The organism is Desulfoluna sp. HI9BLuna, assembly GCF_056829775.1.
Genome location: NZ_CP186555.1, coordinates 5,300,172 through 5,357,842 on the forward strand (window position 1 = coordinate 5,300,172; position 57,671 = coordinate 5,357,842).

At 59.0% G+C, this 57,671-nt stretch carries 46 protein-coding genes, 1 tRNA gene and 1 riboswitch (2 of these 48 cut by a window edge); of the genes, 27 read left to right on the forward strand and 20 right to left on the reverse strand.

What is annotated here, in order from left to right:
* From ACOYW0_RS21600 to ACOYW0_RS21615, 4 genes are all read left to right on the forward strand, one after another.
* Window positions 1-420: the end of a DUF1302 family protein gene (locus tag ACOYW0_RS21600; RefSeq protein ID WP_482415826.1), read on the forward strand. 993 nt of this gene lie to the left of the window's left edge; the window shows 420 of its 1,413 coding nt (coding positions 994-1,413); the start codon falls outside the window, past its left edge; it ends in the stop codon at window positions 418-420.
* 143 nt (window positions 421-563) lie between these two features.
* Complete coding sequence (locus ACOYW0_RS21605; protein ID WP_482415827.1) at window positions 564-1,310, forward strand: outer membrane lipoprotein-sorting protein; 747 nt, start codon at window positions 564-566, stop codon at window positions 1,308-1,310.
* Between the two features lie 129 nt (window positions 1,311-1,439).
* Window positions 1,440-2,111, forward strand: a complete 672-nt coding sequence (locus ACOYW0_RS21610) for a TetR/AcrR family transcriptional regulator (protein WP_180142099.1) — start codon at window positions 1,440-1,442, stop codon at window positions 2,109-2,111.
* A gap of 134 nt (window positions 2,112-2,245) precedes the next feature.
* On the forward strand, window positions 2,246-2,881 hold the full coding sequence (locus ACOYW0_RS21615) for a YkgJ family cysteine cluster protein (RefSeq protein WP_482415828.1): 636 nt from the start codon (window positions 2,246-2,248) through the stop codon (window positions 2,879-2,881).
* A gap of 85 nt (window positions 2,882-2,966) precedes the next feature.
* Here the strand turns inward: ACOYW0_RS21615 and ACOYW0_RS21620 are convergent, their stop codons facing one another.
* Window positions 2,967-3,506 carry a Pycsar system effector family protein gene (locus tag ACOYW0_RS21620; RefSeq protein ID WP_482415829.1) on the reverse strand — a complete coding sequence of 180 codons (540 nt, stop codon included), beginning with the start codon at window positions 3,504-3,506 and terminating at the stop codon, window positions 2,967-2,969.
* A 323-nt stretch (window positions 3,507-3,829) separates the two neighbouring features.
* Here ACOYW0_RS21620 and ACOYW0_RS21625 point away from each other — a divergent pair, with 323 nt between their 5' ends.
* From ACOYW0_RS21625 to ACOYW0_RS21635, 3 genes are all read left to right on the forward strand, one after another.
* Window positions 3,830-5,239, forward strand: a complete 1,410-nt coding sequence (locus tag ACOYW0_RS21625) for a mannose-1-phosphate guanylyltransferase/mannose-6-phosphate isomerase (RefSeq protein ID WP_482415830.1) — start codon at window positions 3,830-3,832, stop codon at window positions 5,237-5,239.
* Between the two features lie 77 nt (window positions 5,240-5,316).
* A complete protein-coding gene (locus tag ACOYW0_RS21630; protein WP_482415831.1) occupies window positions 5,317-5,886 on the forward strand; it encodes a YqgE/AlgH family protein in 570 nt (189 codons plus the stop codon).
* Between the two features lie 522 nt (window positions 5,887-6,408).
* Window positions 6,409-8,454, forward strand: a complete 2,046-nt coding sequence (locus tag ACOYW0_RS21635) for a methyl-accepting chemotaxis protein (protein WP_482415832.1) — start codon at window positions 6,409-6,411, stop codon at window positions 8,452-8,454.
* Between the two features lie 179 nt (window positions 8,455-8,633).
* On the opposite strand, the gene ACOYW0_RS21640 is transcribed toward ACOYW0_RS21635, so the two are convergent.
* Window positions 8,634-9,215 carry a TetR/AcrR family transcriptional regulator gene (locus ACOYW0_RS21640; RefSeq protein WP_482415833.1) on the reverse strand — a complete coding sequence of 194 codons (582 nt, stop codon included), beginning with the start codon at window positions 9,213-9,215 and terminating at the stop codon, window positions 8,634-8,636.
* A gap of 186 nt (window positions 9,216-9,401) precedes the next feature.
* On the opposite strand from ACOYW0_RS21640, the gene ACOYW0_RS21645 reads away from it, so the two are divergent.
* From ACOYW0_RS21645 to ACOYW0_RS21660, 4 genes are all read left to right on the forward strand, one after another.
* Window positions 9,402-9,854 carry a pyridoxamine 5'-phosphate oxidase family protein gene (locus ACOYW0_RS21645; RefSeq protein ID WP_482415834.1) on the forward strand — a complete coding sequence of 151 codons (453 nt, stop codon included), beginning with the start codon at window positions 9,402-9,404 and terminating at the stop codon, window positions 9,852-9,854.
* Window positions 9,851-12,073 (forward strand): PEP/pyruvate-binding domain-containing protein, encoded by a 2,223-nt coding sequence (locus ACOYW0_RS21650; RefSeq protein WP_482415835.1) that lies wholly within the window; start codon window positions 9,851-9,853, stop codon window positions 12,071-12,073. The genes ACOYW0_RS21645 and ACOYW0_RS21650 overlap by 4 nt, the downstream gene beginning before the upstream one ends.
* Before the next feature lie 91 nt (window positions 12,074-12,164).
* Complete coding sequence (locus ACOYW0_RS21655) at window positions 12,165-13,802, forward strand: ABC-F family ATP-binding cassette domain-containing protein (RefSeq protein WP_482415836.1); 1,638 nt, start codon at window positions 12,165-12,167, stop codon at window positions 13,800-13,802.
* A gap of 122 nt (window positions 13,803-13,924) precedes the next feature.
* Complete coding sequence (locus ACOYW0_RS21660) at window positions 13,925-14,653, forward strand: ParB/RepB/Spo0J family partition protein (RefSeq protein ID WP_180142080.1); 729 nt, start codon at window positions 13,925-13,927, stop codon at window positions 14,651-14,653.
* Window positions 14,654-14,869: 216 nt separating this feature from the next.
* On the opposite strand, the gene ACOYW0_RS21665 is transcribed toward ACOYW0_RS21660, so the two are convergent.
* The 3 genes from ACOYW0_RS21665 to ACOYW0_RS21675 form a co-directional block, all read right to left on the reverse strand.
* On the reverse strand, window positions 14,870-15,625 hold the full coding sequence (locus ACOYW0_RS21665) for a hypothetical protein (protein ID WP_482415837.1): 756 nt from the start codon (window positions 15,623-15,625) through the stop codon (window positions 14,870-14,872).
* 325 nt (window positions 15,626-15,950) lie between these two features.
* Window positions 15,951-17,732 carry a tetratricopeptide repeat protein gene (locus ACOYW0_RS21670; protein ID WP_482415838.1) on the reverse strand — a complete coding sequence of 594 codons (1,782 nt, stop codon included), beginning with the start codon at window positions 17,730-17,732 and terminating at the stop codon, window positions 15,951-15,953.
* 31 nt (window positions 17,733-17,763) lie between these two features.
* Window positions 17,764-18,723 carry a sigma-70 family RNA polymerase sigma factor gene (locus tag ACOYW0_RS21675; RefSeq protein WP_482415839.1) on the reverse strand — a complete coding sequence of 320 codons (960 nt, stop codon included), beginning with the start codon at window positions 18,721-18,723 and terminating at the stop codon, window positions 17,764-17,766.
* A 544-nt stretch (window positions 18,724-19,267) separates the two neighbouring features.
* Between ACOYW0_RS21675 and ACOYW0_RS21680 the strand changes: the two genes are divergently transcribed.
* A tRNA-Arg gene (locus ACOYW0_RS21680) sits at window positions 19,268-19,344 on the forward strand.
* 352 nt (window positions 19,345-19,696) lie between these two features.
* Here ACOYW0_RS21680 and ACOYW0_RS21685 read toward each other — a convergent pair.
* From ACOYW0_RS21685 to ACOYW0_RS21700, 4 genes are all read right to left on the reverse strand, one after another.
* Window positions 19,697-20,812 (reverse strand): hypothetical protein, encoded by a 1,116-nt coding sequence (locus ACOYW0_RS21685; RefSeq protein ID WP_482415840.1) that lies wholly within the window; start codon window positions 20,810-20,812, stop codon window positions 19,697-19,699.
* Window positions 20,813-21,275: 463 nt separating this feature from the next.
* Complete coding sequence (locus ACOYW0_RS21690) at window positions 21,276-22,037, reverse strand: hypothetical protein (RefSeq protein ID WP_482415841.1); 762 nt, start codon at window positions 22,035-22,037, stop codon at window positions 21,276-21,278.
* A 253-nt stretch (window positions 22,038-22,290) separates the two neighbouring features.
* On the reverse strand, window positions 22,291-23,214 hold the full coding sequence (locus tag ACOYW0_RS21695) for a DMT family transporter (RefSeq protein ID WP_482415842.1): 924 nt from the start codon (window positions 23,212-23,214) through the stop codon (window positions 22,291-22,293).
* Window positions 23,215-23,313: 99 nt separating this feature from the next.
* Window positions 23,314-24,138, reverse strand: coding sequence for a helix-turn-helix domain-containing protein (locus ACOYW0_RS21700; protein ID WP_482415843.1), 825 nt, complete (start codon window positions 24,136-24,138; stop codon window positions 23,314-23,316).
* A 278-nt stretch (window positions 24,139-24,416) separates the two neighbouring features.
* Here ACOYW0_RS21700 and ACOYW0_RS21705 point away from each other — a divergent pair, with 278 nt between their 5' ends.
* The 12 genes from ACOYW0_RS21705 to tsaA all read left to right on the forward strand — a co-directional run bounded on the left by ACOYW0_RS21705 (window position 24,417) and on the right by tsaA (window position 41,105).
* Complete coding sequence (locus tag ACOYW0_RS21705) at window positions 24,417-24,974, forward strand: DUF4136 domain-containing protein (RefSeq protein WP_482415844.1); 558 nt, start codon at window positions 24,417-24,419, stop codon at window positions 24,972-24,974.
* A gap of 470 nt (window positions 24,975-25,444) precedes the next feature.
* On the forward strand, window positions 25,445-26,002 hold the full coding sequence (locus ACOYW0_RS21710) for an acetate uptake transporter (RefSeq protein ID WP_482415845.1): 558 nt from the start codon (window positions 25,445-25,447) through the stop codon (window positions 26,000-26,002).
* Between the two features lie 243 nt (window positions 26,003-26,245).
* On the forward strand, window positions 26,246-27,622 hold the full coding sequence (locus tag ACOYW0_RS21715) for an aspartate kinase (protein ID WP_482415846.1): 1,377 nt from the start codon (window positions 26,246-26,248) through the stop codon (window positions 27,620-27,622).
* Window positions 27,623-27,964: 342 nt separating this feature from the next.
* A complete protein-coding gene (locus tag ACOYW0_RS21720; RefSeq protein WP_482415847.1) occupies window positions 27,965-29,167 on the forward strand; it encodes a tetratricopeptide repeat protein in 1,203 nt (400 codons plus the stop codon).
* A gap of 115 nt (window positions 29,168-29,282) precedes the next feature.
* Window positions 29,283-34,067, forward strand: coding sequence for an alpha-2-macroglobulin family protein (locus ACOYW0_RS21725; RefSeq protein ID WP_482415848.1), 4,785 nt, complete (start codon window positions 29,283-29,285; stop codon window positions 34,065-34,067).
* Between the two features lie 593 nt (window positions 34,068-34,660).
* The gene (locus ACOYW0_RS21730; RefSeq protein ID WP_482415849.1) at window positions 34,661-35,161 is read left to right on the forward strand and encodes a GspH/FimT family pseudopilin; all 501 of its coding nucleotides are present in this window, start codon (window positions 34,661-34,663) and stop codon (window positions 35,159-35,161) included.
* 22 nt (window positions 35,162-35,183) lie between these two features.
* Window positions 35,184-35,879, forward strand: coding sequence for a prepilin-type N-terminal cleavage/methylation domain-containing protein (locus ACOYW0_RS21735; protein ID WP_482415850.1), 696 nt, complete (start codon window positions 35,184-35,186; stop codon window positions 35,877-35,879).
* Window positions 35,880-35,883: 4 nt separating this feature from the next.
* Window positions 35,884-36,273, forward strand: a complete 390-nt coding sequence (locus tag ACOYW0_RS21740) for a prepilin-type N-terminal cleavage/methylation domain-containing protein (RefSeq protein WP_482415851.1) — start codon at window positions 35,884-35,886, stop codon at window positions 36,271-36,273.
* A 68-nt stretch (window positions 36,274-36,341) separates the two neighbouring features.
* Window positions 36,342-36,983, forward strand: coding sequence for a pilus assembly PilX N-terminal domain-containing protein (locus ACOYW0_RS21745; RefSeq protein WP_482415852.1), 642 nt, complete (start codon window positions 36,342-36,344; stop codon window positions 36,981-36,983).
* Window positions 36,984-37,001: 18 nt separating this feature from the next.
* Window positions 37,002-39,944, forward strand: coding sequence for a pilus assembly protein (locus ACOYW0_RS21750; protein WP_482415853.1), 2,943 nt, complete (start codon window positions 37,002-37,004; stop codon window positions 39,942-39,944).
* A 12-nt stretch (window positions 39,945-39,956) separates the two neighbouring features.
* A complete protein-coding gene (locus ACOYW0_RS21755; protein WP_482415854.1) occupies window positions 39,957-40,313 on the forward strand; it encodes a hypothetical protein in 357 nt (118 codons plus the stop codon).
* Between the two features lie 249 nt (window positions 40,314-40,562).
* Window positions 40,563-41,105: a tRNA (N6-threonylcarbamoyladenosine(37)-N6)-methyltransferase TrmO gene (gene tsaA, locus ACOYW0_RS21760; RefSeq protein WP_482415855.1), complete on the forward strand. Its 543-nt coding sequence runs from the start codon at window positions 40,563-40,565 to the stop codon at window positions 41,103-41,105.
* Window positions 41,106-41,336: 231 nt separating this feature from the next.
* Here tsaA and ACOYW0_RS21765 read toward each other — a convergent pair whose 3' ends face one another.
* The 9 genes from ACOYW0_RS21765 to ACOYW0_RS21805 form a co-directional block, all read right to left on the reverse strand.
* A complete protein-coding gene (locus ACOYW0_RS21765) occupies window positions 41,337-41,972 on the reverse strand; it encodes an ABC transporter ATP-binding protein (RefSeq protein ID WP_482415856.1) in 636 nt (211 codons plus the stop codon).
* Window positions 41,969-42,736, reverse strand: a complete 768-nt coding sequence (locus tag ACOYW0_RS21770) for an ABC transporter permease (RefSeq protein ID WP_180142006.1) — start codon at window positions 42,734-42,736, stop codon at window positions 41,969-41,971. The genes ACOYW0_RS21765 and ACOYW0_RS21770 overlap by 4 nt, the downstream gene beginning before the upstream one ends.
* Entirely contained in the window at window positions 42,733-43,752 is a 1,020-nt protein-coding gene (locus ACOYW0_RS21775; RefSeq protein WP_482415857.1) for an ABC transporter substrate-binding protein, read from the reverse strand. Before ACOYW0_RS21775 ends, ACOYW0_RS21770 begins: the two co-directional genes overlap by 4 nt.
* Window positions 43,753-43,755: 3 nt before the next feature.
* Window positions 43,756-44,793, reverse strand: coding sequence for a methyltransferase domain-containing protein (locus ACOYW0_RS21780; RefSeq protein ID WP_482415858.1), 1,038 nt, complete (start codon window positions 44,791-44,793; stop codon window positions 43,756-43,758).
* 1 nt (window position 44,794) lies between these two features.
* Complete coding sequence (locus ACOYW0_RS21785) at window positions 44,795-46,870, reverse strand: TonB-dependent receptor (RefSeq protein WP_482418853.1); 2,076 nt, start codon at window positions 46,868-46,870, stop codon at window positions 44,795-44,797.
* A 5-nt stretch (window positions 46,871-46,875) separates the two neighbouring features.
* Window positions 46,876-48,018, reverse strand: coding sequence for a hypothetical protein (locus ACOYW0_RS21790; RefSeq protein ID WP_482415859.1), 1,143 nt, complete (start codon window positions 48,016-48,018; stop codon window positions 46,876-46,878).
* Window positions 48,019-48,101: 83 nt separating this feature from the next.
* The gene (locus ACOYW0_RS21795) at window positions 48,102-49,415 is read right to left on the reverse strand and encodes an FAD-dependent oxidoreductase (RefSeq protein ID WP_482415860.1); all 1,314 of its coding nucleotides are present in this window, start codon (window positions 49,413-49,415) and stop codon (window positions 48,102-48,104) included.
* 31 nt (window positions 49,416-49,446) lie between these two features.
* Window positions 49,447-50,400 (reverse strand): hypothetical protein, encoded by a 954-nt coding sequence (locus ACOYW0_RS21800; protein WP_482415861.1) that lies wholly within the window; start codon window positions 50,398-50,400, stop codon window positions 49,447-49,449.
* Window positions 50,387-51,043: a DUF6064 family protein gene (locus ACOYW0_RS21805; RefSeq protein ID WP_482415862.1), complete on the reverse strand. Its 657-nt coding sequence runs from the start codon at window positions 51,041-51,043 to the stop codon at window positions 50,387-50,389. Before ACOYW0_RS21805 ends, ACOYW0_RS21800 begins: the two co-directional genes overlap by 14 nt.
* Window positions 51,044-51,699: 656 nt before the next feature.
* Here ACOYW0_RS21805 and ACOYW0_RS21810 point away from each other — a divergent pair.
* Together ACOYW0_RS21810 and ACOYW0_RS21815 are read left to right on the forward strand one after the other, a co-directional pair.
* The gene (locus ACOYW0_RS21810) at window positions 51,700-52,449 is read left to right on the forward strand and encodes a DUF4197 domain-containing protein (protein ID WP_482415863.1); all 750 of its coding nucleotides are present in this window, start codon (window positions 51,700-51,702) and stop codon (window positions 52,447-52,449) included.
* A gap of 125 nt (window positions 52,450-52,574) precedes the next feature.
* Window positions 52,575-53,057, forward strand: a complete 483-nt coding sequence (locus tag ACOYW0_RS21815) for a hypothetical protein (protein ID WP_482415864.1) — start codon at window positions 52,575-52,577, stop codon at window positions 53,055-53,057.
* Window positions 53,058-53,129: 72 nt separating this feature from the next.
* Here the strand turns inward: ACOYW0_RS21815 and ACOYW0_RS21820 are convergent, their stop codons facing one another.
* Together ACOYW0_RS21820 and ACOYW0_RS21825 are read right to left on the reverse strand one after the other, a co-directional pair.
* Complete coding sequence (locus ACOYW0_RS21820; RefSeq protein WP_482415865.1) at window positions 53,130-53,675, reverse strand: phosphoribosyltransferase family protein; 546 nt, start codon at window positions 53,673-53,675, stop codon at window positions 53,130-53,132.
* A 264-nt stretch (window positions 53,676-53,939) separates the two neighbouring features.
* Window positions 53,940-54,995 (reverse strand): hypothetical protein, encoded by a 1,056-nt coding sequence (locus ACOYW0_RS21825; RefSeq protein WP_482415866.1) that lies wholly within the window; start codon window positions 54,993-54,995, stop codon window positions 53,940-53,942.
* Between the two features lie 112 nt (window positions 54,996-55,107).
* Window positions 55,108-55,206: riboswitch (purine riboswitch) on the reverse strand.
* A gap of 330 nt (window positions 55,207-55,536) precedes the next feature.
* Here ACOYW0_RS21825 and pbpC point away from each other — a divergent pair.
* Window positions 55,537-57,671: the 5' portion of a penicillin-binding protein 1C gene (gene pbpC, locus ACOYW0_RS21830; RefSeq protein WP_482415867.1), read on the forward strand. Its footprint extends 238 nt past the window's final position; only the first 2,135 of its 2,373 coding nucleotides appear in the window; its start codon is at window positions 55,537-55,539; the stop codon falls past the right edge of the window.

Here is a 57,671-nt window from a genome sequence, read left to right on the forward strand (position 1 = left end):
TATGAGATTGTGGACTCCGGTTTCTGGTCGGTGTCGGCCGGGCTGAACTGGTTCCTTCCGGTGGTGGACTGGTTCCCCGCCCACGAGGGGGAGTCGGTGGTGACCCTGGAGGCTCATCGGTCGGGCTACACCCGCAATGGCCTTGGGGACCCGTTTTACGACGAAACCCTTGCCTTCCGATACCAGGACAGCTTTTTAAGCAGCCGGATTCCCGTCTCCCTTTTCTGGGTGATGGACGGGGAGGACGAAGGGCAGATGACCTGGGCCAAGGTGGGGTACGATTTTCAAAACGGCCTGGTGGTGGAGGGCTCCCTGGTGTTTTATGACGGATCTGCCCCGGAGCTGAACGAGGTGGGATCCCCGTTCTGGTACCTGAGGGACCGGGACCTGTTCATGGTGACTTTAGAGTATCAATTTTAACCCAACCGGCTGTGTCCGTGTTGGGCCCGGGCGGAGCTTGTGCGGCGGCGCGGCACAGGTGTTTTTATGACATTGAGGTGACGGTCCGGCTTCTTTCTGCCAGAGGCATGGGGAGGCGAATGGTCACCGGAAGAGAGGAATAGATGGTAAAAATGCGAAAAATCATGATTCTTGCGGTTGTCGGTGTGATGATCCATACCGGGGCCTTTGCCCTCACGGGGCGCGAGGTGGTGGACCGGTCCGAGGAGATCGCCAGCCCGGATACGGCCACCAGCGAGGTGGTCATGGAGATTGAAAAACGGGGTAAGGTGACGGAAAAGATCTTCACCCTCACGGCCATGGACACCGAAGACGGTGAAGACCGGGCCCTCATTGCGTTTCACAAGCCGTCCCGCATCAAGCTGCTGACCCACGCCCACAAGGGCAGGGATGACGACCAGTGGCTCCAGATGTCCTCGGGCCGGGTCAAACGCATCAGCCAGTCTTCGAAAAAGAAGGCCTTTGTGAACTCCCACTTCACCTATGAGGATATCGCGTCACGGGATGTGGACGATTACGCCTACACCCTTTTGGGCAAGGAGACCGTGGCCGGAGAGCCCTGCTACATGGTGGAGAGCCTGCGGATCAGGGGCAAGAAGGTGTATGACAAGACCGTGCTTTACATCAGCGAGAAGGACTGGTTCCTGAGGAAGATGGACTACTATTCCAAGGGCAAGTTGTTAAAAATTCTTGAGAACAAGGATATCCGGACCGTCGACGGGATCCTGACTCCCTATGAGGTGGTGATGAGCCGGGCGGGAAACGGGGGACAGACACGCCTCCTTCTCCAGGAGATCCGGTATAACCTGCCCATGAAGGCCACGGATTTTCGAAAAGAGTCCCTGCGGTAAACCGGGTGTGGCCGGTTTCGCTTTGATAATTCCTGAACGTGTGGTAAAAAAGTTGATCCCTCCTTCGGTGAAGGAGGCTTCCACGAATTGTCGTTTATCATGCCAATGACCATGAACCCGATGGAGACTATGGATACATCCAAAGCAACAGGGACGAACGCACCCCGCAACCTGACCAAGGGCGAGGCCACCAGGCGGCGCATTCTGGATGCCGCCCGCAAGGTTTTTTCAGAGCATCCCTACCATGCGGCCAGTGTCCGGATGGTGGGAAAGGCTGGGGGATTTGATCACCCGATCATTCATTACTATTTCCCGAAAAAGGCCGGCTTGTTCGAGTGCGTCATGGAAGAGCATGTGGTGGAGTTCCGCGAGTTCATGGAACACTGGTTCGACGGCCTGGACGCTTACACCACCGATGAGGGGCTGGCTGTTTTCATCGAGCGGGTCATTGATTTTCATCTCTCCAACAAGGACCTGTTCCGGACCCTCATGCAGAACACGGCCCACGTGGAAAACTTCGATCAGTTTCCCGCCTCGGCCCAGTACGCTGTGTTCCACGACAGCTTCCTCAAGACCTTTCGCCAGAAGGTGCACCACAACGCATCGGACGAGGAGGTGAGCAAGTTCGTTTACAGCTTTACCGTCCTGGCGGCCAACTACCTGGGGGCAAGCTCCACCTACGCCCGGTTCCTGGGCATGGACGGAGAGTGCGACGCCTACTGGGATTGGGTGAAAGAGACCATTCATTACCTGTTTTTGCCGCGAATGGAAAAGATTATTTTCGATCATCAGGACAAGTAACAGGCCCCTCGGGGTTTTCAAACCGATTCTTTCAGGCGGGGCAGACGGCGATGCAGTGACCCGGCAACGGATGCCCCGGCCACAGGATACGCAACCGTTATTTTTAATAAATGCCGGGTTCCGTCAGGCATGGCATGGCCAAGAAGAAGAGATCAAGCAACTACCCCGAGCCGCAACGGCTCTCCTATCCCGAGGCGGAGAAGGCCCATTCATGGCTTTCCATGCTTCTGGATGCTTACATCATCGCGGACAAGGGCATTTATGCCAGCGTGGAGGCCCAACTCAAGAAAGGACGACGGCTTGCATGCGCTAAAGGGTGCTCCACCTGCTGCTCCACCCACGTCACCATTCCTGTCTACCCCCTGGAACTTGCGGGGATCTACTGGTACGCCATTGAGAGCCTCAGCGGAGAGGCCGCACAAACCATCCAGCACCAGCTCGCCCGGTTTCACCCCGGGGCCGGGTGTCCGTTCCTCGTGGACGGAGGCTGTGGCATTCATCCCATGCGCCCCCTGGCCTGCAGGCATTTTAACGTCTTCGACACCCCCTGCGCCGAAGGGGAGGACCCGTTTTTTACCCGCAGGGGCGATGTGCTGACCCCGGATGAGAAGGCCAAGGACAAGGCCCTCATGGCCATGCTCCCTTATCACGGCATCACGGACCGGGCCGAAAAGCGCGAGACCATCAAAAAAGGGCTTATTCACAACACTGTCCAGAACCTCCAGGAGATCGAGTGGGTGAAACTGGCCCAGAGGATGGGGGGGAAATAGGAAACAGGAAATAGATGATAGGTGATAGGTTATAGGTTATAGGGGAACAGGGGGTGGGAAGGCCCTCGTTTCATGACCTTATGGATTACATGAGCTGGAATTGCCCGGCGAAGATGGCCGCAAGGGCCAGGGTGTAGCCGGCCAGAAAGCTGATGTAGCTGAGTTTGAGAAGTTTGAACTTCGGGGTGAGAATCACGGTGCTCATGCGGTAGAGGTCCCGGGCCACCATGGTCCCCATGGTGGCTGAATTCTCCAGCATCTCGGCCATTTTTTCGATATAGGCCTCTTCGGTGTACTCTGCAATGCTTGAAAAGTGGAGCAAAGGGGGCTTCGGGTCCCCTTTTTTCGTGTAGCGCCTTGGAATGAGGCTGAGGACGGCAAAAAAGATGCTGAGAACCGAGGCGGAGACGCCCAGGAGGATGCCCCAGTGCCACTGGGGGCGCCCCAGGCCCGAGAGGGCGATGGGGATGAGAAACGAGTTCACCGTGATGACCGTGGCCGCGCGCCGGTCGGCAAACCCCACGTAGTTGATCTGCTTTGAGATGACCGCGCCGAGGATGGAGGCGCGAAAGACCGGCGGCCAGATGGTTTGTTTTAAAGGATCGTGATCGGTGGGGGCTGGCATACCGCTCCTTAATATCGTTTCTTCCGAGTTGTTGGTGTATTAATGCCCGGCTTTTTTCGTCCCGACCCGGAATGGTGGGCCGGTGAGGAGGCAAACGGCCCAACAGGGCCGATGACAGGGGGTTCCGGAAGTTAAGGAAACCATGTTGTCATCCCATTGTCAACGCAGGGGAGCCCTCCCTTGACTTGCCTCTGCACCTGGCTTAGTCTGGAACAGGTACGGCATGTTGAAACCGGAGTGGCAACTGACAGCTGTTTTTCCGGTTTTTTTGTGCCATCGCTTGATGGACCATCGTTAACAATCGATATCAAAGAGGACTCACCATGGTGATACCCGTTATCCTTGCCGGGGGCTCAGGCACCCGGCTCTGGCCCCTATCCCGCGAACTTCACCCCAAGCAGCTCATCGGTCTCATCAACGAGTATACCATGTTGCAGAACACGGTGCTGCGCCTTTCCGGGTTCGAGGCCATGGGGCGTCCCATCGTGATATGCAACGAAAACCATCGGTTCATGGTGGCCGAGCAGCTTCGCAGCATCGGCATCGAGCCGTTGGCCATCATGCTGGAACCCGTGGGCAGAAACACGGCTCCGGCCCTTGCCGCCGCTGCGCTCAAGGCCCTTGAGGTCGACGAGAATCCCACCCTGCTCGTGCTCCCCGCTGATCACACCATCACCCATGCCGACAAGCTCCATGACGCCATGCGCGAGGGCCGAGACCTGGCCGAGACCGGGCGCCTCATCACCTTCGGCATCGTCCCTGAGTCTGCGGAGACCGGGTACGGCTATATCCGCAAAGGCGCGTCCGTAAACGGGGGAAGCGCCGTGGTCATCGACCGGTTCGTGGAAAAGCCGGACCTTGAGACCGCCGAGTCCTACGTGGCATCCGGGGAGTATTGCTGGAACAGCGGCATGTTCATGTTCGGGTGCCGGGAGGTCCTCGGTGAGCTGGACCGGCTCGCCCCGGAGATCGTGGCGTCCTGCAGGGAGGCCGTGGAAAAAGGGGCATCGGACCTCGATTTTTTCCGCCTGGATTGTGATGCCTTTTCCGCCTGTCCCGAGGACTCCATCGACTATGCGGTGATGGAAAAGACCGACAAGGGGGTGATGATCGCCCTTGCCGCCGGGTGGAACGACGTGGGCTCCTGGGACGCCATCTGGCAGATCGGAAACAAAGATGAGAACGGCAACGTGGTCAAAGGGGACGTGGTGACCCACGACGTCTCTTCCTCCCTGCTCCAGGGGGAGAGCCGGATGATCGCGGCGGTGGGTATTGAAGACATGATCGTCGTGGAGACCAAGGATGCCGTTCTGGTGGCACCCCGGAGCCGCGGTCAGGACGTGAAGAAGATCGTCAGCCAGCTCAAGGCCGACACCCGCTCCGAGGCCCAGCTCCACACCGTGGTCTACAGGCCCTGGGGGTCCTATGAGGGCATTGACGTGGCCGATCGGTTCCAGGTGAAGCGCATCACCGTCAAGCCCGGTGCCGAACTCTCTTTGCAGAAGCATTTTCACCGTGCAGAGCACTGGGTGGTGGTGCGGGGAACCGCCATCGTCACCCGGGACGACGAAAAGATCCTCCTTAAGGAGGACGAATCCACCTACATCTCACTGGGGACGGTGCACCGACTTGAAAACCCGGGGAAAATTCCCCTGGAACTCATTGAAGTACAGTCGGGAAGCTACCTCGGAGAAGACGATATTGTCCGCCTGGAAGACAACTACGGCCGATAGGCACGGTTCGGCGAAAGGGTTTTTATGGTGAGTCGATCCGTGATGACACATGACCATTCAAAGGGTGGGGACCAACGATGAGCGGAGATGCGTTTCATTCCCTTAAGGGGCATTTTCTCCTGGCCATGCCGTCCATGAAGGATCCCAATTTTGCACGGTCCGTGGTGTATCTCTGCGAGCATACCGTGGACGGGGCCATGGGGTTTATCGTCAACCGTCCCAGTCACCTGATGGCGGCCCGTGACGTCTATCAGGAGTTCAAGCTCGAACATGTGGATGCCGCCGTGGATGTACCTGTGTACACGGGGGGCCCGGTTCAGCTGGATGAGATCTTTCTCCTGCACGGGCCCCCCTTTGATCATGAGGGTACCTTCCCCATGGGAGAGGACGTGGCCTTGTCAAACTCCATGGAGACCCTGTCGGCTGTTGCTCGGGGGGAAGGGCCTGAAAAAGTAGCTATTTTTCTCGGTAGCTCCGGGTGGGCCGCCGGGCAACTCGAAGGGGAGCTTGCGGGCAATGTGTGGTTGACCGTGGAATCCGGTATCGACTTGATCTTTGAGGTCCCGGCGGAGGTACGATGGGAAAAAGCCCTGGATCGTCTTGGTATTGATCCCGTGCTTCTTTCCGGAGATTTTGGGCGGGCCTGACGCCCGGTAAAGGCAACCCCTGCTTCCCGACAATTAAATGGGCGCGTTCCTTGTGGACGCGCCTTTTTTTATCCTGCCTCAACGAGTGTTCCCCGATGTTGCTAAACGGTGTTCATTTCTGTATTGACATTCCAGAACTTTCATTTTAGAAAAAACCGCGCATTGAGTCCGTTGATGAATGACGACGGGCTCCCCTGGGCAGATACACCTCCTAACAATCGGTTTTTGAGGATGATATCCTGTTGAGGGGTTGCTGATCGATGCAGCTGAAATCCGCAGAGGCCCGTGTTCCGGCATGGACCGACGGATTATGGCGAAGGCCAGCCCACGGGGTGGCTGTTTTTTGAGAATTAAACAGAACAAGTGTTTTGATATAAGCCTGCGGTTGAGCTGAGGGATGTGCCCGGCGATGCCTCGTTCAAGGCGCGTGAGCCGAACGGCACATGTCTGGGTTCGAGCAGGCCCTGGTTTTCTTAATGTAAGGAATGTGACGTGTTGACTACAATGAAATTGAGAACCCGGATGCTGTTGAGCATCTGTTCGGTCATGGCCCTGGCTTTTACGGTGACCATCGGGATCGTTGCCGTGATGTCCGGCAACCTGGCAGAGACGGAAGCCCTGGAAAAAGCGGAGCAGATGGCCTACCGGTACGGCGGCGTTGTCAAAGCGGAAGTGGAGATCGCAGCGGACTCGGCCCGAACCCTGGCTCAGGTCTTTGGGGGGGTGGTGACCGGACTTGACAAGGTGGACGGCGACCTGTCCCGCCGGGATTTGTTGACGCACCTCATGAAACAGGTGATAGACAAAAACCCCGGTTTTTATGGTGTGTGGACGATCTGGGAGCCCAACGCTCTGGACGGCAGGGATGCCGATTTTGTGAACGCCGAGGGCCACGACGCCACCGGGCGGTTTGTGCCCATCTGGAGCCGCAGCTCGGGCAGCCTGAAGCTGCGGCCCAGCCTGAACTACCGGCGTGAAGGCGACGGGGACTACTACCTTGTGCCCCAGCGAACCGGCAGAGAGGTGCTTGCCGAACCCTATGCCTTCAATATCGGGGGGCGAAATCACCTGATGACAACGGTGAGCGTGCCCATTGTCATGGACGGAAAAGTCCTGGGGGTGGTGGGCGTGGACATCGCCCTGAAAACCTTTCAGGATGCCTTTGCCGGCATTAAGATTTACGGGACGGGTTACCTCTCCATCGTCTCCAACGGGGGCGTGTATGTCTCTCACCCTGCAAACGGGCGACCCGGTAAGAGCCTCTTTAAGGAGACCTCCTGGGGAAAAGGGTTTGAACAGGCCATCCGGGACGGAAGACCGTTTCATGGGACCAACCACTCTGCGATCCTGGGCTGTGAGGTGGTGCGCATGGGCGTTCCTATCTGCATCGGCAAGGCCGACACCCCCTGGGCAGCCATGATCAGCATCCCCACCGCAAAGATCCTGAAGAAGGCACACACCATCCGGTATGTCTGCCTTGGGGTGGCCCTGGTTGCCATGCTGCTGCTCGTGGCCACGGTTTATGTGATCACCGGGCGCGCCACCCGGCCCATCATACGGGCGGTGACCTTTGCCGAGGCCGTTGCCAAAGGTGATTTCAGCCGGACCCTCTCCACCCGGAGGCATGATGAGATCGGTACCCTTGTGGGGGCGCTGAACTCCATGGTGGGAACCCTGGGGGACATGTTCCGGGATATTTCGGCGGGCGTAAGCCAGCTCAACGCTTCCTCTTCCAATCTTTCGGCAGTGTCAGCCCAGATGTCCTCAGGCGCCCGGGAGACCATGGAGAGGACAAGTTCATCCACAGCGGCCGCCGAAGAGATGAGCACCAACATGGCCTCGGTGGCTGCCGCCGCTGAGCAGTCCTCCCAGAATATCGGTCGGGTCGCCGCGGCCACGGAACAGATCACCGGCACCATCGAAAAAATCGCAGGCAACTCCGAGGAAGCGCGCCACGTGAGCAAGGAGGCGGTCTCCAGTGCCAAGCGGTCTTCAGAAAAAGTCAAAGCCCTGGGCGCGGTTGCCCACGAGATCAATACGGTGACCGAGGCGATCACCGAGATCTCCGCCCAGACCAATCTGCTTGCCTTGAACGCCACCATTGAGGCGGCCAGGGCAGGGGAGGCGGGCAAGGGCTTTGCCGTGGTGGCAAACGAGATCAAGCACCTGGCCCATCAGACCGCCGAAGCCACCCAGGAGATCAAGCAGAAGATCAACGGCATTCAGGTCTCCACCGATGAAACGGTCAAGGAGATCGAACACATCTCCGAGGTGATCTTCCAGACCAACGAGATCGTTTCGTCCATTGCAGAAGAGGTGGATGAGCAGTCCATGGCCACCCGTGACATTGCGGACAGCATCACCCAGGCCTCCCAGGGGATGGCTGAGGTGAGCGCCAGTGTGGCTGAAAGCACGGCTGTGGCTGCGGACATGGCGCAGGATATCGTCGGTGTCAACGAGGCGGCCGAGGAGATTGCCGAGAGCAGTGCCGGTGTCAAACAGAATGCGGGAGATCTCCACCATTTGTCGGATCAATTGAAAGGGATGGTGGAGCACTTTCAGCTTTAGCACGATGAGTGCAGCTCATATGTAAGGCACCAGATCTTCTGATGGTGTGTTTTTCGCTTGTGCCTCCGGCGGGACCTGCCGGGGGCATAAGCGTATGCCTGATTTAAAAAGTGCCTTGAGCAGGCAGGTTAAAAAAACACGATTGAATGAATGTTGTTTTAAAGGCGGATGTGATTTGCCTATTGCCGCGCGTGGGCCAGGGTCATGTCGATCATCTGTTCAATCTCCTGCCGACGGCTTCCCCCCTTGATCATGATGACCATGCCCATGAGCTGGCAGAAGAGGTGGTTGGCAAGGACTGTGGTGTCCTTTTCGGCCGGGATCTCTCCTTTTTCTTGTGCGGCGTCCAGGCAGAGCCTGAGGTCCGCTTTCTGCAGGGTCCAGTGGTGCTGGACACGGTTCAGGACCATCTTGTCCATCTGGTTTTTTTCGGCCACCGTGGTGAGCAGAAGGCACCCGTTGCCTTTTCCTGAGTAGGCATAGTCGATGCGGTGGCGGAAAAAATCGGTGATATTCCCCAGGCCCAGGGGCTCGCGGCGGAGGATATGACCGACGTGCCGGTGCACGGCCCGGGTATAATGGTCGATACACGCACAGAACAGCCCTTCCTTGTTACCGAATTCCACATACATGCTGTGTTTGTTGAGCTTTGTCGCCTTGACCAGATCGTTGACGGAGACGGCCTTGTAGCCTTTGTCAAGGAACTGCGAGGTGGCCGCGTTCAACACGTCCTGGTGATTGTACTCTTTGTTGCGGGGCATGGTTCTGTCCTGTGGCGGGTTGGTGGTGAATTGGGTAAGCTAAAATGATCGTTCTGTTATGTCAAGGGGCAATGTCAGGCGCCCATGGTGCCGGGCAGATGGGTGTGGAATCTGTGGATATCTCTGATATAATGCAATATCCCGTCATGATTTCTTCCTTGTACCTCCATGAAAAGGCAGGTCCCCATGACCCATCACGCGGCAGTTGTCCGGATGATCCGATCCCTCCTTGACGCCCAGCGACTCGGGGTGCTCAGCACCCACTGCAGGGGACACCCCTACGCATCCCTGGTGGCCTATGGTGTCACCGACGACCTGTCCCGGCTTTTTTTCGTCACCCCCCGGTCCACGCGTAAATACGGAAACATGACCGAGGACGACCGGGTTGCCATGCTCATCGACAGCAGGTCCAACGCGGAAGCCGATTTTCATGAGGCCCGGGCCGTGACCATAACGGGCCGGGTGTCCGAACCCGGGGAGGACGCCGCCGCTCCCCTAAAAGCCCTTTTTCTATCCCGCCACCCCTACCTCTCCGATTTTGTCGCGGCCCCCTCCTGTGCCTTTATGGTGGTAAAAGTCCGGCGCTGCATTTTCGTGGAGCGGTTTCAAAACGTCACCGAGATTGAGGTGAGCCCATGACCTTTCTTATGCCCCTGGCCCGTGCGGGAGCCCATGGCGAATCGGTGGTGGGGGGCAAGGCCAACGCCCTGGCCCGCATGGTTCAAAACGATATTCTGGTCCCGGACGGGGTCTGCGTAACGTCCGAGGCGTATGGCGCCTTCGTCTCAGAGGCCGGACTCTTTGAGCGGATCCAGATGACGCTTCAGTGCAAGCCTTTTTCCGAGATGCGGTGGGAAGAGGTGTGGGACGCGGCCTTGAGGATCCGTAACCTTTTTTTGACGGCGCCCTGGCCACCTGTGCTTTATGAGGCCCTTGCCACGGGGCTGGAACAGTTCGTTGAAGGCGGTCCCCTGGTGGTGCGATCGTCGTGTCCGGAGGAGGACTCAGAAGGGGCGTCTTTTGCAGGGCTGCATGACTCTTATGTGAATGTTCGCGGCCTGGAATCCACCCTGGATCACATCAAGCGGGTCTGGGCCTCCCTCTGGTCGGACGGCGCTCTTCTCTATCGGCGGGAGCGGGAGGCTGATTTCCGTGCGGGAACCATGGCCGTCCTTGTCCAGCGGCTGGTGAGGGGGGAGGTGTCCGGTGTGGCGTTCAGCAAGAGCCCCCTGGCTGCATCCGAGGGGGTGGTGGAGGCTGTGTACGGTCTTAACCAGGGGCTGGTGGACGGCACGGTGGAGCCGGATCACTGGCGGCTGGACCGCACCTCTGGGGCGATCCTGGCGCACAGGGCTCCTGAAGGCCGGCCATCGTGCCTTGGCGCTGGCCCCTCCGGGGTCCGCACGGTTTTGCTCCCCGAGGCCAAGGCGGCCAGGCCTCCCCTGGAGGATGAAGAGGTGACATCGGTGTTTGCCCTGGCGCGTCGCATGGAGTCCCTGTTCGATTCTCCCCAGGACCTGGAGTGGACCTTGGACGGGGGGCGGGTGCATGTGCTTCAGTCCCGGCCCATCACCACCCTGGAGGCACAGGGTTCACCAGGGAATGACGCGCTGCACAAGCGTCTCCATCGCAGCTATGACAGCTTGTGTGCATTAAGGCAGAAAATCGAGACCCGGCTCCTGCCGGAGATGACCGAGGCGGCCGAGGAGATGGCCAGGGTCTGTCTGGAAACCCTGAACGACGGAGACCTGGCCCGGGAGCTCCGGTACCGACTGGAGGTCAACGAGAGGTGGGTCGGGGTTTACTGGTCGGAGTTTATTCCCTTTGCGCACGGGGTTCGGCTCTTTGGCCAGGCCTACAACGATGCCGTCAAGCCCGACGACCCCTTTGAGTTTACCCTTCTTCTGACCCATACCCCCCTTGTGGGCATGGCCCGAAACCGTCGCCTGGGAGACCTGGCAGCCCAAATGCGCGAGCACCCGGACTGGAACGGGGGAGCCGGCTTTGGTGTTACGTCGTTGCCCCCTGAGATCGAGGCTGCCGTGTCTGCGTTCATCGACGATTACGGAGAGCTCTCCTGGGCGGTGGCCGGGGGAGCTTCGAACCAATCGCCCCGGCATACCCTGGTGTCCCTGGTCCTTGAGATGGCGGCCCACCCGCCCGCATCCGAGGCCACGGCCGGGGATGCATCCCGGCTGGAAGAGAGGTTTTTGGGGGCTTACCCTGTGGAGTCCAGGGAGTACGCCCAGGGCGTCCTGGACCTGGGGCGTTCCAGCTACCGCCTTCGGGACGATGACAACATTTACATGGGGCGCCTTGAAGCGGAACTCTTTCGCGCTGTGGCCGAAGGGCGCAGGCGGTTGGAGCAGAATGGGACGGGGGCCGATGCCGAGGGGCTTTGCCACGAGCTGGAACGCTTCGGGAGCCGTCCCACCATCCAAAGCGCTCCGGCCCGGGATGCGGAGGAGACCTCCGTGATCAAAGCCCGCCAGATCATGGGCCAGCCCGCCGGACAGGGGCTGGTTCGGGGAAGGGCCCGGGTGATCCGCAGCCCCGGCGACCTTGCAGGTCTGGCATATGGAGAGATCCTGGTGTGTGACGTGGTGGAACCCACCATGACCCATGTGGTGCCCCTGGCCGCAGGGCTCGTGGAACGGCGCGGCGGGATGCTCATCCACGGTGCCATCATTGCCAGGGAGTACGGCCTGCCGTGCGTGACCGGCGTGCCCGATGCCACCACGAGCATCGCCACCGGGGATCTGCTCACCGTGGACGGGTACCTGGGCATCGTGACCCTGGGGGAAGCCGATGAGATCTTCGGGGAAGGGACGGCGGGCCGCGTGAAAAAAGATTGCTGATTTAAGTGCGATACGATATAAGCAGGCGTCGCATGAACCACGGGTTGCTACGACCCGTGGTTTTTTTATTGTTCAAACTGAGGAACCTTCTATGATCTGCGCAACCAACGTGGCGCTTGCCTACGGCAAACGCGTCCTGTTTAAAGACGTCAATATCAAGTTCACCCCCGGCAACTGCTACGGCCTTATCGGTGCCAACGGCGCCGGCAAATCAACTTTTCTCAAGATCCTTGCAGGGGAGATCGAGTCCGACAAGGGCGACATCAGCGTCGGGCCCGGCGAGCGTATTGCTGTCTTGAGGCAGGATCACTTTGCCTTTGATGAAGAGACGGTCATCAACACGGTGATCATGGGCCACCAGCGGCTCTACGACATCATGGTGGAGCGGGACGCCATCTACTCCAAGGCGGAGTTCACCGAAGAGGACGGCATCCGTTCCGGTGAACTGGAGGCGGAGTTTGCCGAGATGAACGGCTACGAGGCCGAGTCTGAGGCAGCGGTTCTCCTGAACGGCCTGGGGATCCCGGAAGAGATGCGCCACCTGAAGATGAAGGACCTTGAAGGGGGGGACAAGGTCCGGGTCCTTCTGGCCCAGGCCCTTTTCGGCAACCCCGATGTGCTGCTCCTTGACGAACCCACCAACCACCTGGACCTGAAGTCCATCGCCTGGCTGGATGATTTTCTGGCGCGGTTCCAGAACACCGTCATCGTGGTCTCCCACGACCGACACTTTCTCAACCAGGTGTGCACCCATATCGCCGACATCGACTACGGCAAGATCCAGGTGTTCGTGGGCAACTACGACTTCTGGTGCCAGGCGAGCCGCCTGATCCAGAAGCAGAAGCAGAACGAGAACAAGAAGACCGCGGACAAGGCCAAGGAGCTCACCTCCTTTATCCAGCGATTCAGCTCCAACGCCTCAAAAGCCAAGCAGGCCACCTCCCGGAAAAAGCTTCTGGAAAAACTGACCCTGGAAGACATGCCCGTCTCGTCCAGGCGATACCCCTGGGTGGCCTTTAAGCCGGAGCGTCCCTGCGGCAACGTTATTCTGGAGATCGAAAACCTGAGCAAGACCATCGATGGCCAGGAGGTGCTCCGCGACCTTAACCTGGTGGTCAACAACGGGGACAAGGTCGCCTTTGTGGGGGACAACGGTCTTGCCAAGAGCACCCTTTTTCAGATCCTGGCAGGGGAGATGGAGCCGGACTCCGGCAGCTTCCGCTGGGGTCAGACCATCACCCCCTCTTTTTTCCTCAAAGAGAACCGGCAGTACTTTGAAACCGACATGACCCTGGTGCAGTGGCTGCTCCAGTACGCGCCCCCGGAAGAGGGAGAAAGCTTTGCCCGCGGTTTTCTGGGTCGCATGCTTTTCTCCGGTGAAGAGGCCATGAAAAAGACCGGGGTTCTCTCCGGCGGGGAGAAGGTGCGCTGCATGCTGTCGCGCATGATGCTCTCCGACGCCAACGTGCTGGTTATGGATGAACCCACCAACCACCTGGACCTGGAGTCCATCACCTCGCTGAACGAAGGGCTCATGGCCTTTCCCGAGGTGGTCCTTTTTGCTTCCCACGACCATCAGTTTGTCTCCACCGTGGCCAACCGCATTGTGGAGCTTACCCCCCGGGGCAGCCTGGACCGGCTCATGAGCTTTGACGACTACCTGGCCAGCGCCGATGTCGCAAAGGAGAGGGAAGAGCACTACTGCGGCGAGAGCGCCCTGGCGCTGTAAGTTTTTAAAATTCTTTGGCGACCGGGCCATGCCCAGTGCGGCGCCCGTGCCTTGAACCGATGCGAAACCTCTGCGCCCCCGGCATTCTTGCCGGGGGCTCTTTGCCATGTGGGAGAGAGACCATGAACATCAGCACCATGCCCATCACCGATCTGAAGGTGGAAGAGCCCTTTTCAACCCTGTTTCCCGTGGGGGAGGATACCCTGGAGGGGATCCGCCTGGATATGGAGTCCAACGGGTACGACGACGCCTTTCCCATCATCGTGTGGGAAGAAAAGGGCATCGTTGTGGACGGTCACACCCGGTATACCGCGGCCCTGGCCGTGGGGTTGGAGACCGTTCCCGTCCTGATCCGGAATTTTGAAAACGAGGACGACGCCATCCTCTACGCCTTTCATCTCCAGCGCAACAGGCGGAACCTGGCCGATGAGGACATCGTCCGCTGCCTGCAGCTCCTGGATTCCATTGACGAGGCCCGCGGGGACGACGGGGAGAAGCGCACCAAAAAAGAGATGGTCAAGGAGCGCGCCAACGAGCTGGGCACCAGCGAGAGCAAGGTGGACAAGGCCCGAAAGGTGATGGAACACGCCGACGATTCCATCCGTGAGGCCGTGGAGTCCGGTGAAAAGTCCATCAACCAGGCCTTTAACGAGATGCAGGAGATGCGACGGGAGAGCGGCGAGCTTAAAGGGCGCACCACCTCGTCACTGGCCTGCGGCGCCCGCTACAACAAGACCCTGGGCAAGCTCATCGAAGAACTCACCCGGATCCGGGACGAAGGCTGGGAGCAGATCTCCATGGAAAAGGCCCTCCTGGATGTGGAGACCCTCAAAAACATTGTGGAGGGGTAATCCGGCGGCAAGGTGGGGGCACCTTGAAACCCTATGGCGAATGCATGGCGGCAGACTTCATGCACCCAATTTTCGGGGTATTCGCGCGTTGTGTGATATGGCGCAGCCGTTTTTGCGGAACTTGTTAAGGCCCATTGGACCTCTGTAAAGCATATTGGATAGATGACAGGCGCGACTCCTTGGTGGATCGCGCCTGTTGTGTTTTGGGGAGATCGTTTATTGCGGGGTCTCAAGGGTGAACATGGTACGGTCCACCGCAGGGTTCACGAAGGCGCGATCAATGCGGATGGTGGCTTTCACCCCTTTGGCCGTGGTGAGGGTAATGGTGCGGAACCGATTGGTGCCGTCCGGGTCGGCCGTGGGTGAGAGGTGGAGGTCGTAGACCTCATCCCCGCCTTTGGACAATGTGGTCCGGGTGGGGAGGCCCCGGGGGTCTATGTCGATGGTTTTGGTGTGACGCCTGTCGAGGCGAAGCACCAGGGCTCGGGCGCCCTCTTCGGGCAGGGGGTGGAGCCGTGCGGACTCAAAAGGCCCCACCATGATCTTGCCCGAGAGCAGGGCGTGGATTTCGGAGAGGGACAAGGGGATGCCTGTGGCAGAGGCCAGGGAGGGGTCTTCCACCTTTTTGACGTAGGGTTTGTGGCTGCCCATGTGGGAGCGGAGCCTGAGGCGCGTGCCGTCATAGGCAATGGACTCCACGGGGGTGGCCGCGGCCATGATCTCCAGTCTCAGGAGGTTGGGGGCATCACCGGCCCAGGCAAGGCGAAACCGTCGGGTTTCCCCGTCTTCGGTGGTGGTCACCGAGCCGATGCCTTTAAAGGAGGTCACCTCGTGGTTGAGTTGGGTGAGTCGACGGAGCTCCTCTTGAGCGCCGTCGGTCTCGAACCGGAGGGCAGGGGGGGAGAGGATGCTGCATGCTGAAAACAGGGGCAGGACACAAAGAACGATGAGGATCAGGACTGGGCGTTGCATGGATGATAACTTTCTTCCGGTAGTGTGAATAGGGGCGGACAACACCAGGCCCTGGAAAGGCAGCGTCTCCGGTAACGATTCGGCTTATGCCTCCGGCGGCCCTACCGGGGGCAAACTTTTGAAAAGTTTGACAAACAGGTCTTGATATTCCTGGCATGAATCCCAGCGATTTTGACTGCTCTAATCTTTCAAAAAAGCGACCCGCCGGAGGCAAGCTGAATAGTTACTTCGCTTTTAAGATGAAATACCTTGTTGCCGGAGGCGGGTTTTGGGCGCTGGGTCGTTACCGTCTCCGTACGTCAAGATAACATAAAATGCCCGGTGCTTAGCGGTCCGTGTCGCTCTCTTCTAAGGTGCGTATTTTTTCACGGATGGCCGGTGCGTCTTCATGGCCCAGCTTCAGGGATTCCCGATAGTAGTTCAGGGCCTCCTGGGTCAGGTTGTTCTGTACCAGGGCGTCCCCCAGGTGCTCCATGACCACCGGATCGTCGGGAAGCAGGGCCGCAGCCTCCCGCAGGGTGCTCAGGGCCTTGGAGTACTGGCCCTTCTGGTAGTAGACCCAGCCCAGGGAGTCGGTGATGTAACCGTCTCCGGGCTTGTACTCCAGGGCCTTTTTGATGAGGCGTTCGGCATCTTCCAGGTGGATGCCCTGGCGTGCGTAGGTGTACCCCAGGTAGTTCAGGGCATTGGGGTCCTCGGGGTCCAGCTCAAGGGCCCGTTTCATGGCATTGGTGGAGGCCTCGCTTTTTCCCCATTTGTCGTAGAGAACCCCGATGCGGAAGTGCAGTGTCGGGTCCTCCGGGGTGAAAGAGATGGCCTTGAGAAGACAGGCTTCCGCTTTGTCGTATGCCTTTTGCTCTTCGTAAAACGAGGCCAGGTAGTTCAGGATTTCGATGCTTTCGGGCTGCTGCTCCCGCGCCTCTTCAAGGGTTTGAATCGCTTCATCCTGTCTTCCCTGTTCCCAGAGCTGGACACTGACAAACAGGATGGCACGCTCGTAATAGTCCGATGCGGGGGAGATGCGGGTAAAGCACTGGATGGCCTCCTCAGAGTCTCCGAGCTTTTCACAGACGAACCCGAGCATGTAATTGAACTCGGAGTTGTCCTTGTAGGCGGTCATGACCCCGGTGAGGAGCCGGTGGGCTTCCGAGTACTTCCGGCGTTCGATGTACTGCTGGTTGATGAGGGTGTAGATCTCCGGCCATCGGTCCGCAGACGCGGTGATCTCGTCGTAGAGCTTCCGGGCCTGCTCCTCTTCTTCCAGTGTGTCGTGGAGCAGGGCCATGGCTAAGCTGGCGTGGAGATCGCCGGGGCTGTGGGTAAGGGCCAGGCGGTACTGGGCCTTGGCCTCGTCGTATTGTTTACGGCTGACGAGAATATCGGCCAGTTCCAGTCTTGCCTCGATGAACTCCGGCGCGATATCCAGGCTCTCTTTGAGGTGATGCACCGCCTTGTCCTCATCGCCTTTCTCCTTGTACAGAAGGGCGGCATAGTAATGGCCTGCGTAGGCGTAAGGGTATGCCTCAAGGAGTTTCAGGTAGGTCTCAAGGGCATTATCGCGTTTGCCGATGGTGGTCTGGAGCAGCCCCAGGCGAAAGTAAGCCTCTTCCCGCGTGGGGTCCGATTCAATGACCCGTTTCAGGAGCTTTTCGGCCTGTCCTGCCCGACGCTCGGCCAGGCGGATACGGACCAGGAGCAGCAGGGAGTCGGCGTCATCGGGGTGGTCGGCCAGGATGCCGTCGATGACCTCAAGGGCTTTCTCTTTTTCCCCGGCAAGAAGGTACACCACGGCAAGCTCCCGCTTGAGAATCAGGGCCGAGGGGTCTTTCTCGGATGCTGTGGTGAGGTACGCGGCAGAGGTGGCGTAATCTTCGGCCTTGCGGGCCAGCATCGCCTCGATGTAAAGGCGGTAACCGGACCAGGTTTCCGGGCTGTCGGGCTCCTCAATGGACGAAGCTCCAGGGACCATGGGGGTGGATGCGTTGGAGGTAAGGCCTTCCCGGGTGGAGGAGGCGCACCCGGAAAGGAGAAGCACCGACAGGGTCAGGGCCGATAGAAGGACCGGGGCGAGTCGAAGCCCCCGGATCGTGGCTGAGATAAGGTTCATACATTCCGTTCCATGTGGTTGAGGAAGGGAGTTACTCGGACCGGTCGGTGTACAGGTGAAAATCAGGAAGCTCGCTTTGAAAGAAATCCTTCATCCGTCGGGTGATGTTTTTTTCAATCTGACGGACCCGTTCCCGGGATATGTTGTACTTTTCACCGATCTCCTGAAGGGTCAGGGGGTCTTCAGAGAAGATGCGGGAGTTGAAGATCTCCAGTTCCCTTTCGGCCAGTTCTTTTTTGAATGCCTCCACTTTATTGTGGAGCAGCGATTCCAACTCCTTCCGTGCGACCTGGTCTTCCGCCGAGTCGGATTCGGAATTGAGAAACTCAATCCGTTCCGTGTCGGAATCCTCCTTCAGGGGAGCATCCAGAGAGACATCCCAGCCGTCCAGGCGCTGGTCCATGTCGATGATCTCCTTGGGAGAGACGCCGAGCCGCTCGGCAAGCAGCTTGGGCTTGGGGTCAAAGCCCTGTTCGATGAGCTTTTGTTTCTCCTTTTTCAGTTTGAAAAAGAGCTTTCTCTGCCCCTGGGTGGTCCCGATTTTGACCAGGCGCCAGTTGTCCATGATGAACTTCAGGATGTAGGCTTTGATCCAGAACGAGGCGTAGTAGGAAAATTTTACGTTTTTATAAGGGTCGAACTTTCGCACGGCCTGCATCAGGCCGATGTTGCCTTCCTGAATAAGGTCCAGCAGGTTCTGCATCCAGACGCGCTGGAAATCCAGGGCGATTTTGACCACGAGCCTCAAGTTGGCGGTGACCAGCTGGTAAGCGGCATCGGGGTCTTCATGTTCCTGGATGCGTATACCCAGTTCCACCTCCTCTTCCCGGGTGAGCAGCTTGTACTGGCTGATCTCCGAAAGATAGCTCTGGAGCGGGTCAAACTTGGTGACAGCATTGCCGCCGGAGGATTTGACAGGCAGATGGGTATTTTTGGACGCAGGCTTCTTTTTCTGGGAAGCCTTGACGATGACCTCGGTTTCAGATGTCATAGGGTCTCTTTGTGAAGCGTTGTTGTCGTTTTTCTCGTTGTCTCTTTTAATTTTCATATGGAAACATGATCACTGAAGATGAAGGGGCTGCGGTATTTTTCTCACCGCCTGTGCACAGGGCACCTCCCGTGAATATCGTCACAAAAATCGTTTTGCACCTCTTTGCGTAAAAACAAGGTGTCGTCTTATCTGAATGTATCATGAATCGCCGATTATGGGAAAAGTCTGCAATTCTCAGTCCCCGATATATCACAGTGGGGCGAATTGCCAACCTTGGAAACACCGGCCCCTTGAAGAGGTCGTGATTTCGACCTGTTGACCGGGCGATTTCTTTTAACGGACCGGATTTTAACGAAAGCGGGCATGCATGACCTCTCAAGGTACCTTTTCCCTGATCGGCAGCCCGTCAGGGAAACCTTTTCATCAGGGTTTCATCCGCACCAGTCGTGCCACCCGGGTCGGGAACCGCCTTTTTTATGGGGGCCCTTTTTTTGGGTGGACAAACGAAATACCGTCTGCTAAATAGCTTCTCGCATCAATCAATGCGCCTGTAGCTCAGTTGGATAGAGCATCCGCCTTCTAAGCGGATGGCCGCAGGTTCGAATCCTGCCAGGCGTACCATAAAAAAAATAAAGGCATTCCTTGATTTCAAGGGGTGCCTTTTTTGTTTTATGGGGCACCGCCTTCCTGTTTGTGACTCACACGTCTCTGCATCTCTTTTATTCCTCGTATAACAACCGGTTTGTTGCCCTGTGTTCGGTATGGTGAAAATTTGTGTGCCACAGGGTAAAAAGAAAGCAACTGTTGTGCCACGGGCAGGCGTTTTTCGTAACTGTCCGGAGTCGCAGCAATATCAGGGATGGAGACGATGGGCGCAGACGCTATGGCCCTGTGGATTGTGTCTTTTGTAGGCACCCTGGACGAATGTGTATCAAAAAGATCCGTACAGGGGGCGACGTCCCGGCAAGGCCCGTCAGCCCGCTGATCCTTCACCGCCCCGGACCAGGCGTCTCACGCCGTGGCAGACCACCGCACACTCCAGCCCGAAGGGGAGGTATCCTCCATACCCCAGCAGGGGCATTTCGAATACGTGGAACCGCCCCACATAGGGAATTGCGTAGGTCCAGCGTGCCAGGCTGAACATGTTCCACATCTCCCAGAAAAAGCCGCAGGCAAGGGCCGAGATGGCCATGAGCCAGAGGTGCGACCAGTTTCCCGATTTCAAGGGGCTGAAGACCGTTTCATACCCTGCCACCTGTTGAACGGAGACGATGAGCAGAAGAGGGGAGAGCCACAGGAACGGATAGAGAAGGTCCGGGCGGATCCCGATGCCAACCAGGGCCACGGCCGAGATAAGCAGAAGGCACAACGGGGCCAGGGGATTTGCACCAATGTCGATGCGTACAAACCGGCCCATGCCCGCCCAGAGGCGCGGAAAGGTGGCCAGGAGGTCGCAGGTGCTTGCCACCCCGGGGAGGACCGTTGCAAAGGCAAGGCTGGCCTGGCCGTTCAAGGCGAGCAGCTCGTCGTGGCCTGCGTGGTAGGACCAGTTTGCCGCAAAGCGGTTCAGGTACTCGAAAAACCACCAGAACACCGGGCTCGCCGCAAACAGGGCGATAAGGTAGACCGGCTCGTGGGTCAGCATGCACCGCCCTGTTCGTTTGTGGGTGATTCCGTTGACGACCAGGATAAAGGAGAGCCAGAGGGGCACAAAGGTCTGGTCCTGAAGGGGCTCGAACCAGGGGAACCGTGTCCAGGCAAGGGCCCAGGAGACCAGGAGCACCACCAGGCCGATTCGGCCCCACCAGGGAAGCCGTCTGGTCGAAACTCTTTTCGGGCGGGGTTGTGGCTCCTGGGACCGGATGAGGTGGCGGAAAAACGGGCCCATCACAAGGAGGATGGCGGCTGCAACAGCCACAAAAGCACCCCAGGAAAAGGGAGCCGGGGGCTGGAGGTCGGGTGTTGCGGTGAGGGTAAAAAAGGGCCGGAGCGGTTTGCCGTCGAGCCAGGCCCCCAAAAGGGGCAGCCCGATGAGCAGCAGGGCAATTCCGGCCGCGATAAGGGTTGGGGTCACGAATTTTTTTATCACGATACGCCTGTGCGGTTCTTGCCGTAGAGGCACGCATGCCAAAGGGTGGACGTCAGTCTTTTGAGTCTCAGGGGAGTGGGGAAAGCCGTGGGGCGATGAACGTGGACGGACGGGGCGCTGAGCCGAGCCCTGAATAAAGGGTCGATAGCCCGACGTCCCGTGGAGCGAAGAACCGGACGGGAAAAACATGTTTCAATACGTCATTATATAAATTTGGGACGTAATGATCAACAACAGCAACTACTGGGCCAACGCATTTAACAATTCCGTTGCCTCCGGCGGGTCGCTTTTTGAAAAAAGCGTCGCAAAAATTGTCCGGTAATCAAGACACGTCTCTTGATAGAGGGGCTATGGCCGGTTGCGACGCATCCAAAAATGAAACCTGTTTGTCAAACTTTTCAAAAGATTGGCCCCCGGCAGGGCCGCCGGAGGCAAAATCTAAATGCGTTTGCCCTGACGGCAACTATGCCCCGGAAGACGCCAGGTTGATTTCCAGTTCTGCCTTCAAGGGGGTGGCGGCGCTTCTGGATGAACCCCTGCCGCCCCGCCTGCCCTTGCCTCCGGCCCGTTTACCCGCTGACGCCTTGGGTGGGGTTGTCTCGGGAGATGTAATCTCAAGGGTTACGCTGGTCCCGGGGGTGGTGTTTGTCAGCAGGGCCATGGCCTTGAGGTTGAGTCTGGCTTCCAGTATCAGCCGGTCGAATCGGTCCTGGGCCAGCAGCATTTCAATGCCTTTTTTACGGGCTTCGGATGGCGTGAGGTCTGTGGGGTGGACGGAAGGGGGCACCGTGACGGCGATACCGGCAGGCGCGGTCATGGCGTGTTGGGGGCGCGGCTGGTCCCTGTTTTGACGTTCGCTTTTATCCGGTCCTTCTCCTGGCTTGATGGTCAGAGCCACATCCTGGCCTTCGGTGTTATCAAAGCCGAGGGTGAGGGTCAGGCCGCTGTGCATCACCTTTCGTGCCATGTTTCTTGATCCCACGGTGAGGCAGATAAAGAGGTCTTCTTCGTTGTTCATGGTTCGGACGGCAAGGCGGCTGTCCTCGTCATAATACTGGGGCCGTATGGTGTCCCATTCGTTCGTCTGGCCGTCGACCTGCAGGGTGTCAACGGGTTGCCAGGCGCTTTGGATTTTCTGGGTCGAGCTGCATCCCATGAGAAGGAGCGCTGTAAGAACGGTGAAGGGGACTGCAATGAGTGTGCGAATGCTTTGCGTTTGGTGCATGGAGGGTGGGTTCCTTTGCTGGGGTAAGGGTCACTCTGGACCGCCGATGACGATAATCTGCAGGGTGTACAGCAATGGGCATGCCAGCCGGGGGGATGCTTACGGAACCGTTAGAAACTCAGGGAATGGGGCCGCCGGGGGCGGGCTAGGTACCTCGTGGCGGCCCCGGAAAGTGGGGGATTTCGGGACACTGGGGTGGGGCTGTGGGTAAAAACCCCCCACATCTGTGGCGTTTCAGGTCAGGTGACAGCCGTTACGCGGCGCGTTGGCTGAACACCACACCCAGCAGTACGGCCCCGGCCATGAGGAGCTGCAGGGAGGTGAGGGATTCGCCCAGGAGGACCCATCCGATCAACACCGCATTGACGGGGACCAGGTTGATAAAAATGGAAGCCCTGGAGGCCGGCACATGGCTCATCCCCCAGTTGTAGAGGCCGAAGGCGCCAAGGGTCACAAAGAGCCCGAGAAACGCCATGGCAACCATGAGCTCCGGGGTCCACACGGCTGTGGGTGTTTGCAGGAGAAGGGGCAGGCCGGGGGTGAAGAAGAGGGCCCCTGCCAGCAGCTGCATGGCGGTGAGGCTCCAGGGGTTGTAGCGCTGGCACAGCTGCTTGACGATGATCATGTTGATGGCCGCGCTTACCATGGCGCAAAGTTCAAGCCCGTTTCCCAGAAGAGGGTTTTGGGCCTTGCTGCCCGGGGCGTCCAGAATCGTGAGGCAGATGACGCCTGCGATGGTGATCCCAAGGCCTGCCATGAGGTTGCGGTTGATTTTTTCCTTGAGGAAAAGCCAGGCCCCGAAGGCAACGAAGAGGGGAACCAGGGCCGAGATCACACCTGCCTGGGATGAGGTTGTGTAGGTGAGTGCATAGGATTCCAGCAGAAAATAGAGGCAGGGCTGAAACAGGACCATGGGGACAAGGAGTTTCCAGTCCCCTCTGCGATAGCTTGCAAAGGCGGATTTACCCACAAAGGGGGCAAGCAGGAGCAGTGCCGTGGTCATGCGGAGCCACATGACAGACCAGGGGTTTAAGACCGCAACGGCAATTCGCATGGCGGCAAAGGAGCCGCCCCAGAGCAGGACGGCCGCCAGGAGCGCCGCCACCGGTAACAGGAGGCGCTGCGGGGAAGGGGTTGCGTGGTGTGCGGTGGGTAAAGGGGCCTGTGCTGTCTCCATGGATGATCTCCTCTGTGTCGGGTTGATACAGACCCTATCGCACCGGCGAAGGAGGGTATTGTATGAAATTGCGGTGGGGATGCTTTTTTGTCTGGCCCCTTATGCTTCCGCCATGTATTGCCTGGGCGTTGCCCCGGTGAACTGCTTGAAGCGCTTGGTGAAATGGCTTTGATCGCTGAACCCCGTTTCCAGGGCTACCTGGGAAAAGGGCATCCCTTGCCGCATGAGGCGCTGGGAGAGGTCAATGCGGCGCTGGGTGCGGAAGGCATGGGGCGCAATGCCCGTGGCGTGTTTGAAGACACGGAGGAAGTGGTATCGGCTCAGGCCCACGGCCTCGGCCACTTCGTCCAGGGACATTTTGCGGCCCAGCTCCTCGGAGAGGTACTCCTTGGCCAGGCAGACACGGCGGGACTCGCCTTGAAATGTGTCGGGGCTTTGGGCATTGGCATAGCGAATCAAGAGGTGCCCCAGGGATTCCATGAGGGCTGTTTCCAGGGCAAGCCGCCCTTCATGCATGGTCATTCGATGGAAAAAAAGCAGGAGGCGATCCTGAAGGCCCCTGTCGCGAACCACCATGCGTTGGAATTCCGGTGGTGCAGAGTCTTTTCCCGAAACATCCCTGAAGGATGCGGTCATCACATCAAGCATGATGTTGACAGACCAGTACGAGAGCTGCTCCCGGCCGATGGGAATACCGGAGTGGACCTGGCCCGGATTGATCAATGCAAGGCTTTGCCTGTCCACAACAGCCTCGTGTTCCTCCGGCCCCACGCAGTAACTTGCTCCCCTGTCCGCGAGAACGAGGGTGTAGGTGTTGTCATGGACATGCTTGGGGAAAATGTGATGGCTATCAATGACTCGCGTAACTTCGATATCTTTAAGCTCGCCATGGCGATAGAATGTCGTGTTTCCAGGTTTTTTCATGGCCCAATACCGGTCTTTTCTCGTGTTTGGCAAGAAGAACCGATTCTATCAGGTGTCTCTCCATATTTCTTGTAGAAAATTGCGGGGGCCGCTATCCGAATCTCCGTTCCCGGGTGGGTGCGGCAAGATCAGGGACTTGGGAAGGGCGATTGTTCTGTGGTAGAATAGCAACGTAACTTTGACGGGTTAGGCCGGTGTTTTCCCCAACGGGATACCGGCCCCTCTCCATAAAAACCCCACGGTGGTGTACCGGTTATCTTCGTGCCCAGGAGGTGTGCATGAAAAAGAGATGGCTTTGGATGGTTGCGATGGCCCTTGTCTTCAGCGGGTGCTCCGGGATCCGGGTCAATCAGGACTACGACCCGGCACAACAGTTCGGCAGGCTGAAGAGTTACGCCTGGCTCTCTGAATCCCAGCCTGTCACCGGGGACCCACGTATCGACAGCTCGTTGCGGGATAGCCGGACCCGTTCGGCCGTGGAGCAACAGCTCAGGGCAAAGGGAATCCAAAAGGTGGATGACGCAGACGCGGCCTTTTACCTCCGCTATGAGTTTGTCCTGAGAAAAAAGATCGAGTCCAGCGGAACCGGCGGAAGCGTCGGCTTCGGCAGGGCCAGCCACGGGCGCTACAGCGGTGTTGGTATCGGTACGGGGACCAGTGTGAGCGATTACGATGAAGAGTCCCTCATCATTGATTTTGTGGGGCGAGACTCGTCCACCCTTTACTGGCGGGGTACCGGGGCTCAGCGGTATTCCGAATACAAGGACCCCGATAAAGCCATCAAGTCCCTTAACAAACTGGTGAAAAAAGTGCTGGACCAGTTCCCCCCGAAGTGAGGCCCAGGGTTTCGTCCGGTCTCCCCGGACAACGGCGCACACCGGCTGTTGTCGTGTTCCTGCCTTTCCCCTTATTTCAAAAAACGAGGGATAAATGCGCCCATTCGCGTCGGTATTCCGGCTTGAGTTTGTTTGATGAGGTTCCCTTTCCCATGAATATCGTGTAAGACAGCCATCGCGCCAAAAGAGCACGGATGGAAAAGGCGAGGGGGTTGTGCGGGTGGGAATGGTGAGCAGTAACGTGAACAATGGTCTGTTTTTGATTGCCGTCATGCGCAGCCGTCTGATATAACCCATCGTTATTTCCATAAAGAGACGGATGAAACGACAGGCGACGCCCGAAGTTCCGGCGCGCGGGTCGAAGCGTGTAGAAAGTTAGGGTGAGGTGGCTTGGCGGCAACCGGTTCGGCGGGGAAACGGTCAAGGTGCCTCAAAGAGAAATGGAGAAGCAGGTAAGGAGACACAGATTCATGAAGGACAATGTTTTGGCAAACCCGGGGCCCCTGGGATTGATGGGGTTTGGAATGACCACCGTTCTTTTGAACATTCACAACGCCGGTTTTTTTCCCATGAGCGCCATGATCCTGGCCATGGGCCTTTTTTACGGCGGCATGGCGCAGATCATCGCAGGGATTCTTGAGTTCAAGAAAGGCAACACCTTCGGGGTGACCGCCTTTATTTCGTACGGCCATTTCTGGCTGACCCTGGTGGGCCTGATCCTCATGCCGAAATTCGGATGGATCGAAGCCACGGAACATCATTTTATGGGGTGGTACCTCTTTATGTGGGGGCTTTTCACCTTTTTCATGTTCTTCGGGACCCTCAAGGCCAACCGGGGCCTTCAGTTTGTGTTCGGTTCCCTCACCATCCTTTTTATCCTTTTGGCCGCCCATCACTGGACCGGCTCCCACCTCATCGGCGTCATCGCAGGTTTCGAAGGCATTGTCTGCGGACTGAGCGCCATCTACCTGGCCATGGCCGAGGTACTTAACGAGCAGTACGGCCGCGTGGTGCTTCCCATCGGATAGCCCACCGTTCGTAGCTTGAGCCTTACAAGGTTACCTGAGGCCCTCCTCTGTCCCGGCGACGACAGGGGAGGGCTTTTTTTGTGCGAGCCGTCGCGCCTTGCGACACCCTGTGCGACAGGGCGCGTCGCATGCACACCCTTCACCCGTTGGGGATGGGCATTCTCCTTGTTTGCTACCGGATGAGTATGATAAGACAAACAAATTCTTATTGACGATGCAACCTCACGGAGAATCCCGAGCACCATGAAAGTGATTAAAATAGGCGGCGGCTGCCTTAAGGGCAAGAAGACCATTGAATCGATCCTGGACCTCCTGGCGGGTCGGGTGAAAGGCGACATCATCGTTGTTTCGGCGTTGAACGGCATCACCGACATGCTCATCGACGGCATGGCCGACGCCCTGGCCGATGAAGAGACGATTTCCACGCTCATGAGCCGCCTGCGGGCCAAGCATATGTCCACGGCCCGGCACATCATCGCCGATGCAGACCTTCAGAAGACCTTTTCCAAGGCTTTCGGCAAGGGCCTGCAGCGCCTGGAACGGTACTATTACGGCCTGAGTTACACCGGGGAGAGCACGCCCAAGATGCGCGATCTCATCAGCAGCTATGGAGAGCGCTTCAGCGCGGAGCTGCTCACCTGCGCCATGAACGCGCGGGGTGTCCGGGCTGTCTGTCGCATGCCCCAGAACATCGGGATGATCACCGACGGAAAGTACGAGGACGCCACCGCGGACCTGGAGGTGACCCGGGCGAATTTTCGCGAGCACTTGGGGCCCCTGGTGGACGAAGGGACCCTGGTGTTCATGCCGGGATTTTACGGGATCAGCGAAGAGGGCAACATCACCACCTACGGCAGGGGGGGCACCGACTACTCCGCGGCCGTGGCCACCGTGGCCATGGAAGCCGAGGTCCTGGAGTTCTGGAAGGACGTGGCCGGGTTCATGAGCGCGGATCCGCGCATGGTACTCGATGCGGAGCTGATTCCCGTTCTCTCCTATGCCGAAGCCGCCGAGTTGTGCTATTTTGGGGCAAAGATTCTTCATCCCCGCGCCGTGGAACCGGTGCGCCGGTACGGCCTGGACATTGCCATTAAAAGTACCCTGGATCCCGATGCCGAGGGGAGCCTCATTACCACAAGCAGCCCCGAGGCGCCCCACGTGGTGAAAAGCGTCACCCAGAACACCGACGTGGGCATCATCAAGGTGTATGCCTCGGGTATGGGAGCCCGGCCGGGTATGCTCTCCGAGGTGACGGGCTGCGTCACGGACAGCGGCATCAACATCCGGTCCGTGGTCACCTCCCAGACCTGCATTTCAATCCTTCTGGATAAAAAAGACATGGATCGGGGCTACGAACTCCTGGAAAAACTGACCCCCAACCCCTTTCGCAAGGTGGAACGGGAAGACGACGTGGCCCTTATCAGCATGGTGGGGGAGGGGCTCAACACCCGCAAAGGGGTTGCCGCCCGCTGTTTTTCCGCCATGGACGACGCCGGGATCAACGTGGAGATGATCGCCTTTGGTCCCTCTCCGGTGGCCCTCTATTTCATTGTCCGGGAAGATGACCTCAAAGCCTCGGTCCGCGCCCTGCATGCAACCTTTTTCAACGGCGCGTCGTAAGGGGCGATGTTAACTATTCAGTTGTCTCCGGCGGGGCGCTTATTGAATAAAGCTCTCGCCATCGCCTCCACCTCTGTTACTCACCCAAATGGCATCAGGGGCTATGGCGCAGCAAGCCGCAAAAACATTCCGGCTGAATGTCCGATACGTTTAATACAGTCGGCTTGCAGATAACTTTCGGTCGGTCCGGGGCGCCCTTAAGACCTGTTTGTCAAACTTTCTTGTCGCGCCGTAGCCCTTGGGCGAAGGCGGATCAAAAGTTTGGCCCCCGGCAGGGCCGCCGGAGGCAACAACCGTGCTTTTTCTCTTTTTACCTCATTCTACTTGTGCGAAGGAGTCTCCATGGGGCTTTTCTCTCTTTTTGTCAAATCACCCGAAGACCTCGAAAAAAAAGGCGATGCCCTGGTTCTGTCCGAACATTACGGCCCTGCCCGTACCCAATATGCCAAGGCCCTGGAGAAGCTGGCCGGAAAAGAAGCGGGCCAGGAAGCCCTTGTTGCCCGCATTGAAGAGAAACACGCAGGCTGCGGGGAGTGCCTGGCCAAGGAGCACCTTGCCAACGCGGCGGAGCTCCATGAGTCGGGCATTGACGCCGAAGCCCATCACCTGCTGCACCTGGCGGACCAGCTGGCCCGGGAAGCCGAAACCAAAGAGGCCATCCAGGCCCTTGTGGGAACGCTGAAGAGCTCCATGGCCCGGGAGGGCGAGGAGTGGGACGACGACGAAGACGGGCCCGGGGTCGAGGTACCGTACACTGAGGCGGACCAGGCCTTCGAAGCCCTGTGCATGGCCCTTCCCGAAGAGCAGGGCGAGGCCTACATGGATTACGGCGATGCCTTCCGAAAGGGGTACAGCGCCTTGAACTCCGGTGCCTTTGCCGAGGCCGAAGAGGCCCTGGACCAGGCCCTTGAGGAGGATGGCGATGACGGGTACGTGCCCCTGGAGCTTGCCTCCGCCTGCCTGAACCTTGGAAAACGGGACAAGGCAAAAAAATTGCTGGAGACGTTCTTATCCGGCCACCCCTTGCACACCCACGGCGTGGAGCTTTTGTGCCATCTCCATCTGGACGAGGAAGAGCCGGAAACATCCCTCTCGATCCTGGATGATGCATTGAATGGTCTTGAGGAGTGCCCTGTGGAGCTGGGCCTGCTCAAGGGCCGCCTTCTCATGGCGTGCAGACGTGCCGGTGACGCCGAGGCGTTCCTTGCCCAGGAGCTGGAGGAACGCTGGGACGACAACCTCGCCTTTTTTCTGGCCAACCTGAAAAAAGACGGCGGAGACGCAGCAGCAGCCCGAACCCTCCTGGAGACCAGCATGGGCCGGTGCGCCGGGTGCGGAAAACGTCCCCCTTCTCATATCCAGCTCACCTACGCCAACCTTCTCAAAGAGGGGGGGGACACCTCGGTCCCTCTCATCGAACGGTATTTAAAGCTTGCCATGGAAGACCCCGCAACGGCCCCTTACGCCTACCAGGCCGTCAGCGACATCTATCGGAGCAAGGGAGACGTCTCCGAAGCAGACCGGTATGCCGCCATGGTGAATTGACGCTCTTGTGACGGAGAACATGGCGGCTTTGCCGTGTGTTGTGGTAGCCCTGAAAGCTGAGGAATCATTGAACCGACGTTTTTAAGCTGTTTACAACCCGTGTAAGGATCCCACCATGAAACGACTCGTATCTTTCCTGTTTGGTCTGGCTGTGGCGGTATCGGCTTCGGTTTCCCTGGCGGCCGACACCTTTCGTGTTCTGGACATCGGTGAACGGGAGTATGAGAACGGCCCGGCCCTGTCCGTCCTTTTTTCCGAGCCCCTTGCCCGGGATGTGCTCCAGGGCGGGTTTCTCCAGGTGACTGTGGGCGATGGCCCTGCCGACGGGGGCTGGGTGCTTTCAGAAGACGGGCGGAGGCTCTGGTACCCCCATGTGGAGGCCGAGACGTCGTATACGGTGACGGTCCTTCAAGGGGTGACCTCCGTTTCGGGCCAAGTCCTTGCCGAGCCGGTGGTGAGCCAGGTGGAGACGCGGAAGGTGGAGCCCATGGTGGGCTTTGCCCGCAGCGGGCTGGTGCTTCCCCGGGGGCTTTCCGGCGGGCTGCCCGTGGCCACGGTGAATGTGTCTGCCGTGGACCTGGAATTTTTCCGCATCAACGAAGAGGGCTTGAGGCGGTTCGCCCAGTGGCGGAACCCCACGGACAGCATGGGGCTCTACCGGCTGGAAGACATGCCGCAGTATGGTGATCTGGTTTACTCGGCCCGCTTTGACCTGGATCCTGTGAAAAACCGGCGGGTGGTGCGCCATATCCCCGTGCGGGAGATCAGCTCCCTGTCGCAGACCGGTCTCTATTTTGCGGTGATGAAGCGGCCGGGTACCTTTGGGTATGCGTACCAGAGCACCTTTTTCATGGTCACGGACATCGGCCTGTCCCTGCGTTCCTACAAACAGGAGACGGTTGTTACGGCCTCTTCCCTTGCAGACGGCACCGCCCTTGAAGGGCTCCGGGTCTCCCTTTTCGACGACAAGGGGCGAAAGCTGGCCGAAGGGCACACCGATAAGCTGGGGTTGTTTCGGAGCCGCGATGCCCGCGTGAAAAAGACCGTCCTCATTCGCGGGGAGAGCGCGGGAGGGGACCTTGCCTTTCTCTCCACCCGGGCCCCCGGAAACGATCTCTCCGAGTTTGACGTCACCGGACGCAAGGACAGCCCCGTGGATGTGTTCGTCATGGCTCCGCGGGATCTTTATCGGCCCTCCGAGGCCGTCCCCCTCTCATTTCTGGTGCGGAACAACGATGGCAGGCCCGTGGACGTGAAAACCCTGTTCGTCCGCTGGGTCAAGCCCGGGGGCAAGGTGTTTGCCAACGTCAGCCTGGCGCCTTCGGGGTCCTCCGGGTATTTTGAGGCCGTGGCCACCCTTCCGGGCAACGGGCCCACCGGGCGGTGGCGAGCCGAGGTGCGGCTTCGTCCCGGCAAGGTGCGACCGGTTTCCACCTTTGAGTTTCTGGTGGAGGAGTTCCTGCCGGAGCGCATGGCCCTTGATCTCTCCTCCGACAAAACCGTTTTGGTCAAAGAAACAGACCACTCCCTGAAGGTGGCCGGTCGATACCTTTACGGAGCCCCTGCCTCGGGAAACCGGGCTGAGGCACGGCTCACCCTTCGAACCCGGCGCGCCTGTTTTCCGGACGGCCTGAAAGATTTTTTCTTTGGCCTGGAAGAGGATGCGGACTTTCTCTCCGTCTCGGACCTGGGGAGCCTCACCCTGGATGACGACGGCAAGGGCGCCTTTGCCGTGGATGAGGAGGCGGCAAAGAGCCGCTCGCCCCTTTCCGTTACCTCGGAGGTGAGCCTCTTTGAAAGCGGGGGGCGTCCGGTGACCCGGCGGTTTTCCCTGCTCTGGATGCCGGATCGGCGCATGCCTGGGATCCGGTATCGGGGAGGCCAGGGCGGCACCGGAGAGCTGGAGACGCACAGCCTGGACCTTGTGGTGGCCGATGGCACCGGAAAGCCTGTTACCGTAAAGCAGCTCCTCCTCAAGGTGATCCGCATTGATCGCAACAGCTACTGGGAGTTCAACGAAGGGGCCGGGTGGCAGCATCGGGTCACGGAAAAACGCTACACCTTTGCCGAATCCTTCATGGACCTGCCCGCCGGGGTGGTGACCCATGACCTGACCCTCCCATCAGGCGACTACATCGTCGAGGCCGTGGATCCCGGAACCGGTCTTTCCACCACCGTCTCTCTCTCCTCCGGCCGTGGCTATGGCGACGGCGCCCCCCATCCCGCCAAAGTGAATCTCCTTTTTGACAAAAAAACGTACCGATCGGGCGATGTGGCCCGGGTGACGGTGGTGCCCCCGGACGAGGGAGAGGCCCTTGTGATGGTGGAAGGAAAGAACCTTCTCTGGGCCCGGCGCACGGCCGTTGAGCGGGACGGCACCGTGGTGGAGATCCCCGTTGCCGAGGCGTGGCAGAGCCACGACATCTATGTAAGCGCCGTGGTGCTGCGCAAGACGGCACCCCAAGACCCGGAGACCCCCTTGCGCGCCATCGGTGTGCAGCACTTTGCCCTGGACCGGGAGCCTCGGGCCATGGACGTGGAGGTTCTGGTGGCACGGACCTGGCAGGAGGAGGCGCCCCTGCCCGTGACGGTGACGGTGAAAAAAAAGGGGCAGGCCCACTACGGTCGGGTCTGGCTGGCTGCCGTGGATGTGGGGATCCTGGGGATTACCGATTTTGCCTCCCCGGATCCCTATGGCTGGTTTTTTGCCCGGCGCTGGTACGATGTGAAGGGCACGGATCTCTTCGGAAAGGTCATCGAAACCGACGCGTCCTTACGGGCCGCCATGCGGTTCGGCGGTGACGGGGACATCTCCCTGGGCGGTGGAAAGCCCCAGGCCGAGGTGACACTCTTTTCAAAGGTCCTCGGACCCTTTGAGACCGACCGCAGCGGAAAGATCACTGCAGAGATTCCCCTGGACGATTTTTCAGGGACGCTGCGTCTCATGGCCGTGGCCTTTGACGACACCTCCTTCGGAGCCGCCGAGTTCGAGACCACGGTGACCCCGCCCCTGGTGATACAGCTCTCCGCCCCCAGGTTCCTTGCGCCCGGGGATACCTCCATCCTCACGGCGGACCTGACGCGGATGGTGGCCGGGGAAGGCGACTACACCCTGGGCCTGGAAGCCGGGGGGCCGGTATGCATCGACGCCGAGACCGAAACAGTGACACTTGCCGAAGGAAAAAGGAAGATTCGCTCCTGGCCGGTGACGGCTGCCTGCGATGCGTCCCAGCCTCCTTATGGGGTGGGGGAGGTGGTCATGACCGTGCAGGGGGACGGGGTGACCAAACGCATCACCGCCCAATGGCCAGTTCGTCCCGGCTATCCCGGTGAGGCCCGGGAGACCCGTGTGCGCCTCAACCTCGGGGAGAGCCTCTCCCTTGACACCCAGGCCATGGCAGGCCTTATCCCGGCCACCGTGGGCGGTGCCGTTGCCGTCTCCACCAGGCTGCCGTTGCCTGGAGATGCCTATGTGCGCGGGTTGCTCGATTACCCCTATGGCTGCCTGGAGCAGGTCGTCAGCCGCGCCTTTCCCCAGCTTTGGCTCCTGCCCGAGCGGGCTCGGGCCATGGGCATTGAGCCTATGCCTGTGGAGAAACGGCGTGAGATCCTGGTCGACGCCGTGGCACGGGTTGCCGCCATGCAGCGTCACAACGGAGGGTTTGGCCTCTGGAGTGCATCCGGCCCGGAGGACCCCTGGCTCTCATGCTACGCCGTGGATTTTCTCCTCACCGCCCGTGAGATGGGGGTGAGGGTGCCCACGGAGGTCCTGCGCCGGGGATTGGAGCGCCAGCGCACCTGGCTGGTTAAGGGCCCCGGTGGAGATCTCCGCAACGACAGGGCCGCCTCCTTTGCGGTTCGCAGCTATGCCGCCCATAACCTGTCCCGGGTCCGAAAGGGACACCTGGCGACCTTGCGTACCCTGTTTGACAATCATGTGGAGGATGCCGCCGATTCCCTGTCCGTGGCCCGTCTTGCCCTGGCCCTGAAAGCCTCCGGGGACAAGCGGCGAAGCAGGGGCGCTGCAGACAGGGCCCTGGTTCTTCGCCCGGACGAAGAGCACTGGCGAAGGGATTACGGCAGCGCTCTGCGGGACCTGTCCATGACCGTGGCCCTTTTTACCGAGCAGAAAATCGCGGTGCCGACCATGACGGACATCCTCGACACCCTGGAGACGGACCTGAGGCAGACGAGGTGGCTGAGCACCCAGGAGCGGTTTGCCCTGTTCCGGCTGGCCCTGGCCTTTGCGGAGAACGACGATACCGTTTCCCTTTCGGTGGCAGAGGGCGGTGAGTCTCGGAAGGAAAAGGGCAAAGGGCCCTTTGCCATGAGCCTTTCTGCAAAGATGTTGGCCCGGGGAATCTCCCTGACGTCAACGGGAAAGGAGCCCCTGTTTGCTTCGGCCGTTGTCACGGGGTACGCCGAGACGCCCCCCGCTCCCACGGAGGAGCGTATCCGGGTGGCCCGTGAGTATTTTGACCTGGAGGGGCGCAGCCTGGATCCCGAGAGCGTGCCGTCGGGTACCCTCATGCTGGTGAACCTGCGGGTGACCGCCTCCGAGGAGGTTCCTGACGCCTTGGTGGTGGACCTGCTTCCTGCAGGGCTGGAGATAGAAAATCCCAATCTGGAGCACAGCATCCGTGCCGATGAGGTTGTGATCCGCGGCAAGGCTGTCTGGCGTCATGCAGAAGAGAACCCCCTGATCCATGCAGAGTACCGTGAGGATCGATTGGCAGCATCCGTGTATCTTGGCAGGGATCGTGAGTTCAGCCTGTTTTACGTGGTGCGTGCCGTAACGCCGGGGGTCTTTGTGGTGCCGCCGCCCTTTGCCGAGTCCATGTACCGTCCTGAAATTCGGGGGATCGGTGCCGGGGGACGGGTGATCCGGGTGGAAAAGTGACACAGGGGCCCGGGATACCAGGGCAGGGGACACACACCTTTTTTGTGTCCCGCTGTTTTGGTGTGCTGCCGTTATTTTGCAGGAAAAAAGTGTTTTATACCCCGGTCGAGGCATCCGTGTTTGTCTTGTTTGTTTTATGTAAGGAAACCCGTTGCTACGGCCAACGGGGCTGTTGACCTGCCGTGCGATGGGATGTTTAAAGAGAGATTTCCTGTTTATGGTCAGTAAATTTATGATATTTTTTTTGTTGATAAATCTGCTATAATACACCCACATATGGTTCCAGATTTACTCTGGGCGAAATCATCCCGTATGGCTTTCCCACGACGGGCCGGACAAACAGCCTCATGACGCGCATTCTCTGAGCCGCTTCTCCTTACGACGCCCCTCCTCCTTCCGCGCACGATGTTCTGCGATATCTGATTTTGTCCGGGCATCACAGCTCCATATCTCCAGTTCACAAGACATAATTTTTTCAGCTGTTTTACGTTGGTAACGAAAAGGACTTCATTGCTTTTTTGCCATTCGCAGGTCGATTCGAGCCGCCATGGACGGTGGGCATCGGGGGACCTTGCAAGAATAAGGAAGGCATTATGACCAACAGCAGAGGCATGACCCTCCTTGAACTGATGGTGGCGGTGGCGATTCTGGCCGTCCTGGCGGGGATCGCCGTGCCGGAATTCAAGCAGTGGGCCGCAGGGCAGCGGCTCTCCTCTTCGGCCCGGGATGTGCACCTGGTGTTGCAGGCTGCCAGGGCCGAGGCCATCAAGAGGGGAGAGGACGTGGTGGTTGCCTTTACCGAAGGGACCGGGGCGGCCGGGCAGTACACGTCCTTTGTGGATGAGGACGGCGATCGCTCCCTGGATACGGATGAGACCACCCTGGAGTCGGGTAGTTTTCCAGGCGGCATCGACATGTTCCATGCCCGGTTTGACCTCAATGGCTCCGGCACCCAGGACAAGGACCGGACCCACTTCGGCCGCCACGGATTGACCACCGGCCGCAATGGGGAGATCAAGTTCAAAAATACCTACGGAAAGGCAATGCGCGTGGTGCTCAACGGCGCCGGGACAAGCCGCGTGGAAACGATGTGACGGGGAGATGATGCTCATGGTGATGTACTCAAAACAACAGGGGTTTACCCTCTTGGAGATCATGGTGGCCGTGGCCCTATCCTTTATCCTGATTTCGGCGGCCTACTTTTTCTACAACCACCAGGTTCAGACGCGGATCACCCAGGAACGGGTCACCGACATGCAGCAGAACCTGCGGGCCGCCATGCTCCTCATGGAGGACGACATCCGCATGGCTGGGTATGATCCCAACGGCACCACCGGTGCTGCCATCACCGTTGCCACGGCCTCCCGCCTGACCTTCAGCTACTCCACGGACGGGGATGCCAACGGCACCGACGACGACGGTGACGGTGATGTGGATGAAGCAGACGAAGCCCTTCTTACCGAGACGATTTCCTACGGCCTTTTTGACGACGGCAGCGACGGGGTCTCTGACCTGGGCCGGACCGTGGGCACCGGGTCCCCGGTGGCGGTGTCCGAGAACGTGGAGGCCATGGAGCTATCCTACCTGCTGGAAGACGGAAGCGTCACGGGAACACCGACGGACCTGACGCAGATCGTGGCGGTGCGTTTTGCCATCCTGGCACGGACCCGGACGGGTGAGCAGGGGTATTCCAACAGAGCCACCTATGCATACGACCCACTGGATTCCACCAAAGTATGGGGTCCTTACAACGATGAGCATCGGCGACGCCTCTTGCGTCATACGGTGCGGTGCAGGAATCGGGGGATATAGACGTATGGAAATGAATCGGAACGCGCAGGAAGAGGGCATGACCCTCATTGAGGTGATGGTGGCCAGTGTGATTCTCCTGGTGGGGATTTTGGGCATCGCCGCCCTCCAGATCCATGCCATGAGAGCCAACGCCCAGGCCTTTGACATGACCGAAGGGGCCGTGGCCATCGGGGATCGCATTGAGCGGGTGCTGGCGGAGACATGGACGGACAAGGTCACGGGGGGGGACCTGGCCGAAGGCACCCATACCTCGACGGACGGGAGCTACACCGTCACCTGGGTCGTGGACGACGCAACCGATGGCCGCAGCAAGACCGTGAATCTCACCGTGAGCTGGGGGAGCGGGGATGAGAGCCACTCCATCTCCCAGGTGATGGTTCGGACAAAACAGTGAGAAAACCCTTTTGGGGCTTTAACCAAGGCAACCTGCGGGTGGTCCTTTTTTCAACGAAGGAGAGACCCATGAAACGGTGGTGGCAAAAGGCCAAAGGACAAAACGAAGAGGGGAACGTGCTTCTGGTGGTGATGGTGCTTCTTTTTCTGGTCACCATGATCGGCATCGCCTCCATGAACAACTCCGTGGTGGAGCTGCGCCTTGCAGGGAGCGACCGGGTGGTGAAGCGCAACTTTTACAACGCCGAAGCCGGGCTCTTTGAGGCGGTGGCCAATTTTGAGCGCATCTACGCCAATGAAGCCGATGACGATGGGAACCGGCTCTACACCCTGGACAGCACAAACCTTCCGCTGCGGGACCGAGACCCGGAAAACGGCGGGGTATCCTTTGCCTCCCCGGTCCTTGACGGGGACGGAATCCCCGTGGCCTGGATCGAGGTGCGCGCCATTGTGCTCAAGGCCAACAGGCTTGCCAGCGGCCTTTCGGACGACGCCGACGAGGTGCCCTCCATCGCCCATATCGGGCCGGCACCTCCGGGGTTTGACAAGGCCACCTACCGAACGCGGCGATACGCTGTGACGGCAACGGCCATCGATCCCACAACCTACGATGCGACAAACCCCACGGATTCGCTCACCGGACCCACGATTCAGTGTGGCGTGGATGTGGGGGAGGAGTTTGACAAAGTGGTTCATCTGGTGGGGCTCTGATCCCAAAGGGAGGTTGATATGCGCAGTCGATACACATGGTGGTTGGTGGCCCTGGCTTTCCTCATCGCAAGCCCGGCCCTGGCCGATGACACGGCCATCTACGGGACCCAGCCCGTGACCCTGGAGCCCAATGTCATGATCGTTTTCGACACCTCCGGGAGTATGTCCACCAAGGATGTTCCGGGAGACCCCTATGATTCGGCCACAACCTACGATGGAACCAACCAGTCACAGGCGGTTTATTACAGTGAGCGGGTTTGCGCCTGGTTCTGGTGCTGGGATGAATGGGGAGAGTTCACCGATGATGTGGACAATATTAAGTGTCAGACGGTGAAGGACTCCCTGATGCAGGATGGGTATGCCTACGGGGCGCTGAAAACGGATTACACCTGTGGTGGAAGTCTTGATTATAAACTCCGTACCGGCAACTATATGAACTATGAAGAAAGCCCGGCTTCTGAGAACAAGACACGTCTGTCCGTGGCCCAAGAGGTCGTGAACGAACTCCTGGCCGAGATCACTGGTGTGCGCTTCGGCTTGATGGTGTTTCATTATGACGAAGGCGGAAAGGTGATTGCCGAATGCGGGACGGATAATAGCACCATCTCAACGGTCGTCTCCGGGCTCACCGACGGTGGGTATACTCCCCTTGCTGAGACCCTTGCGGAGGCCGGTCTCTATTTTGCCGGAGAGACCAGCCACTTCAACAATGGCATTTCGTACACCAGCCCCATCCAGCACCGTTGCCAGAAAAATTACGTGATTATCGTTACCGACGGCGAGCCCACCCGGGACGGTAACGAAATCCTGTATCAGGACGATTACTACAACGGCAAAAAAATTGGGGATTACAACAATGACGGGTTAGAGCTGAATACCGACGGAACCCCTAAGAAAACCGATAAGACCGATTTTCTGGATGATGTGGCAGGATTTCTTTACAACACGGACATGCACAATATGGGCACCGGGACTTCCTTTGAGAAACAAAACATCATCACCCATACCATTGGTTTTAAATTGGAACATGATCTGCTGAACCGCACGGCCATCCTCGGGGGAGGAAGTTATCACACGGCCAACACGGCCTCCAGCCTTAAGGAAGCCTTTGTACAGATCATCAGCACAATCGTGGAGGAATCCACGGTCTTCGTGGCGCCCGTGGTGCCTGTGAACCGGGTAAATCGCACCGCCGACGGAGGTTACATCTACCTGGCATTTTTCAAGCCTCTTCAGCTTGGTGAGTGGCTGGGCAACGTGAAGAAGTACGGCTTGGACTCGGTGGGGGACATCCTCGATGTTACTGGCCATGATGCGGTGAATGAAGACGGCACCCTTAAGGACAACAGCCTTTCCTATTGGACTCAACTGGGGAACGACGGTGCAGAGGTGACAAAGGGCGGAGCCGGAGAGCGGATCCAGACTCAGGCCAGTCGAACCGTGTACACCTATACCGGCACCAGCAACGACCTCACTGACGCAAGCAACAGCTTTGTGGAGACCAACACCGCCATCGGCGTGGGGCCGGCCCTGATCACAGAGGTTCTGAACGGCATCAACGACTGGCCCATCGGATCCATCATCCATTCTGAGCCCAGGGTAGTGCACTACTCCACCTCCGCCACGATGATTTACCTCGGGTCCAACGACGGGCTGTTCCGGTGCATCAATGACGCCGACGGCGAGGAGGTCTGGGCCTTTGTTCCCCCGGGCCAGCTCAATCGCCTGGACCTGCTCCAAGACAACAACAACGACTACTACGTGGACGGGCCTCCGGGGGTGGACTACGGGGCGCGTATCACGGGCACGGATCTTTTTCAGCCGGAGACAGTGCTCGTGGGCGAGCGCAGGGGCGGATCAAAGTATTACGCCTTAGATATCACCAGTTATAACTCGCCGAAGTGGAAGTACGACATTGAAGAGACACACCTGGGAACCGGGGCCGAGGTTCTGGGGCAGTCGTGGGGAACCCCCGAGGTTCGAACCATTGCGGTGTCCGCAGATACCACGGCGGATGTGTTCATCCTACCCGGAGGCTACGACAGCCAGCAGGACCTGGATACACCGACCGTCACCGATAGCGTGGGGCGGGCCCTGTTTGCCGTCTACGCTTCAACCGGGGCCCTTACGCCCATCAATGTCCATGCCGGGAACTGGAGCAGCATGACCCATAGCATTGTGGACGTCTCGGCGGTGGACCATAACGCCGACGGTATTGCCACCCGCATCTACGCAGGGGACATGGCGGGCCAGGTGTTTGTCCTTGCCGATGACGTGGCCATCACCGGCACCGGGGCAGACCAAAAGGCCGAAGAGGTGACGCCGGTTGGTAGCTGGTCGTACAAGAACCGCCTGTTCCGCAGTGGGCTGGGTAAGATTTTCTACGCGCCCGTGGCCGCGGACATTGAGGGCAGCGTGGAGGTGCTTTACTTCGGCACCGGCAACCGGGCCGACCCCCTGGACACCACCGAGTCCAATCGGTTCTACGGTGTGTACAATTACTGGCTGGATACCGACCTGACCCCCGCCAACGACCTTCTGGATGTCTCGGACCCCACGGGTTCCTACGATGAGGCCCTCAAGGCCAAGAAGGGATGGTACATGGATCTGCCTAATCCGGGGGAGAAGGTCGTCTCCCAGGCCCTGGTGGATTCGGGGGTGGTTTACTTTACCACCTACACCCCTGTGGTTACGGGGATTGCAGCACCCATCGATGATCCGTGCGCAGGCACCGGCGCCCGCGGGACCGGGCGCCTCTATGCCGTGAGCATGCTCGACGCCACGCCTGTGACGGACTGGGGAAATTCTTCTTCGGGCAAGGTGCGGTCGACGATTCTGCCTGCTGACCTGCCCATCGCCGTGCCCATCATCAAGAACCGCAAAATCTATGTGGGGGCCAAGAGCTGGGATTTGCCTGAAAACGATCGGGTGGAATACTTTTACTGGAAGCAGACCCGTTAGGAGGGAGAGCTGATGAAACGTATGATTCAGGTTCTTTGTTGTGTGTCGTGTGTGATGGTCATGGCTCCGTGGGCATGGGCCGTGATGGTGGATGGTACGGAGTACGATACCTTTGACATCATCGAACTCAGGGCTCGGGTCCTGGAGGTTGCCGGCGACTGTTCCTGGGTTGTTGTAGGTGAGACTCGGTTTGAGACAGGGAGCCTTACCCGTAAAGGGAAACGCCTTGAAACAAGCTATTACGACGCGGGTGGGAACCCCTTGAAAAATGCCTGTTCAATCCGGCCCCGGGATCGTGTGTATGCCAAGGGCGTGATTCTGGAGGGGGGAACCATTATGGCCATGACCATCCGGAAGAGCGAACCGTGATGTGTTTTGGTGCCATGGCGTCAACTCGGCCATGGTACTCTTGATACCAACTCGAATTTTATCGCTTCGGGCCACCCTGCGCCACCGAACACGGTGGACGAAGGGGTGGCCCGTTTTTTTGTGTGTTGCCTCTTTCTTTTTTGTAATGGTATGGGTAGTTAAAGATAACTTGTGAGCTATTTTGTGAGTTAAATAAGCCGAGCCGACATCCGGGCATGTTTCTACGAAACGGATGGGAAGGAAGAGACCATGGCGACAGAGACCAGCACAACCCGGGAGATGTGTCTGACACCGGTGGGGGTTGTCCGAAGCAGCCTGACCAACCCGGAGCTTAAGGCCAGGAAAGACGGCATTGAACTGAAAAAAGGCGATGAGGATGTAAGGGCCCGTGTGAAAAAGATTTCCGAGCTCGTTTCGGAGATCGTCATCGACGATCGATTTGACGGCATCCTGGAAGGCATTGAAGAGTTTTCCCATATCCTCGTTCTCTACTGGCCCCACCTGGTTCCGGATGAGGGGCGCTCCGTCCTTCAGGTTCACCCCATGGGTCGAAAAGACGTCCCCCTGAAAGGTGTCTTTTCAGCGTGCAGCCCGGCACGGCCCAACCCGGTCCTGGTGACCGCGGTGCCCCTTGTGTCCCGCAAGGGCAACGTCTTGAAGGTGCAGGGCCTTGAAGCCGTTGACGGCAGCCCCATCATCGACATAAAACCCTACATGACCCATTACTACCGTCCTGAAGGGGTGGAGATGGCAGGCTGGATGTGTCGGCTCCTGGAAGAGGTGGACGGGTAGAGAGACGTGGTTTGTGACGATCGTCCCTTATGCCTCCGGCGGGTCGCTTTTTGAAAAAAGTTCCGAAAAAACTTTCCGGTTGAATGGCCGTTATGTTGAAACAATCGGCTTGCCAGAAGCTGTCGGCCAGCCCTCGTCATTCGTAAGACCTGTGTGTCAAACCCAAGTCATAAAATCGGGTAAAAGGTTGGCCCCCGGCAGGGCTGCCGGAGGCCTGTTTTATTCTCCTCGTTAACCTGCCAGGGGCAGTTGCTCCAGGGTATCCGGTGCGGTGAGGGTGTAGAGGCTGTCGGCGGTGTGGATCATGTTTTCCACGTCGTGGGTGACGTGGATGACGGTGGTGGTTTTTTTGGAGAGGGCCTCCTCCAGGTGCTCGCAGATGGAGTCCCTCAGGTCCGGGTCCAGGCCGGTAAAGGGTTCGTCCAGGAGGAGGAGGTCCGGTTCGATGGCCAGGGCACGGGCAATGGAGACACGCTGCTTCATGCCCCCTGAAAGCTGGTTGGGGTAGCTGTGCTCGAACCCTGTAAGGCCCATGTCGGCCAGGCAGCTCATTCCGGCCTTCTGGGCCTCTTTCTTTTTTTCTCCCCTGGCGATAAGGGGCAGGGTGACGTTTTCCAGGGCAGTGTTCCAGGGCAGGAGGCGGGGTTCCTGAAAGACATAGCCGGTTTTGCAGGTGTGGCGGACCACCCTGCCGGAGGTCGGGGTGACAAGCCCTGCGATGATCTTCAGGATGGTTGATTTTCCGGCCCCGCTGGGCCCGGTTACGGCCATGCGCTGCCCTTCCGTTATGGTCAGGTTGAGGCGACGCAACACCTCCCGGTTCTTGAAGGACATGGTCACATCAATGAGTTCAACGGCCGGTTTCATGATTCCCTCCACAGGTATTTCTCTTTTAACGGTTTCAGCAGGAAAAATTCGATCCCCCCGACAATGGACATGCTGATCAGGGCCAGGGCGTAGAGCTCCGGTGTGTCGAGGTTTGTCCGGGAGATGGCCAGGCAGTGGCCGAGGCCGTTGTTGGCCCCGAGTACCTCGGCCAGGACCACCACCCGGATCCCGTTGCCCACGGCAATGACCGCCGCCGAAAAGAAGGGGCCGGCCACGGTCATGGCATAGATGCGCCTCAGTTTCATGGACAGGGGAAACCGGTAGATCTCGGCCATCTCCAGAAGGGACCTGTCCACCGAACTCATGGCCTGGGAGACGTTGACATAGACCACCGGTGCGATGGTGCAGGCCGTGATGCTGATGACCATGAGGTTGCCCATGCCGAACCAGAGCATGAAGACCACCACGATGACCACCCCCGGGATGGTCATGAGCATCCACCTGAGGGGTTCGATCATCAGCCTGAAGGGGTCGAAGAACCCGGCCAGGAGGCCCAGGCTCCCGCCGACAAGAAGCCCGAACACCAGGGCCAGGCCCACCCGCTTCAGGCTCACGGCAAAGTGCCGGAGGATAAAGGTCGGGTCGCTCAGCAGCCTGGCTGCCGCAGAAAGGGTCTCCAGGGGCGAGGCCACCACCAGGCCCGAGTAGTGGCGCGCCACAATCTCCCAGGCCAGGACGAGCAGAAGGATGCCGGAGATGCGGAGGAGCAGGCGGGCTGTGGTGCCGTGGATGGTTCCCATCATTGCGTCACCAGAAAAAAGTCTTCCCCCGGAAGGTCGCCCCCCGTGGCCCTTGGTGCCTGCCTGGAGAGTTGATCAAGGAAGAAGAGGGTGTCGGAAAAGGCCTGTGTCTCGCTGGTTACACGGATGTCCACCCCGGGAAGGGTCCCGTCTTTTGACTGGGCCACCAGGGCCGGAAAGCTGTTCTCCGCCATGGCCAGGGCCTGTTCCGGGTTGGCCGTGATGCTCTCGACGCCCCTGCGGTACTCCTCCAGGATCCGGCGGACCATGGCGGGGTTGTCCAGGGTGTTGCCAAAGAGGGCAAAGCCGCTGACATAAAGGGGTTTGCCGTCAAACTTTTTTTTCCAGAGCGTCCTTAAGTCCAGGTGTCTTTCAAGGAGGGGCGCACCTTTGTCGGCCATCTCTTTGGATCGCATGACCGCCAGGGTGGCCGCAGGCTCGGCCAGCAGTGCATGGTGCCCTTTGCCAAGGAGCAGCAGGTTCACCGCCTCCAGGGCGCCACCTGTGTGGTGGCGTTTGATTTTCGGGGCCCCTTGCCCCAGAAGGGCGTTAAAGAGGAGCTCGGGCATCTCCTTGTGGCCGAAGGGGAAGAGGATGGTTCCGCTGAGATCTTCCAGGCCTGTTTCTGAGGCCTCTGCCGTGGAGACGATCCACAAGGGTGTCTCAAAAAGGGCGGCCAGTTTGGCGTGGACTCCCTTGTGGTAAAAAAGGGAGGCAGATGCCGTGGTGACAATGGCCCCGTCCACCTGTCCCCCGGCGATCATGGCCCGGATCTGGTCCGGGGAGTGCCAGGGGGTGAATTCGATGGTCATGGCCGGGTCGTCAAAGGTCATGCCGGACATCATGGCAAAGGGGAGGCTTTCGGCCACAGGCGGGCCGGAGAGCCTTACCACCGGGCCTTTTGCTGCCTGGCTGTTTAGCGGCCGTGCGGCTGCCGCACAACAGAGGGCCAGCACAATCATCATGACACGGGTTAGAAACACCCCGGGTCTCCCCGGGGTGCGTACAGCGTGGGTCATTATTTATCCTTTCTGTTTCCGGGCGATGGTCAACTCCACCTCGCCCACGGGAAGGGTGAGGGGGGAGGTCTCCACCGAATGAAATCCCGCTCGGCGGAGGTGATCGGCGATCTCCCCTTTTTGAAAAACATAGTTCTGGCCTTCCAGGGCCAGGGACAGCCTGGAGAGCACCACATGCTCCGGTGCCGTGCCTTCCCCGGTGGTGCCTTCGTGGAGACTCACGAAAACCCCGCCGTCGTTTAAGGCCGTGTGGAGGCGGGAGAAAAAGTCAGAGGCCTCCTTGACGTAGTAGAGGTTGTGGCTGGCCCAGATGATATCGTAGCCGGTGCCGAAGTCCGTGGTGTTGTAGTCCCCCTTGATGTAGGAAATCCGTGATTCCATTCCCTCTTTTGCCACCTCTTTTTCCGCCAGGCCGATGATGGCCGGAAGGTCGCAGAGAACCCCTTCCATGGCAGGATGGCGTTTGAGGACCTCCATGCACATGAGGCCGGGGCCGCATCCGATGTCCATGATCTTTGTGGCAGACGTGCATTCGGGCAGGGCATCGATGGTATCGGCGGCAAGGGCGGCAATGCCTGCCCGTTGGTAGGGTGCCAAATGCTTGACCGATGCCTGCCACTTGCTCTCGTCTGCGAGGCGGTCCTCTTTTTTTACAGGCGGGGGGCCGCCTTGAACCAGCGCTTCGATTTTGTCAATGTTCCGGTGCTGCATGCGGGACAGGTTGAGAACCATATCTCCCAAGTAGACCGGGCTTTCCGTGCGCAGGGAGGTCTCGGCAAAGGGTGAATTGAGGTAGTTGCCCTGGTGCTTCACGGCCAGGCCGATGCCCGCCATGCTGTCCAGAAAGTGGGTGAGGTTCCCGAGATCCGTCTCGCCGGGCAGGGCCGCTGCGATCTCCTCGGGGGTCGAGACCCTGGCCAGGATGTCGGCCATGCCCATCTCCACGGTTGCCTTGAGGATGGCCATGCGCACAGGCCCCTGGAGGGCTTCGAAGATCGGTGTCATGGGGTTTTTGCCGTTGATGTCGAACAGGGGTGTCATATTAAAGCCTCCAGTTGAGTGTCAGCCCAAAGGTGAGTGGATCGCCGTCTTCCACCATGGTGAATCCCTGCATGCTTTTGACTTTTTTGGTGGCGTACTCTTCGTCCAAGAGGTTTTTGCAGTAGACGGAGATATCAAAGCGATCAAAGGCGTAGCCCAGTTTGAGGTTTACCAGGGCGTACCCGTTGTCTTTCAGGGTGTTGGCCGCGTCAAAGTACTGCTTGCCCGCGCCGGTGACGTCGGCGATACCGTAGAGGCCGTTGGTCATGTAGTAGGCGGCCCCGGCGTTCCAGGTGAATTCAGGGGCCCAGGGCAGGGCGTTGCCCGAGTAGTCGAAGGGCATGCCGCCGGACGTGCCCTGCCAGGTATCGATCTCCGTGTCGGAGATACCCACGCCTGCAAAGACTTCCAGGTTGCCCAGGGGCAGGGCGGTGAGGTCCAGTTCAACACCCTGGCTGTGGGCCTTGCCTGCGTTGGAAAATTTCCAGACGCCTTGGCCTCCCCCAGGCACTTCTTCCCTGACCTGTTTGTCGTCGATGTCGATGTAAAACAGGGAAAAGTCCGCCTTGAGTCGTCGGTCAAAGAAGGTGGCCTTAAGACCTGTTTCGTAGTTTACGGTGTACTCGGGCTCATAGCCGAAGGTCTCTTCGGAGTTTGCCGAAAAGTAGTTGAAGCCCCCGGCAAGCCAGCCCCGGGCACAGGTGGCGTAGGCCGTCAGGTTGTCGGCAATGTCGTAGGAGGCCGAGGCCATGGGGAGCCATTCCGTTTCGGAGAGTTTTTCGTCGAAGGTCACGGGTCCCGTGATGCTGGTGTAGGTCTGTGTGCCTTCGGCTGTGGCGTGCTCCCCTCGCAGGCCGCCGGTAAGCTTCAGCTTGTCTGTAAGCCGGTAGGTTGCCTGCCCGAAGATGGCGTAGCCGTCGTTTTCCGAATCTGTCACTCGGTTTTTGGCCATGGCGGGGGAGACATGGTTCAATGTCATGGTGGTGTCCAGGTCCTCGGTGAACCCGAAAAGTCCCATGACCCAGGAGAGGGGGGCCTCTCCTTCGGAGGCGACTCGGAATTCCTGGCTCCAGTTGTCCTGGTCGATATCTAAATCGGTGGTTCCCAGTTTAACCGGGGTCCGGTCAAAATCGTGGGTGAACTCCCGTGTAAACTGGCGGTTGCTGGTGATGGATGTGAATTTGGCGTTGTCGGCCCGCCAGTTCATCTTGATGACTCCGCCCACTTCCTCTTCATCGGCGCGGTCCTCTTCACTGGAGCGGACCTTATGCCTGTCCGAGGCCTGGGGGCCGTCTTCAAAACGCAGGGTGCTGACGCCCTTGTCCTGGTCCAGGCCGTCCAGGGTGGCCACAAGCTCGAAGCGTTCTCCCGGGGTCCAGCGGAGGGTTCCCCGGGCTGCGGTGGTCTCTTCGTCGGCCACGTCGTCTTTGCCCGTGACTTCATTTTCTACGAATCCGTCTGATTTACGGCCTGTCACGGACAGCCCCAGGTAGAGGGTGTCCTTTACCACAGGGCCGCTCACCGAGGCTTCCCCGCACCAGGTGTTGTAGTTGCCGCCGGACAGGCTTGCCGCTGCCTTCAGTTTGTCTCCGGGCTCCTCCAGAACCACGTTGATGACCCCGGATTCGCTGTTCCTGCCGTAAAGGGTCCCCTGGGGCCCCCTGAGAACTTCCACCCGTTTTACGTCGGTGAGCAGCTGATTCTGCATAAAGCTCAAGGGGTAGGCGACGTCGTTGATGTAAAGGCCCATGGGGCTGAACAGCGAGGTGTCGATGGTGGAGATACCTCTGGAGACAAAGGCGTCCCCGGAGGTGGTCTTTTTAAAGAAGACGTTGGGGACAAACAGGGTCAGCTCGGAGAGGTCCTTGATCTCATGGTCCGTGATGAACTGACCGTCTTTGACGGTGATGCTCCCTGCGAAATCCTCCAGGGAGGACTCCCTTTTGCTTGCGGTGATGACCATGTCATCCAGGGCGCGCTGGGGCTCTTCGGTTGCAAAAACAGCGGGCGTTACCAACAGGACAGCCAGGCAGGCTGCAAGGGCGCCCCGTTTGAGAGGGGCTGAATACGATATCATCTTCACTAACACAACTCCTTTTCCTTCTTGGGGGATCGCCTGGTGAAGGCATGGTACTTTTCGGCATGCCTGAGCACCTGTTCAATGGTGTCGGCCATGCAGCGGTCCACCTGTTTAAAATTCATATGGGGGATGTAGTATTGCTCCAGTTTGCCGTGGGTATGGCCTGCGCGGACAAGGGCCTCCATGGCCGCATCAATCATGGCGTCGTAGTCGCGGTCATCGCCTTTCATCTCTCCCTGTTTCGTGCTGATGCCAGGCGTCTGGAAGGCATTCAGGTCGTGCTCCTGTTCCTTGGGAAGCCCCCTGAGGGCATCCGTTGAGATCACCACGTCCATGGCGGGGATGATGAGGTGGCTGATCCTGTGGTGGTCCAGGGGGTGGTGGCAGTATTCCACCTTGTAGCCCCGGCTCCTGGCCTTTGCGGCAAGCCGCGACAGCAGTGTGGATTTTCCGGTGCCCGGGGCGCCGTGGATGACCACCAGGCGAGTGGAGGAGCCAATCACCGTATCCATGAAACTGACCGTGCCCTCCGGGGTGATGGAGTTCATGAAGAGGTGTCTTTCCGGTCCCACGGTGTCGGCCAGGGGGTGGCCGGTGAAGAGGTCTGCACAAAGGGCCTCATACAGTGCATTGACCTTGGAAAAATCCTGGTGTTCCGTGGCCAGGCCCGCCCTGTTCGTGCGAACGAGGTGGGCGGCGGCGAGGAAGCGGTACGCCCTGCCGAAGCACCGGTCGGATTCGGCGGTGATGGCCATGATCTCCTTTGCGTGGGGCCGAATACCCGCCTCATCCCAGTAGCGTCCCAGGTTGATGATTTCGTCGACGGCACCGGGGTGCTTGGGGTCGAAGACGTGGTGGCCGGTGGCGGCCGTGACCACCGCTTTGATCTCCGGGACGATGATGGCGTCCAGGGAGTTGGGGTCCAGGGAGCAGTGCTGCTGTTCCACAGCCAATCCCTGGCTGCGCATCTCATCGGCGATCTGCTTCAGGAAGGTTGATTTGCCTGTTCCCGGCCCACCTTTGATGATGGTGATTTTTGCGTCGGTAAGGTCGTGGAAAAAGTCAAAGAAGCAGTGAAATCCATGGGCGGAGTTGCATCCGAAAAAACTTTTTCGTACGAGGTGTTTTTCAGTGGGTGCAGTCATGGGTCCATCCTTAACGTATGTGTGGTTTCGTTATGTCCCGTATATCGGGATCGTGCCTGTTGGGTTCGGGTAGTTGCCGACGCCTATGCCCGCATGGGGTGAAGCGCTTTCTCATTTTTTCCGTGGGCCGTCAGGAACACATGGTAGAGGCCGTGGGCCTTTACCCGTGCTTCGACGGCCTTGGGATCGGTGGTGTAAAGGTCGAGGCGCTTCATGCGGTTGAAGTAGTTGCCCCCTGAGAAGGTGTACCGGTCGGTGAGCCCTTCTTTGGTGGTGCTTGCCTGGTTTTCGTGTCGGATCAAATCGCCGATGGCCAGGCCATCGGGCAGGGAGAGCAATGGGTGGCCCGTGGCTTGCTGCACACCGTTCCAGCCCGCGAGGCTTCCTGTTGCCATGGCCTCGGTGTGTCCCACAAAGAGCCCTGCTTTTTCCCCGGCACAAAAGAGGTTGGAAACGTCCTGGGCCTGCAGTGCATTGTTCCGGTGCGTCCGTGCCAGGAAGCGTACCGAGTTGGAAGCACCTCCGGAAAATTCGTACATGGCCCGTTCAAGTCCCTTGATTTTTCGCAGCTTTTCCAGGGGAAAAAAGGGCATCATCATCTTGGCGCGGGATCCGGTGTCCAGGAGGATGAGGTTTTGCTTGAACTCAGGGATCGCATATTGTTTGCAGGCCTTGAGCTTGAGGATTCCCTCATCCACGAGGTGTTTCTCAAGGGGAAGGATGACCACCCCTTTGTCGTGCAGGCATTGCCGGATCTCCGGGCTCAGGGTGGCTTTGTTGAGCTCGCAGGAGCCGCTGAAGGACCCGTAGGCCTCGCCGTCCCGGAGCCCGACGCTCTCTTCGCACCCTGCCATGTGGCTGAGGCTGACCCGTGGGCCGAAGGAGGGGCATCGGAGCACGCACATGGTGCATCCGTTTCCGTATCGGGCGCAATTTCCCATGGACCCGGCAGAGCCCGTGGTCTCGATGAAGACGTCTCCGTGGATGACGGACCCGTCGGCCAGGGAGACCGAGCGGATACGATCCGGTTCCTCCATGGAGACCCCCACGGCGCGGGCCACGAAGCGAAGCTCAACGCCTTTGTCTTTCAAGGCCTTCCGCACGGCAGGTTCGATTCGGGACGTGTCGTAGAGGCTGGCATGGCAATGGCCCGGAAAATCAATGTCGACGTGTTGGGAGAGGGCATCGGTGAGATCAATGAGCTCCGGGGCGCCTAAGCACCTGAGCTCTTCTGCGGCGGTGAACCGTCCGTTGTTCCGCATGATTCCACCGGCGAGCCCGCACCCCAGGAGGAGGTCTGTTCGTTCCAACAGCACCACCTCGGCGCCGGCGTTCCGGGCGGCGATGGCCGCCGCGCATCCAGCCCACCCTCCACCGATGATAACTACCTTGGGCATAATACGATTCCTTTCCTCATTGAGTGCATTATCAAGGACAGGCGGTTCCTTCTTCCGCGACCTGCCTCGGGTCGAACTGCACCTTGCAGGACCTTACGGATTTGTCGCCCATGGTGACCAGGCAGCTTCCGCAGATCCCTTCGCCGCAGCAGAAGGTATGATTGTTGGAGACCGCAAGGCCTGCCCCGGGGCAGTGGCGGTCTATAAAAGCAGTGACGAGTTCATGCTGGGGCGTGCTTCCGGCGCTGAAGGCAAAGGCGATGGACTCCTTGTCCGGCAGCTGTCCCATGGTGGCCTGGCCCTGACTTCCGTGAAGGGGGCCTTTCCGGACGATCACATCCTCGGGGAGGTACTCCGAAATAAAAAACGGGCCGGGCGTGTTGACCAGCAGGGTCACCTTGTTTCCGTGGGCCAGAAGGCGTTTGACCACAAGGGGGACCGAGGCCTGGGACATACCGCCGGTGACCACGAGGCAGTGGGCGTCCCGGACGCTCTCCACAGCCCTGTTGCCCTGGAGGCCGTTCCAGTATGGGCCCCTCAGGAACAGGCGCATGGGGCTCCGTTCCAAAAGCCGCGTCTTCGGACCGGTGACATGGAAGGCCAGGGTCACCGTGCCTTCCATGATGTCCGACGCCACAATGGCCATGGGGGCATCGAAAAAGGAGCGTTCCGTCAGCCCCCTGACAAAGACGTAGCTTCCCGGGTGGTTGAGGGACCGCGCCATGGCACGGGAAACCGCGATTTTTTTCAGGTATATCCCGTTTTCAATACGTCGTGAGTCGGCGATATCGCAGAGCACGGTCTGCTTTCGCTTCACCGCCTTGGATCCGTTACGCAGGTATCTCTGGTAAATACACACCTTCGACCAGTTGCAGGCACACACCTCTTTGCCCTGGAGCAGGGTGCAGACCGTGCATTCTCCCACTTCGGCCAGGTAGCAGGGGCAGAACTCCGTGCCTGCGTCGATGCATTCAAACGGGTTCATGAAGGGGCTCCATGGCTGTCGTGCGGGTGGTGGCGCGGGTTTTTACGACATAGAGGCTGTAAAACCCCGAAGCGCACAGGACGATCTCTTCGTAGCACCCGAAGAGACCAAAACATTTCGGGATGTTGACAAAGGCCCAGACCAGAAGAAGGATGAAGATATCTCGGTCCATCCGGGGGGCCGCCGAAAAGAGTATGAGGGCGAATCCGGCCAGGGGACAGGGGAACATAGGGAGCACCACGAACCCATGGCCCAGGGCCATCCCGGCGAAGGGGAAGAGGTAGACACAAAGCAGAAGCACTCCGACAAGGACTTGGTGCAGCGGTGTCTCGGGCAGTCGGTAGGAACATTTTCCGGTGACCAGCAGGTCGATAAGAAAGAGAAAAGAGATCACCAGGTACAAGGGCCCTCCCACAAAGAGTGCCATGGGACTCTTTCCGCAGTAGAGAAGGAAACAGGCGATGCCGTTCCAGGCAAAAGCTGCGGCCAGAAAAGCCGTCATTCCCTTGTCCGATGCTTTTGACGGTTTCGCAAAAACTCCGTAAAGCGCGAAAAGGGAGAGCAGAATAAGAAGGATTTGCACGGGTAGTGTGTCTTCGTTGAATTTCCTCAAAATCGTCCAGAACATCTCAGTTTTGTTCACGTCTCCTCCGAATGCGTGGTGTGGCGGTTTCCGCAACCGGTGAGGGGGGCTGCGGGTGAGCATAATGAACCCGATGTGGTCATGTGCTGGGTGTTGTTACTTTATTCAGGAAGGCTTAGGTATTGCAGGCTCTCCTCAGGTGCACTGGATTACATGATCATCTTGTTTCATCATGCAGGCAATCCACCCAAAGGATCTGCTGCTGTTAAGGTTCGCGTGCCCGACGGCAGCGATGTGTCTGGATATTTACCCGTCGTACAATTTTATGTCAACTCATAACTTTGTCATTCCTAACATTTTTATAACTTCCATATGACTTCTCGCGATGCCAACAGAATGCCTGCCGGTCCAGGTCATTGTCGTGGCCGGTGTGCATCGTATCCTGTCATGCATTTGCGAATCCTTTGATGATGCTTTGTCAAGGTTGTTAAAAATCAGGACCTTCCATTTTATTTGCATGTTCCAAAGGGTGGAGGTCGTGATATATTAACAGCGCTGCAACCGGCTTTCGCATTCCTTGAGACCGGTACATGGTGTGCTTGATTTTTTAGCCGTTTTTCTTTTGTCGTCCCGCCGCGAAAGCCTTTGTTCCTCATTTGGTGTATATCGTCAATTCGCAGAAGGTTCTGGATACCTAAGATGAAAAGGAATGGCATATGAAAACACGTCGGATATCCATGGGAATCGCCCTGTGTGTTGTTTTCGGGGCATTGGTCTGGGGGGAAGCGGAAGGATCCTGGCTGGATAAGATCAATATCTTTAAGAAAGACAGTGGAGAAAATGCAGAGGTGGCTGAGGGCGCACCATCAACCGGTGAGATCGGCGATGCGTTCAAGGAGGCGCTTCGCATGGGCACCGAGAGTGTCGTGGGCCGTTTGGGCACCGTGGACGGGTTCAACGGGGATCCGGCTATCCATATCCCTTTGCCCACGGAGCTTCAGGCGGTGAAATCCATGTTGGATAAAGCGGACATGGGGCACCTGGCCGACGATCTCGAACTCAAGCTCAACCGTGCGGCCGAAGCAGCCACCCCCAAGGCGAAGGCCCTTTTCTTCGATGCCATCGCCCAGATGACCTTTGAGGATGTCAAGGCGATCTACGAGGGACCGGACAATTCGGCGACCCTCTACTTTCAGGAGAAAATGACCCCTTCCCTCAAAGAGGAGATGGAGCCCGTGGTGGAGGAGACCCTGTCCCAAGTCGGCGCCATCCGGGCCTACGATCAGGTGATGGATCAATACACATCCATGCCGTATGTCCCGGATGTGAAGGCCGATCTCACCGACTATGCCCTGGATAAAGGCATCGACGGGATGTTTCACTACATTGCCATGGAAGAGGCTGAAATCAGGAAAGACCCCATGAAGCAGACCACCGCCTTATTGAAAAAGGTGTTCGGGGAGTGATGGTGATATCTGGTGAGATGTTTCTGTTTCGGTCGGTCTGTTTCGTGGGTGAACGAGGTGCTCACCTGTGGTATGGTCGGAGTCGCGTTTTACCTCTTCCCGTGAACCCGAACAGGCAGGTGAGCATGATCGAACCAGACCACACAAGAAAACTTGATTCCGGTTTTGCCTTGATCCTGATCATTTGGGGGGCCATTCTGGCTTCCCTCGGTGTGTACCTGGGGGTAGGGCTGTTTATGGGGGATACCTTTACGGTGGCCCTCAGAGATGAGTTTCCCGTGGTGACCCTGCGCTATGTGCTGTTCGGCATGTCCGCAGCCACCCTTGCCGGGGTGCATGTGCTGCGCCGGTTTATGCTCGGGCACCCCGGGGGGAGCACCTCTTCGGTTTCATCGGGCCAGCACCCTGCAGTGGCCCGATATGCCGTCATCGTGATTCTTTCCTCAGCCCTCCTTGAGAGCATCGGCATTTATGGCCTTGTGCTGTTTCTCACCGCCGGTGATTCCCTTTCCCTTTACCAGCTCCTGGGCCTGTCGGCGGTGGCCATGCTGGTGTATCGCCCCAGGAAGGCGGAACTCCTGGACCTTGCCCGGCGTATGGGCACATGACGTGACCCATTCTGGAGAGAGCCTCCGGACGCGCCGTTACCGGCATGGTCCGGAGGATTTTTGTCAGCCGGGTTAGCCCACGGGAAACAACGGGAGTTTTTCCAAGAAGACGATATCCTCCCGGGATGCGGCATCGCCTTCGGCGAGGATGGCCGCTTTGACGGTGACGAGTCCCCCTGCTGCCTCCACGAGGCGGCTGATGGCCTCAATGGATTCCCCTGTGCTGATGACATCGTCGATGATGGCCACGCGCTTGCCTTTGATGGCCGCGGCATCCGTGGCGTCCAGGCAGAGGAGCTGCTTGCCCGTGGTGGTGATGGACTGCACCTCATCGATGACCGGGTTTTCCATGTAGGCTTTCACGCTTTTTCTCGCAACGAAAAACCGCTTCATCCCCATGAGACGCGATACCTCGAAGACAAGGGGAATACCCTTGGCTTCGGCGGTGACAAGGACGTCTACCTCCGGGAGTTTTTCCATTAGAAGGGGCGCTGCAGCGCAGATGAGCTCGGTGTCGCCCAAAACCACAAAGCTTGCGATGTTGAGGGTCTCGCTGACGGGGACGATGGGAAGCTCGCGGGTTACACCGGCCACTTCCAGGGTGTATGTTGTGTTCATGGGATGTCCTTAAAAAGGCTTAAAAAAATGTAACTATTCAGGTCAAAAAAGCCTCCGGCGGCCCTGCCGGGGGCCAAACTTTTAAAAAGTTTGATAAACAGGTCTCAAGTAATCATTCATAGGCTCCGCCGAAACAATTCCGACATTTTTGCGGAGCTTTTTTTCAAAAAAGCGACCCGCCGGAGGCAAATGAATAGTTACAAAAAAATAAACGGCACGGGAAGCACGCTGGATAAGCCGGCGTGCCGGAGCAGATGCAAAAAATCAGAATCCCACCAGCGGTGAGATACACTTCACAATGAGGCCCGCCATCATGCCCAGAAAAGGATCGGAGATGGCGGTGACCGTCATGGTCACCCCGCCCACGATGGCGTTTCCGCCGCCAAGGGCTGCGGAGGCGTTGATGGGTACGGTGACAATGGCTCCCAGCACAAAGAGGAATCCGGCGATGGATTCACTGGGCACGTATTTCCCGATCTTGGGAAGAAATCCGGCAAAAAGGATGACAGCCATGAGGGTCATCATGAGCACCCCGGAAAAAACGGGGTGGGGGGCGCTGCCCGTGGCCGAGATGATGGCCTCCACCGGGCCGCCGCCGAACAGGGAAGACGCCATGTCCGCAAGGCTGCTGTAGATGGCCAGGTGGTCCACGTTGACGCTGGCGCCTGCAATGTTGCCGGTGATCTTTCCGAAGGCGATGTTGGCCCCGATGTTGAGGCAGACCATGGCCAGGGCACCCCGGGCCACGGAGAGGTTCATCATGGGCACTTGAAAGGTAAAGCCCTCTTTTTCAACGGCGTTCATGTCCGATTTCTGCTTCAGGGACAGGGCCACGACGCTTGAGAGCACCACGGAGATGGTGATGGTGTAGACCAGGTCCTTGGTCATCATGTACGTGAGAAACCCTGAGGCAATGGAGCTGAACCCTACGGCTTTGTTCTTGGTGGCCATGCCGAAGGCCACCCGGGCGAGCATGATGCCGACGCCGGCCATCATGCCGTTTGTTATAGCAGGTCCCACAAAGGTAACGATTTTCTCCAGGAAGCCGAACACGCCGATGGTGGCCATGGCTGCTGCACCAAAGAAGATCATGGAGAGGCGTTCCCGCATGTTGTTGCCCATGGTCCCGGCAAGGGTGATGGTCTCGGCCTGGAAGGAAATGGGGGCCACGCAGCCGAAGAGAAGGCAGCCTCCGGCACCCACGATAAAGGCCAGGGCCGTGGGGATGGAGGCAAAGCCGAAGGAGAGGGCGAGCAGACCCTGGGGGAGGCCGTTGAGAATGACGCTCAAAGCGGCCAGGATATCTTTGACATATTCCATTGTAAGAGACTCCTTATGCGGTTGTCATGCTCCTGAAATACATGCCGAACAAGGGGTCTCGCGAGGGCGCAGAAATACGGAAACAGATCACCCAGGACAACAGGGGGACCTGCGGTTTTTCTTGCACTCCCATAGTCGGATGGACGGCCTTCCGGTAGAGACTCCTGACCCATGTCATCAGGATTATATGGGGTGGTTGGTTGTGAAAGAGTGTGGATAGCAGAGCCTTTCAAGGAATACAATGGGGATTACTATATTTTGAAATGGCTGTGATGCTACAGGGAACCATGCCATTCGTTATGAATTTGGATGTTGTTTACTAACGATGCGAAACAAAAATAGAAAAGAAGGATGGCCTGGCTGTTGAGAAATGTTCATTGATTATCGGTTTGGGAAGACAAGGCCGGGACCCAGGGGACCCATGAAGGCGAATCCAACGGGTTGGGTCCCTGCCAAGGGAGGCTGACGGCAATGGCGGCGGCGGGCAGGGCCCGTCGCCCATGGAATTTATGGAGAAGATTCCATAAGGAAAGGGCAACCCATGTCACGTGTGCTTGGGATCATCAAGGGAAAGTGGGGGCTTGCTGTGCTGGGTTGCGCGGTGGCGCTGGTGGTCTGCCTGGACCTGGCCTTTCCGCCCGATATTCCGGCGCCCGGGGAGGGCATGGCCGTGACGGTGGTGGACCGGGAAGGGAATCCCTTGCGGGTGTTTCCCGATGCCCGGGGGATCTGGCGGTACCCGGTGACCCCGGACGAGGTCTCTCCCCTTTATATTGAGGCCCTGCTGGCTTACGAGGATCGTTGGTTTTACCTCCACCCCGGCGTCAATCCCCTGGCCATGGGCCGGGCCCTTGCCGATGCCCTCCGGCACGGGCGCATTGTCTCGGGGGGCTCCACACTCACCATGCAGGTGGCCCGGATCCTCCATCCCCACCGGCGAACCGTTTTCGGCAAGATCGGCCAGATGCTTCGCGCCCTTCAGTTGGAGCGACGCCTCACCAAGGAAGAGATTCTTACTTTGTACCTGAACCACGCCCCCTTTGGCGGCACCGTGGAAGGGGTGCAGGCCGCGTGCCTGACCTACCTGGGTAAACCCGCCGCAGAGTTGACCCACGCCGAGGCAGCCCTGCTTGCGGTGCTGCCCCAGGCTCCGTCCCGTTACCGGCCCGATCTTCATCCGGACCGGGCTGTGGCGGCCCGTAACAAGGTGGTCGGGCGTCTGGTGGGGTTCGGGCGCTGGGAAGCCTGGCAGGGGGACGAAGCCCGGGAAGAGCCCCTGGCCGTTCATCCATGGAACCCTCCGTTTCGGGCGCCGTTGCTGGCCCGTCGCCTGAGGCGCGCCTTCCCCGGTCAGGGGGTGATCCGAACCCCCATCGACCCCTGCCTTCAGGCCGGGTTGAGAGACCTTGCGGCCAACTTGAAGGGCGAACTGCCCTCCGGGACCTCCCTGGCCTTCCTGGTGGTGGAAAACGAGACCGGTCTGGTACGGGGGTACAAGGGCTCCATGGATTTTTTTGACGATGAGCGCTTCGGTCATGTGGACATGGTGCGGGCTGTTCGGTCTCCGGGGTCCACCCTCAAGCCGTTTCTGTACGCCATGGCCCTTGACGACGGCCTGATCCATTCGGAAAGCCTGCTCATGGACAGCCCCCTGTCCATCGGCGGGTACACCCCTTTGAACTTTACCCGCCATTTTGCCGGGCCGGTGTCGGCCTCCGAGGCTCTGGTTCGGTCTCTGAACGTACCCGCCGTGGAGCTTCTCCATCGTGTGGGGCCGGCGCGTTTCGACAGCCTCCTGCGCCAGGCGGGCATCCATTTGCGTTATCCCCCTGGCGGGGGGCCCAACCTCTCCATGGTATTGGGCGGGGTGGGTACCACCCTGGAAGAGCTGGTGGCAGGGTACTCGGCCTTTGGCCGGGGGGGCAGGGCCATCTACCCCGAGGGGCTCGCCCTTGCCGGCAGCCAGGAGACCCAGGTGCTCTCGGAAGGGGCGGCCTGGATTGTCCGTCACGTTTTGGAAACACCAGAGAGAACGCGGAACAGAAGGGGGCGGTTTGGTATGCGGCGAGGCCGTAAGCTGGCCTGGAAAACCGGGACGAGCTACGGATTCCGAGATGCCTGGGCCGTGGGGATGACCGAGTCCCATACCCTGGGTGTCTGGGTGGGACGGCCGGACGGCACGCCTCTTCCCGGTCACTATGGCGCTGTTACGGCTGTTCCTGTCCTTTTTCAGGTGGCCGACCGGCTTCCCTCGGCAGCCCCCGGGGGGGCTTCCATGCCCGAGAGTGTGTCCCGGGAATCCGTCTGCTGGCCCCTGGGCATTTTGTCGTCGGACACCGAGCCCGGCCACTGCCATGTCAAGCGTACGGCCTGGGTCCTCAACGACACCATTCCCCCGACCTTCGGGCCCTGCCAGGACGAGGTGCTCATGGCCCCCAATCCCTTGATCGTCTCCGTGAACCCGGACACAGGAAAGGGGCTCTACGGGCCCTGCCTGGATCGCTGGCTGGCGGAACACCCCCAAACCCGGCACATTCCCACCCGCACCATTGCCAGGTGGCCTGCAGGAGCCCTGGCCTTTCTGCCCCCGTGGATCCGGGACCGCAGCCGGTGCCCCGATCCCGATCTTTCCTGCCTTGAGGGGGAAGCCCCTTTGAGCGCGCCCATCATCATCCA

Coding starts and splice junctions, on each gene's coding strand:
- ACOYW0_RS21620 (WP_482415829.1), bottom strand. CDS start 3,506: ATGCCAGCCCCCACCGATCACGATCCTTTAAAACAAACCATCTGGCCG.
- ACOYW0_RS21710 (WP_482415845.1), top strand. CDS start 25,445: ATGAAGGACAATGTTTTGGCAAACCCGGGGCCCCTGGGATTGATGGGG.
- ACOYW0_RS21670 (WP_482415838.1), bottom strand. CDS start 17,732: ATGAACCTTATCTCAGCCACGATCCGGGGGCTTCGACTCGCCCCGGTC.
- ACOYW0_RS21650 (WP_482415835.1), top strand. CDS start 9,851: ATGACCTTTCTTATGCCCCTGGCCCGTGCGGGAGCCCATGGCGAATCG.
- ACOYW0_RS21820 (WP_482415865.1), bottom strand. CDS start 53,675: ATGAACACAACATACACCCTGGAAGTGGCCGGTGTAACCCGCGAGCTT.
- ACOYW0_RS21605 (WP_482415827.1), top strand. CDS start 564: ATGGTAAAAATGCGAAAAATCATGATTCTTGCGGTTGTCGGTGTGATG.
- ACOYW0_RS21815 (WP_482415864.1), top strand. CDS start 52,575: ATGATCGAACCAGACCACACAAGAAAACTTGATTCCGGTTTTGCCTTG.
- ACOYW0_RS21800 (WP_482415861.1), bottom strand. CDS start 50,400: ATGAACCCGTTTGAATGCATCGACGCAGGCACGGAGTTCTGCCCCTGC.
- ACOYW0_RS21785 (WP_482418853.1), bottom strand. CDS start 46,870: ATGATATCGTATTCAGCCCCTCTCAAACGGGGCGCCCTTGCAGCCTGC.
- ACOYW0_RS21775 (WP_482415857.1), bottom strand. CDS start 43,752: ATGACCCACGCTGTACGCACCCCGGGGAGACCCGGGGTGTTTCTAACC.
- tsaA (WP_482415855.1), top strand. CDS start 40,563: ATGGCGACAGAGACCAGCACAACCCGGGAGATGTGTCTGACACCGGTG.
- ACOYW0_RS21765 (WP_482415856.1), bottom strand. CDS start 41,972: ATGAAACCGGCCGTTGAACTCATTGATGTGACCATGTCCTTCAAGAAC.
- ACOYW0_RS21745 (WP_482415852.1), top strand. CDS start 36,342: ATGAAACGGTGGTGGCAAAAGGCCAAAGGACAAAACGAAGAGGGGAAC.
- ACOYW0_RS21645 (WP_482415834.1), top strand. CDS start 9,402: ATGACCCATCACGCGGCAGTTGTCCGGATGATCCGATCCCTCCTTGAC.
- ACOYW0_RS21625 (WP_482415830.1), top strand. CDS start 3,830: ATGGTGATACCCGTTATCCTTGCCGGGGGCTCAGGCACCCGGCTCTGG.
- ACOYW0_RS21660 (WP_180142080.1), top strand. CDS start 13,925: ATGAACATCAGCACCATGCCCATCACCGATCTGAAGGTGGAAGAGCCC.
- ACOYW0_RS21640 (WP_482415833.1), bottom strand. CDS start 9,215: ATGCCCCGCAACAAAGAGTACAATCACCAGGACGTGTTGAACGCGGCC.
- ACOYW0_RS21675 (WP_482415839.1), bottom strand. CDS start 18,723: ATGACATCTGAAACCGAGGTCATCGTCAAGGCTTCCCAGAAAAAGAAG.
- ACOYW0_RS21695 (WP_482415842.1), bottom strand. CDS start 23,214: ATGGAGACAGCACAGGCCCCTTTACCCACCGCACACCACGCAACCCCT.
- ACOYW0_RS21730 (WP_482415849.1), top strand. CDS start 34,661: ATGACCAACAGCAGAGGCATGACCCTCCTTGAACTGATGGTGGCGGTG.
- ACOYW0_RS21665 (WP_482415837.1), bottom strand. CDS start 15,625: ATGCAACGCCCAGTCCTGATCCTCATCGTTCTTTGTGTCCTGCCCCTG.
- ACOYW0_RS21780 (WP_482415858.1), bottom strand. CDS start 44,793: ATGACACCCCTGTTCGACATCAACGGCAAAAACCCCATGACACCGATC.
- ACOYW0_RS21825 (WP_482415866.1), bottom strand. CDS start 54,995: ATGGAATATGTCAAAGATATCCTGGCCGCTTTGAGCGTCATTCTCAAC.
- ACOYW0_RS21720 (WP_482415847.1), top strand. CDS start 27,965: ATGGGGCTTTTCTCTCTTTTTGTCAAATCACCCGAAGACCTCGAAAAA.
- ACOYW0_RS21735 (WP_482415850.1), top strand. CDS start 35,184: ATGTACTCAAAACAACAGGGGTTTACCCTCTTGGAGATCATGGTGGCC.
- ACOYW0_RS21750 (WP_482415853.1), top strand. CDS start 37,002: ATGCGCAGTCGATACACATGGTGGTTGGTGGCCCTGGCTTTCCTCATC.
- ACOYW0_RS21790 (WP_482415859.1), bottom strand. CDS start 48,018: ATGACTGCACCCACTGAAAAACACCTCGTACGAAAAAGTTTTTTCGGA.
- ACOYW0_RS21715 (WP_482415846.1), top strand. CDS start 26,246: ATGAAAGTGATTAAAATAGGCGGCGGCTGCCTTAAGGGCAAGAAGACC.
- ACOYW0_RS21705 (WP_482415844.1), top strand. CDS start 24,417: ATGAAAAAGAGATGGCTTTGGATGGTTGCGATGGCCCTTGTCTTCAGC.
- ACOYW0_RS21615 (WP_482415828.1), top strand. CDS start 2,246: ATGGCCAAGAAGAAGAGATCAAGCAACTACCCCGAGCCGCAACGGCTC.
- ACOYW0_RS21740 (WP_482415851.1), top strand. CDS start 35,884: ATGGAAATGAATCGGAACGCGCAGGAAGAGGGCATGACCCTCATTGAG.
- ACOYW0_RS21755 (WP_482415854.1), top strand. CDS start 39,957: ATGAAACGTATGATTCAGGTTCTTTGTTGTGTGTCGTGTGTGATGGTC.
- ACOYW0_RS21690 (WP_482415841.1), bottom strand. CDS start 22,037: ATGCACCAAACGCAAAGCATTCGCACACTCATTGCAGTCCCCTTCACC.
- ACOYW0_RS21635 (WP_482415832.1), top strand. CDS start 6,409: ATGCTGTTGAGCATCTGTTCGGTCATGGCCCTGGCTTTTACGGTGACC.
- ACOYW0_RS21655 (WP_482415836.1), top strand. CDS start 12,165: ATGATCTGCGCAACCAACGTGGCGCTTGCCTACGGCAAACGCGTCCTG.
- ACOYW0_RS21725 (WP_482415848.1), top strand. CDS start 29,283: ATGAAACGACTCGTATCTTTCCTGTTTGGTCTGGCTGTGGCGGTATCG.
- ACOYW0_RS21770 (WP_180142006.1), bottom strand. CDS start 42,736: ATGATGGGAACCATCCACGGCACCACAGCCCGCCTGCTCCTCCGCATC.
- ACOYW0_RS21795 (WP_482415860.1), bottom strand. CDS start 49,415: ATGCCCAAGGTAGTTATCATCGGTGGAGGGTGGGCTGGATGCGCGGCG.
- ACOYW0_RS21810 (WP_482415863.1), top strand. CDS start 51,700: ATGAAAACACGTCGGATATCCATGGGAATCGCCCTGTGTGTTGTTTTC.
- ACOYW0_RS21700 (WP_482415843.1), bottom strand. CDS start 24,138: ATGAAAAAACCTGGAAACACGACATTCTATCGCCATGGCGAGCTTAAA.
- ACOYW0_RS21630 (WP_482415831.1), top strand. CDS start 5,317: ATGAGCGGAGATGCGTTTCATTCCCTTAAGGGGCATTTTCTCCTGGCC.
- ACOYW0_RS21610 (WP_180142099.1), top strand. CDS start 1,440: ATGGATACATCCAAAGCAACAGGGACGAACGCACCCCGCAACCTGACC.